The organism is Cryobacterium sp. M15, from assembly GCF_002929675.1.
In the GTDB taxonomy this organism is placed as follows: Bacteria; Actinomycetota; Actinomycetes; order Actinomycetales; family Microbacteriaceae; genus Cryobacterium; species Cryobacterium lyxosi.
On record NZ_PJJW01000039.1, the window covers coordinates 287,352 to 344,186 of the forward strand.

The following is a 56,835-nucleotide window of genomic DNA, read 5'->3' on the forward strand; positions in this document are numbered from 1 at the left end:
TGACAGCGCTCATTTGAGGTCCTCTTCATCGGCGCGGTGTGCCCACTGCGCAAAAGTTTCGTCGGCGCTGCGGGCGGCTAGAAAGCGCAGCACGAGGCGTTCGACGTAGTCGGTGAGGTTCTCGGCGGTGACCTTGAGGCCACGCACGGTGCGGCCGAGGCCGGCTTCTTCGCGATCGACCGAGGCGAGACCGCCGCCCAGGTGCACCTGGAAACCAGGGGTGGAACCGCCGTTGCCATCCGGCAGCAGCTGGCCTTTCAGCCCGATATCCGCCGCCTGAATGCGGGCGCAGGAGTTGGGGCAGCCGTTGACGTGCAGGGTGATGGGGTGCGGGGCCTCGATGGTGGCGAGGCGTTGTTCGAGCTCGAGGATGGCATCCGTTGCCGTCTGCTTGGTTTCGACAATGGCGAGCTTGCAGAATTCGATGCCGGTGCAGGCGACGGTGGAGCGGCGGAACAGGCTGGGGCGGGCCGATAGCCCGATCTCGTCGAGGGCCGCGATGAGCGGCTCCACGTGTTCTTCAGCTACGTCGAGCACCACGATCTTCTGATGTGGGGTCGTGCGCAGCCTGCTCGAGCCGTAGGATTCGAGCAGGTCGGCGAGGCGGATGAGGGTTTGGCCGGAGACTCGGCCGACGAAGGGGGCCACGCCGATGTAGAAGCGGCCGTCCTTCTGTTTGTGCACACCGATGTGGTCACCCTGCGTCTTCGGGCGCGGCGCAGCGGGCCCGTCTGGCAGGGGGTAGCCGAGGTATTCGTCTTCGAGAATGCGACGGAATTTCTCGGTGCCCCATTCGGCGAGTAGAAACTTCAGGCGTGCTTTGCCGCGGAGGCGACGGTAGCCGTAGTCCCGAAAGATCGAGGTGACGCCGCGCCACACCTCGGATACTCGGTCTTCGGCCACGAAGGCACCCAGCCGTTCGGCGAGGCGCGGGGTGGTGCTGAGGGCGCCGCCTACCCACAGGTCATAGCCGATGCCGAGCTCGGGGTGGTCGACGGCTACGAGACCGATGTCATTGATCTCGTGCACGACATCCTGGCTCGGGTGGCCGGTGATGGCCGTCTTGAATTTGCGGGGCAGGTTGGCGAATTCGTCGGTGCCGAGGTACTTACGGGCGATTTCGGCGATGGCTTCGGTGGGGTCGATGAGTTCATCGGCAGCGATTCCGGCCACGGGGGAGCCGAGGAAGACGCGGGGTACGTCGCCGCAGGCCTGGGTGGTTTCCAGGCCAACGGCTTCGAGACGGCGCCAGATTTCGGGCATGTCCTCGATCTGGATCCAGTGCAGCTGAATATTCTGGCGGTCGGTGATGTCGGCGGTGTCGCGGCCGAAGTCGCGGGAGACCTCACCGATCACGCGGGTCTGTTCGGTGGTGAGCTGGCCGCCGTCGATGCGCACCCGCAGCATGAAGTAGCGGTCTTCGAGTTCTTCCGGCTCGAGGGTGGCGGTCCTGCCGCCGTCGATGCCGGGCTTACGCTGCGTGTAGAGGCCCCACCAGCGAAAACGGCCGTGCAGGTCGGTGCCGTCAATGGAATCGAACCCCTGCTTGGAATAGATTTCTTCGATACGGCCACGTACAGCGAGGCCGTTGTCGATCTGCTTCCAGACCTCGTTGCCGTTGAGCGGTTCGGTGCCGTCTATCTTCCACTGGCCGTTCGGGCGGGTTGAAGGCCGCGGCGGACGGGCTGCGGGCAACTTGGTCGCGGCCGGTGCGTTCGCGGCCACGGCCGTTTCGCTGTGCACCGTCTCGGATTCGTTCGGCACGTGGGCTCCCTCGGTTTGCGGCGCTGCCCCGGGGTTTACGAACCGGACCAACGACTCTCACGCTACTGCGCCGCACGAACGGGGGCGCGGTGAGCGGGTCATGCGCTGTCACACACTGTCACGCGGCGTCACACAGGTTGCGCGGAACCGCTTGCGTGTTCAATCGGCAGCTGGCATGCTGCGGCCTGACCGCGTCCCTCACCGCGCGGAAGGCGGCGGCGTCCCCGTAGGCTAGGCACATGGCTGAACGAACCCCCTGGTCCCTCTCTGGCGCACTGCGCGGAATGTTCGCGAAGAAGACCATCGACGCGGACACCTGGGATGACCTCGAGGACGCCCTGCTGAAAGCCGATTTCGGCCCGAATGTCACCGAAGCCGTCATCGCCGACCTGCGTGCCAAGGTCGCCAAATACAACACGACCGACCCGACCGACCTTCAGCGGATGCTGCGTGAAGGCATCGAAGAGCGCCTCTCGGTTCTCGACTCCACCCTCACGCTCTCCGATCGGCCGGCCGTCGTGCTCGTCGTCGGCGTCAACGGCGTCGGCAAGACCACGACGATCGGCAAGTTCGCAAAGTTTCTCAATACCTACGGTCGCAGCGTCGTGATCGGGGCTGCTGACACATTCCGGGCCGGCGCTGTCGAACAGCTGGCCACCTGGGCCGAGCGCGCCGAGGCGCAGATCGTGAAACCGCAGATGACCGGCCAGGATCCGGCATCCGTCGCTTTTCAGACCGTGGAGAAGGCGAAGAACGAGGGCATTGAAATCGTGCTCATCGACACCGCCGGGCGCCTGCAGACCAAGGGAGGCCTGATGGACGAGCTCACCAAGATTCGGCGGGTGGTGGAGAAGCAGGGGCCGATCGCCGAGGTGCTGCTCGTACTCGACGCGACGACCGGCCAGAACGGACTCGCCCAGGCCGAAGCGTTCATCGAGCACGCCGGGGTGACCGGGCTCGTGCTGACCAAGCTTGACGGCTCAGCCCGTGGTGGCTTCGTGCTGGCGGTACAGGAGAAGACCGGTATTCCCATCAAACTGGTTGGACAGGGTGAAGGTATCAACGACCTCACCGGTTTCACCCCGCACGTGTTCGCCCAGAAACTCGTCGGCTGATCGACTATTACATTCAAGAGACAGTGAGACCAGCATGAGCATTGAACACGATTTCTTCGGAATTCTCGGCGACGAAGACGAAGGAGAGGTGTACTGGTCGGACTCCGTCGAGCTCGGCGACCAGAGCATCGAAATCGATCTCAGTTCGCCCGATGAAGATTCGGTGGTCACCGAGGCGCTCGACATTGCTGCTGCGATGATCAGCTCGATGGAGGACCTCGACTCCCAGGTGCGCGAATCCCTCGTGGCTGACCTGTCGGCCGAGGTATCAGTGACGAGCCAGTACATCGGTGAGCAGCTCGACGAGATGGACCAGGAGGCGATCGAAAACGCCATCATCTGGGATTCCGGCGACCAGCAGATTGACTTTCTGCGCTCGCTGCGCCTGCAGCGCATCAGTTTTCACCCGCATCACGCCGGCAGCGAGGCGCACTTCGCGGTGCTCGAATATGCCATCAGTCCCGACGATTCCGACGGACTGCTCGTCGTGACGATCGACGTGCACGGCGACACCGTCCTGGTTGCCCTGGACAGCTGATTGAACGGGGCCCGGGCCCCGTCCGCGGGCCCAGTTTATAAACTGGGCCCGCGTTCATAAGGTGGGCCGCGAGCGTGCGCGGGCCGCCTATCCTGCTACCCCAGGTGCACAGCGGGCTCCGGTGCGAGCAGATCGTCCCTGCGCGGGCGTACGAGGAAGAATGCAATGGGCGCCGCCGCGAAGATGATGATGGCCGCCCACAGAAATGCGGACTGGTAGCCGCTCACGAGCGCGCCGAACTGTGCGGCCGGTGAGGGTACCTTGCCGACCAGATAGGAACTCACTGCGGCCGTGTAGAGCGCGGTGAACAGCGCGGTTCCGAGCGAGCCGCCGATCTGCTGCATGGCCGTCACGGCCGCGCTTGCCGCGCCGGCGTCGTGTTCGGCAATTCCTGACAGGGCCACGTTTTGAAGAGGCACGAAGATCAAGGCGAGGCCGGTTCCGAGCAGAATGAGCCCGGGCAGCACCTCCAGCGCATAGTTTCCGCCCACCGTGATGCCGGTCAGCCAGAGCAGGCCGGCTGCGCCGACGATCGGGCCGACAGTCATCGGAATGCGTACGCCGGTGCTGGCGAGAAACTTCGACAGCACCCCCGCACCGATCATAATCGTCGCCGTCATCGGTAGGGAAGCGAGACCGGACTGGATCGGGGTGTATCCCAGCACGATCTGAAAATAGAGCGTGAGAAAAAGCAGTCCGCCAAGAAGCGCAGCGCCGGAAAGCAAAGCGGTGAGGAAGGCTCCGCCGCGCACCTTGTCGACGATGATGCGCAACGGCAGAAGCGGATGATTGGACCGGCTCTCCACAAACACGAACAGTGCCAGCAGCACCAGCCCGAGCGGGAGGCAGACGAGCACGGGCCAGCTGCCCCAGCCATTCTCGGCCTGGGCGAAGCCGAAGACGAGGGATCCGAGACCGAACGCCACGAGAATGGCCCCCGGCACGTCATACCGGGTGTTGCCGTGTGCCTTACTTTCCCGGATCACCGGAAGGGCGGCCGCAATAGCTACGATCGCGATCGGCACGTTCACGAACAGGCACCAGCGCCAGCTCGCGTACTCGGTGAGCACGCCGCCGAGAATCAGGCCAACGGCCGCGCCACCGCCGGCGATTGCGCCGTAGAGGGCAAAGGCCTTGATGCGGTCCTTGCCGCCGGGAAAATTCACGGTGAGTAGGGCGAGCGAGGCGGGAGCGAGTAAGGCTGCGAACAGCCCCTGCAGGCCACGAGCAGCCAGTAGCTCCCCGGTGTTCTGCGCAGCACCGCCGATGGCCGAAGCGATGGCGAACCCGGCCATGCCCACGATGAAGGAGCGTTTGCGGCCCCAGAAGTCGGCGATGCGCCCGCCGAGGAGCAGCAGCGCGCCGAACACCAGCGAGTAGAGAGTGACGACCCAGGTACGGTTGCCGTCACTCATGCCGAGCGCGATCTGCGCCTGGGGAAGCGCGATGTTCACAATGGTGCCGTCCAGCACGACGGTGAGCTGGGCGAGCGCCACAATGGCGAGTAGCCACCACCGGCGGGAGTTGGCCGCTCGGTGATCAACAGAAGTGGATGCCGCACTCGCTGATGACGGCGCTGCGGTATCGGGTTCCACCGTGACCGGTCGGGCCGTGCTCGTTGAGGGTGTTTCAAACGGGTCGGTGTGGTTCGAATCGATTGGCGGTGCATCAGTACTGCGGCGTGGAGTCGACATATTGGCAACCTTATCGCCAAAACCAAACGAACTAGTTCGTTTTTAGTGCACTAATGGTTATAATCGGGTATGGCACGCGATGGAGCAGACACTCAGACCCGCATTCTCAATGCAGCGCGCACGGAGTTCGCGGCCTACGGCCTGGCCGGGGCGCGCATCGACCGCATTGCCAGGAGTGCTACCGCGAGCAAGGAGCGCCTCTACGCCTATTACTCCGACAAGAAACAGCTGTTCCTCGAGGTGCTGGAAGTAAATCTCCGCGAATTCGCGAGCGACGCCGTGCTCACCGACCACGATGTGCCAGCTTTTGCTGGCGCGCTGTTCGACCATGCTGTGCTGCACGGTGACCACCTGCGCATGATCGACTGGGCGCGCCTCGAAACCGATGGCACCAAGCTGCCGGCGCTCGAGGTCATGATCGGCTATCGCGACGAACAGGTGCGGCGCATCCGCTTAGCGCAGGCCGCCGGCCGGGTTGATGCCACGTGGGATGCGGCGCAGCTCTTGACTCTCGTCTTCGGAGTGGCCTCCGCGTGGATGCACGAACCCGGCACGGTACTGACCTATGCCGGAGCTCTCAACCCGATAGCGATCGCGGCCCGGCGCGCCAGCGTCGTCCGTGCGGTCGAACGTCTTGTCGCGCCTGTCCTGAATGGCGCCTCGGCGGGAACATAGGGACCCCCGTCACGCGGATCAGAGCCCTCGGGCCCATTGTTGACGTTTTCCTGACCCCAGTTTGGGTGGCACTTACCGCGCGGGGCGCTCGTTAGGGGGTTCTAGGCCGCGTCTTTCCGCGGAAATAGGGTAAATGGGGAAAGTACGCCGTTCGTGCCCCGATTGGGTGGCCTGTATTGGTATACGTAGAATCTGACAGGTCGAGATTCTTGACCCTCTGACCGACATTGGGGCTTCATGCTTAACGTCGATCGGTTCACCTCCACTGAAAGGCTTCACCATGCGTAAGTCCAGTTTCGCTGCCCTTGCCCTACTGGGCTCGGTCGCCCTCGTTGGTGCCACCGTCACACCCGCCATGGCCGTCGATGAAACAAACCCCAAGACCGCCACGATCGCCATTGCCGCGGGCGCGCTTTCGATCACGTCCGGCGGGTCGTTTAGCCTTCTTGGCACGTCGGGAGCGCCTGCGAAACCCGGCACTACCGTTACGGGAGTGGCAAGCGGAATCGTGGTGACGGACGAGCGTGCAGGAACGACCGGGTGGGTAGCGTCCGTTTCAATGGCTAATTTCACAATCAACGGTGGGGTCACGACTCCAATCCCCGTCGATGCTGTAGGGACATATATTCCGCGAACTGCATCAAAGACGGACGGAATGGGTAGCAGCACTTTGGCGGTGGGGACTGTGAAATTCGGAACGACTCCTGCGCTGGTGCAGCAGACGGCCACTCAAGTTGCCGGAAATAATCAGGCGACCTGGAGTGCAGATTTGCGCGTCGCTATACCTGGCAACACGCAGACCGGCAGCTACACATCCGTGATCACCCACTCCGTTCTCACAAGCTAGGTACGAGTTCACAGCGGGTGAGGCGCAGGGAGACCGGATGCCTCACCCGCTGCACACCCGGATCAACACATTCCCAACCTTGAGGCTGACCATCGTGCGAAACTTGGTAACCGTCGGACTTGCCCTCGTTTTCTTCACCGGCTGGGCATCGCCCGCGTTTGCGCAGACGCTAAACGATTCCGAGTCTTCCGGAGTCGGAATTCGGCTGGTCGACGTTCCGGAGGCAACCAAGGATGATCCCCGGACCTTCACGAGCATCATCGACCGCTTAGCGCCCGGCGCGACCATTGATCGGCGAGTCGAGGTCGCGAACAACTCCAGTTTTGAACGCACGGTCCGAATCTACAGTGAAGCGGCCACCGTTCATGGTGGCCGCTTTGACGCCGCGAGTGGGTCGTCCACTAACGAACTCACGGCCTGGACGTCGTTCGACCACGAAAGTCTGCTGCTCGGTCCGCAGGAGACTGCGATGGTCACCGTAACGGTGGACATCCCGGTCGACGCCTCCGAGAGCGAATATTATTCTGTGGTGTGGGCGGAGGTTCGCAGCGCCGACATCGGTGGAACTTCCGTCGTTCAGGCCACCCGTGCAGGAATTCGAATGCTCCTCTCTGTCGGACCAGGAAATGGCTCCCCAGTTGATTTTGACATCGGTGCTCTCACCCCTGCTCGTGATACCGACGGGGCTCCCACAGTGTCCGCTGTTGTGCGTAATGCCGGAGGTCGGGCTGTGGACATCGCCGGTGACCTCACCCTCACCAACGGACCGGCTGGCCTGTCCGCTGGTCCCTTCACGCTGCAGCAAGCCACCACCCTCGCCTCCGGTGACTCCGGCGAGGTGGTCTTCACCCTCTCCGACGAACTCCCGAACGGCCCGTGGGACGCCACCCTTTCCCTTGAGAGCGGCCTGCTCGAGCGCGAAGCCTCGGCCACCATCACCTTCCCCGATGCGGGAGTCGGCGAAACCGTCGCCCCCAACAGATCCCCGGTACTGCTCATCACCCTGGTGTCCTCCGGCGCAGTGCTCCTGCTCCTGTCAGCCGGAACCCTCTGGTGGCTGCGCCGCCGCAGGGCCGCCGCTTCGGCAGCCATGGCCATCGAAGCGGCAAGCGCCGCAACATCCGTTTAGAAGTACCCCGGCCACCGGTTAAACTAAACGCATCATGGCAACTTTTGGAAACCTCTCAGATCGTCTTGCCGAGACGTTCAAAAACCTCCGCACCAAGGGCAAGCTCAGCGCAGCGGATGTCGACGGCACCGTTCGGGAGATTCGCCGCGCGCTGCTCGACGCCGACGTCGCCCTTGAGGTCGTCAAGGACTTCACCGGTAAGGTTCGAGAGCGCGCATTAGGCGACGAGGTCAGCAAGGCGCTGAACCCGGCCCAGCAGGTCGTGCAGATCGTCAACGACGAACTCATCACGATTCTCGGCGGCCAGCAGCGTCGGTTGGAATTCGCCAAGAAACCGCCGACCATCATCATGCTCGCCGGCCTGCAGGGTGCCGGTAAGACCACCCTCGCCGGCAAGCTCGCCAAGTGGCTCGCCAAAGACGGCCACACCCCTCTGCTGGTGGCCGCCGACCTGCAGCGCCCCAACGCGGTCACTCAGCTCGAGGTCGTCGCCCGGCAAGCCGGCGTCGCCGTGTACGCGCCTGAGCCCGGTAACGGCGTCGGAGACCCGGTCAAGGTTGCCCGCGACGGCGTGAAGTACGCCCTGCAGAAGGTGCACGACGTCGTCATCGTCGACACCGCTGGCCGGCTCGGCGTCGATGCCGAGCTCATGAAGCAAGCTGCCAACATCCGCAAGGCGATCGATCCCGACGAGGTGCTCTTCGTCATCGATGCGATGATCGGCCAGGACGCCGTCGCAACGGCGAAGGCGTTCCAGGATGGCGTCGACTTCACCGGCGTCGTGCTCACCAAACTCGACGGCGACGCCCGCGGTGGCGCGGCCCTCTCGGTCGCGAGCCTCACCGGTCGCCCGATCATGTTCGCTTCCACCGGTGAAGGACTCGACGACTTCGAGCCGTTCCACCCCGACCGTATGGCCGGCCGCATCCTCGACCTCGGTGACATCCTCACCCTGATCGAGCAGGCGCAGGGCGCGTTCGACGAAGATGAGGCCCGCAAGGTCGCCGAGAAGTTCGCGACCGACACCTTCACCCTCGACGACTTCCTCGGCCAGATGCAGCAACTGCGCAACATGGGCTCGATCAAGAAGATGATGAGCATGTTGCCCGGCGCCGGCGCCATGAAGGCCCAGCTCGAGAACTTCGACGAGCGCGAGATCGTGCGCACCGAGGCCATCATCCAGTCGATGACCAAGCTCGAACGCACCACTCCGAAACTGCTCAACGGCTCCCGCCGCCTGCGCATCGCCAAGGGCTCGGGCTCGAGTGTCACCGAGGTCAACCAGCTCGTGCAGCGCTTCGAGCAGGCCGCCAAGATGATGAAGACCGTCGCCAAGGGCGGAATGCCCAACATTCCCGGCATGGGACCGATCCCCGGCGCCGGCTACGGCGGTAAGCCCAAGGTGGCGCAGAAGAAGAAGGGGTCAAAGTCGGGCAACCCCGCTAAGCGTGCCGCCGAGAATGCAGCGATTGCCTCGGGAATCAAGCCCGTCGGTGACACTGCTTCAGCGGATGCCGCCGGCTCAGGTTTCGGCCTCGGCTCCGGCGCCCAGCCCGGCAAGGGCAAGGCCGGCGGCCCTACCGAAGAAGAAATGGCCGCGCTGCAGAAAATGCTCGGCCGGTAGTCCGCGCGACCCGTGCACGCGCCTCTCTCTGGACGGGGCCCGGGCCCCAACCCTGGGCCCAGTTTATAAACTGGGCCCAGGTTTATAAGGTGGGCCCGAACCCAGTTCGAGTGCCGGACCGCCGCATGAGCCGCGGCGTGGGTGTCCGGCCGCGACCTGTGGACGGGGCCCGGGCCCCGTCCACGGGCCCAGTTTGTAAACGGGGCCCAGGTGCACACGGTGGGCCCGAAGCGCATGCTGCGCGATCTGGATGCGTCCAGCCCCGGGTCACGGCTCGGCCCGGGCGCGGCCTAGGCTGGACACGTGACTTCAACGACGAACCACCAGGTGCGCATCGGCGTGCAGATTGCCCCTCAGCACGCCGAGTACTCAAAGATTCGGGACACGCTCACGGATGTCGAGACGCGCGGGTTCGATATCGCTTTCAACTGGGACCACTTCTTTCCGCTCAGCGGTGAGCCAGGCGGCCTGCACTTCGAGTCCTGGACCATCCTTGCCGCCTGGGCCGAGCAGACCACGACCCTTGAATTCGGCGCCCTGGTGAACTGCAACAGCTACCGCAACGCTGATCTGCAGGCCGACATGGCGCGCACGATCGACCACATCAGCGGCGGACGCTTCATCTTCGGCACCGGTGCCGGTTGGTTCGAGCGCGACTATCAGGAGTACGGCTATGAATTCGGCACGCCCGGTACCCGGTTGAACGCACTCGACGACAGTCTCAATCGCATCGAGGCCCGCTGGGCCAAAATCAACCCGCCGCCGACCCGCGACATCCCCGTGCTCATCGGCGGCGGCGGCGAGAAGAAAACCCTGCGCATCGTCGCCCAGCACGCCGACATCTGGCATTCGTTCTCCAACCCCGAGGTCCTCGAACACAAGCTCGGCGTGCTCAGCGCCTGGTGCGACGAAGTCGGCCGAGATATCGCCGAGATCGAAATCTCCACCGAGCTACGCGGGCGCACCATCGCTGACGCGGACGCACTTTTCGACCTCGGCACGCGCTTGTTCACGGTGGGAATCTCCGGCCCCGTCTACGACCTGGCGCCCGCCACCGACTGGCTGGCCTGGCGCGACTCCAAGAACGCCTGAGCACGCACGCCCTGACCGATCCAGCACGTGGATGCCGCCATTGTCAACGGACGCCTGTACGCCCACCGCGTGTTTTCCTGAGGGCTGCTGAACTCGCTGCAGCGCTCGGCGGGGAGGACCGTCATTGACACTGTCACGCGGGGCGCCGAGCTGCTCGAGACCATGCTTGGAGGCCACGTCACGCACAGGTGGAGTGTTGCTTGCCGATATGACGCGGCCGGTGCTCCGAACCGGCCGTCGCGCAATGGCTGCTTAGCGTTCACCTGAATGGCCTGCGGTGCAGACCCGCTACCCGAGAGTATTAAGGCAATCCGATGAATCGATGTCTCCTGATTCACGGTCGATCCGAGGAGTCTCGATGACACGTTTGCCCACCGCCCTGCTCCTGATCGGTGCACTTGTCGTTGCGGCGACTCATCTGACGGCCACTCCGGCGTTCGCCTCCCCGCCGGACCCGCCGGCGCTCAGCACCATCAACAGCGAGCTGGCCACGATCGACACTAAGGCCGAGACGGGTTCGGTCGGGTACTCCCGAGATTTATTCCCGCACTGGACCACGCAGTCCGGTAGCTGCGACACACGAGAGATAGTGCTCCAGCGCGATGGCGTCGACGTCGTGACCAGCTCGACCTGTTCAGCGACCTCGGGAAGCTGGTACTCCGTCTATGACGGTGCCTGGAACTATGCGTCATCGGATGTCGACATCGACCACGTCGTGGCATTGTCTGAGGCTTGGGGGTCCGGAGCGTCGACCTGGACAACGAGCAAGCGTCAGCAGTTCGCCAACAGCCTGAGCGACGGTCAGCTCATCGCCGTCACCGACAACGTCAACGCGTCTAAGTCCGATAGGGACGCGGCGGAGTGGCAGCCGCCGCTGGCCTCGTACCACTGCACCTACGCCAAGCATGTTGTGCACGTAAAGTACGGGTGGGGGCTGTCCATGGACTCCGCTGAAAAGGCGGCGATCAAGTCCATGCTGGCAACCTGCTGACGGCCCAGACGATTTCAACGAATACGACGGTGGCAACGGCGAGGGCGTAGAGCGCGACGACACCATGGCGCTGGACCGAGGATCTCGATCAGGCGACGCACGTCATCCGTCACGAGACATTCGGCGCCGGCCGCATCCAGGATGATCAACGCCCGAGTACATCCGGCTCCGAAGCCGAATCGACGCTGAGGATGATGGCGACCGGTCGCGTAGTAGGTTCGCCACCGGTAGAACGGTCAGGGCGCGAGAGTGACACCGGACGCCCGTGCGGGTGGGAAGTGTTTGCCCTCGTCGAACGTTACCGTCTAGGTCATCCATTGAAAGGAACATACCCATGAGCAAGACTTGGTTTATTACGGGCGCGTCCAAGGGCTTCGGCCGCGAGTGGACGGAAGCTGCGCTCGAGCGTGGCGACAGCGTCGCAGGCACCGCACGAATAGTGGAAACTCTGGATGCTCTCGTTGAGAAGTACCCGGATACTTTTTTGCCGATCCGGCTCGACGTCACGGACCGGGATGCGGATTTCGCGGCCGTGCAGAAGGCAGCCGAGCACTTCGGCCAGCTCGATATCGTCATCAACAACGCTGGCTACGGGCATTTCGGCATGGTCGAGGAGTTGACCGAAGACGAGGCCCGAGCACAAATCGAGACAAACCTGTTCGGCGCGCTCTGGATCACACAGGCAGCGGTTCCGGTCATGCGCAAGCAGGGTTCGGGTCACATCATCCAGGTGTCAAGCATCGGCGGTATCAGCGCGTTTCCCACTGTTGGTATCTACCATGCGTCGAAGTGGGCACTCGAAGGCTTTTCGCAGTCACTCTCCCAGGAGGTCGCGGGTTTCGGTATCAACGTGACTCTGGTGGAACCTGGCGGTTTCTCAACCGACTGGTCGGGCCCATCCGCCTCGCGTAGCGATGAGATGGCGGAGTACGCCGATGTGCGACAGGCGGCGGCGAGTCGTCCCTCTGCGAACGATCCCGGTGACCCGAAGGCCACCCGCGGCGCGATCCTCAAGGTCGTCGATGCCCAGAAGCCGCCACTGCGCATCTTCTTCGGCAAGGCACCCTTGGGCATCGCGACCAAGGACTACGAGTCCCGATTGGCGACGTGGAACGAATGGCAGCCGGTTTCGATCGAGGCACACGGCAACTGAGTCGTCAGGCCAGCCCCCGCGATAAACGGTGAACGGCGCCTGCCCGTTGAAACTGCACTAGCTCCCGAGCCCCTGCGCGAGTTCGTGGCTGAGCGCCGCAACGACAGCGGGCAGGCTGCCCTCGTTGGCGGCAGCCACAGCGAGCTGTCGTTGATAGCTGCCGCCGTCGTCGATAATGCGGTGGAGACCCTGCAGCTCCGGCAGGCAGTCGAGCCGCTCGGCCACGGGGGAGAGAATCTCGATGAGGTGACGTACGTCATCCGTTACAAGTCGCTCGGTGCCGGCCGCATCGAGGATGATCTCAGCGTCGAGTCCATAGCGGGCCGCACGCCACTTGTTCTCGCGCACGAACCACGGTTGCATGCGCGGTACGTCTTCTCCCGCGTCGAGGCGGGTGGACATCCATTCGACCAGGCACTGGATGAACGCGGCGATTGCGCCGAGCTCCTCGGTGGTGGAGACGCCGTCGCAGACGCGAATCTCGATCGTGCCCCAGCGCGGTGACGGGCGAATGTCCCAGCGCACCTCGGTCACGTCGTCGATAGTACCGGTCACCGCCATGTCGTCGACATAGCGTTCCCAAGCCTCCCAGTCGGGCAGGTCCCAGGGCAGGCCGGCCGTCGGTAGTTGCTGGAACATGAGCGAACGGTTGCTGGCATAGCCCGTGTCGACGCCAGCCCAAAACGGGCTCGACGCGCTCAGCGCCTGCAGGTGCGGAACATACGTCAGCAGGCCGTTCATGATCGGAATGACCTTGGCCTTGTCGTCGATGCCCACGTGCACGTGGATGCCCCAGATCATCATGTTGCGCCCCCACCACTGGGTGCGGTCGATGAGCTTGTGGTAGCGCGCCTTGTCGGTGATGGTCTGATCGAACCACTGCGCAAACGGATGCGATCCGCTACAGATCACGTCAACCTCGCGGCCGTCGAGAGCGCGACGCACTTCGCGGAGCTGGCCGGCGACATCCGCTACGGCGTGGCGGACGGTGTCGTGTACGCCGGAAACCAGCTCGACCGTATTGAGCAGGAGCTCGCCGGTGATCGTCGGGTGCGCCGAGCCGTCCGGGCCGCAGAGGGCGTCGAGTACCTCATCGGCGATCGGCACCAGATCGCCGGTGTTGCGGTCGACGAGGGCGACCTCCCACTCGATGCCCACGGTGGAGCGGGCGGAGCGGGCGAATTCAAGTGGCACGGGTGCTCCTTGGGTGGGCTGGTGAAAGCCGTTGAGGTTCGATTATCACAATGTGAGCAATCTCTGACAGAATGATTAGTCGCGATCCGTTGTGCCCGACCCTCTATCTCGGTGCAACGTGATCCTATAGAGCTTATGCCGAGTGTGCCCCCACGCTCACGGCCCAAGGTTCGCCAAACATCGAATCAACACTGGAGAATTGTGGCTGTCAAAATCCGTCTGAAGCGCATGGGCAAGATCCGTGCACCGTACTACCGCATCGTCGTTGCCGACGCGCGCACCAAGCGCGACGGTCGTGTCATCGAAGAAATCGGCATCTACCACCCCACGGAGGAGCCCTCGGTCATCGAGGTCAAGTCTGAGCGTGCGCAGTACTGGCTCAGCGTCGGCGCTCAGCCGACCGAGCAGGTTGCTGCACTCCTCAAGCTCACCGGCGACTGGGGAATCTTCAAGGGCGACAAGAACGCCAAGAGCACCGTCAAGGTGAAGGAACCGAAGGCTGCTTTCGTCGCTGACGAGAAGAAGAAGCCGGTTCTCAAGCCCAAGGCCGACAAGCCGGTCGCCAAGGTAGAAGAGGTTGCTGTCGAAGCAACCGAAGAGGCGTAACTGTTGCTTGCTCCCGCGCTCGAACACCTCGTCAAGGGGATCGTTGATCACCCGGACGATGTGCACGTTGCAGAAAAGAACTCTGCAAGAGGCGATGTGCTCGAGGTTCGGGTGAACCCCGAGGATCTCGGCCGGGTCATTGGCCGTGCTGGTCGCACCGCGAAAGCACTGCGCACCCTCGTTGCAGCTCTGGCCGATGGTCGACGCGTTCGCGTCGACGTCGTCGACACTGATTTCTAGTTCAGTGAACGACGCGACAGTGGACGATAGTGAGAAGGACCGCACCCAGCAATTACGGGTGGGGCGCCTGACCAAGGCTCACGGCCTCAAGGGAGCAATCAAGCTCGAACTGTTCACGGATGACCCGGGACGACGTTTCGTCCCGGGTGCCGTGTTCACGCTGCAGGTTCCGACCGGTTCGGCTTGGCACGGCAAGACGATCGAACTCGTCGAGCTGCGCTGGTACAACCAGCACGCTGTCGGTTTTTTCAAGGATGTTGTCGACCGCAGCGCGGCAGAAACGCTCGCGAAGGCGATCCTCTGGATCGACGCGGACGTCGCGGAACAATCAGATGAAGAAGACGCCTGGTACGACCACCAGCTGGTCGGTCTCGCCGTCATGCGCGATGGGGTACGCATCGGCACCATCGGTCGCCTCGAGCACATGCCGGCCCAAGACCTGTTGATCGTGAAGACGCCCACCGGCGACGTCATGATCCCGTTCGTCAAGGCCATCGTGCCGACCGTCGACGTGAAAAACGGCCTGGTCACGATCACGCCGCCGCCCGGCCTTCTCGAAGAGTTGCCAGAGGACGCGGCCGATGGTGCCGCCGCTGGCGCTGTACCGGAAACGGATTCAGAAGGCGACTCTGAACCGGATGCTGCGGCATCCGCTCATACAAGCGACGAACCGTAACGCTCAACCGTACCGTTGCCGGTGCGCACCCAACTGGCCGAACAACGACCGGAGGGTGCGCACCGGCATTTGTGTGCCGAACAATGGCCGGAGGGTGCGCACCGGCATGTGTGTACCGGGCGGCTACACGTTGAGGCGATAGCCGCGCTTGACCACGGTCGCGACCAACCCGGGAATGCCGAGCGTCTGCCGGAGTCGGCTGAGCGAAACCTCCATAGCGTGATCGTCGGAGTCGCCGGCCAGGGAGAGCGTGAGGTCTTCGCGGGAGACAACCGCACCGCGTGCCCGAACGAGCGCCCGCAGGATAGCGAGGGCTGTCGGCGGCAGCTGGATGCGGTCCGCGCCGACCTGCACGATCGAACCGCGCAGCTGCACGAGTCCGTTCTGCGTCTCGACCCGTTCGATCATGTTCTGTTCCAGATGCTCGCAGACCAGCCGTATCAGCGCGCCCATCCGAAACCGAGACGGCTGGATCGGGGCGATCCCGGCCGCGATCAGCGGGGCACTCGTCACCGGCCCGACAGCGGCGGCGCACACCTGCGTCTGCAGCGCCGCGATGAGTTCCGGGTAGACCTCCATGCCTTCCGCCGCGGTGAAGAGGGCGTGCACGGCCGGGGCGCTCGTGAAGGTCACGCAGTCCAGCTGACGGGAACAAATCGCTTCGACGAGCTTGTAGACCCGTTCGTCGCTGTCATCGACGGCGATCCAGCGGTAGGGCGCAACGACGAGCACTTGCTGGTGCACCGCGCGCAACCGGTCGAGTTGCACCTCGTCGGTGGCGCCATGAACCTGAATACCGACAACGAGTCCCGGCGGATACTCGGCCAATACCTTGTCGACGAGCGAGGCGGTCGTCTCTGATTCGCTCATGCCCGAGTCGTTCAGCCCGGTGGCGCGAATGCCGCCGCGTGCTTTCGGTCCGCGTACCAGAATCGTGGTGTCGGCGAATGCATCGGTGAGGTCGGACCCGATGCCGTCGGCCTCTGCCACTTCAAACCAGCGTCGCACGCCGTAGCCGGTGGTCGCGAGCAGAATATCGGGTCGCGCGATGATCAGGGTTCTGGTGTCATCGAGCAGTGGGCCGTCCTGCTGGGAGTGGGCGATGCGCAGCGTCGGCGCGTGCATGACTTTGGCACCGCGCCGTTCGAAGGCGTCGATCAGGTCGCTCGAGCGGCGATCGCTGGTCACGCCGATGCGAAACCCGTCCAGTTGGTTCGGCCTCAAAACAGGGGCCGCCACCTCGATCGGCTCGGTCGCGCCCGGCATCGGCGCGTGCTGCCCGGGCAGCTGCGCAGCGGATGCTCCCCGCTCGCCGTTCGAAACCGGTTCGCTCCCGCTGTTCATCAGGCGGTCACCGTGAACTCGGCGGCCCGGGCCACGAGGTCGTTCGCGGCCGTGTCGCCACTGAAAGCGAGGCGTACAACCTCACCGATGACGAGCACGGCGGGGCTGCGCACGCCGGCGGCTGCGGCATCCGATAGCACGGCGGCCAGCGTGCTCACCGTGGTGCGCTGGGTGGCGCTGAAGCCGCGCTCGATAATGGCCACTGGCAGGTTGGCTGGCATGCCGTGGCGCAACAGGCCCTGGCTCAGGGTCGGCAACGTGCCAACGCCCATCAGCACGACAATGGTACTTCCGAGCAGCGTGAGGCCCTCGAGTTCGTTGTCGGTGAGCGGTGCGTGGCCGCTGATCACGGTGAATGCGTGGCTGATCCCGCGGTGCGTCAGCGGGATTCCCGCCGCCGCCGGCACGGCGATCGCACTCGTGACACCGGAAATAACCGTGACGGCAATGCCGTTGCGGTGGCAGGCGAGCACTTCTTCGCTTCCGCGCCCGAACACATAGGGGTCGCCGCCCTTCAGCCGCACCACGCGTTTGCCCGCGAGGGCATGCTCGACCATCAGGTCTTCGATCCCCGCCTGTGAGACCGGATGGCTGCCGGCGCGTTTGCCGACGTCGACGAGGGTCGCGCGGGGTGCGAGCAGGGCTAGTTCGTCGTTGGGGGCGAGACGGTCGAACAACACGACATCCGCTTGGGCCAGAGCCGTCACTGCGGCGACGGTCAGCAACCCCGCGGCGCCGGGTCCGCCGCCGACCAGGGTGACTTGCCCTGCCGTGACCTGCTCGGCGCTGACCGACCCAGTCGTACCGAAATTCCGGGCTGTCATCTTCTTACTCTTTTCGAACGGGAATGCGGCTTCCACTTACTAGAACAGTACTCGACGAGGCTCGCTCGGCCGGGGTAGCGGGTCGGATTTGGTCACGCTCCGTAACGAGAGCGATGCTCGGGTCTGGCTCGGTGGGCGCGTTCACGAAGGATCGGAATCGGCGTAGGCGCTCGGGGTCGGCGAGCGTGGCTGCCCACTCGTCTTCATAGTTGTCGACGTGGGCGAGCATGGCCTGCTCGAGTTCCTCGGCCAGTCCGAGTGAGTCGTTGATGACGACGTCGCGCACATGCTCGAGTCCGCCGCCCAGGTCTTCCATCCAGCGCGCCGTGCGCTGCATGCGATCGGCCGTTCGAATGTAGTACATCATGTAGCGGTCGATGTACTTGATCAGGGTTTCCTCGTCGAGGTCGGTTGCCAGCAGCTGCCCGTGCGCGGGCTGAAAACCACCGTTGCCGCCAACGTACATGTTCCAGCCGTTATCGCTGGCGATGATGCCCACGTCTTTGGCGCGTGCTTCGGCGCACTCGCGCGCGCAGCCTGACACCCCGAACTTGAATTTATGCGGGGCGCGCAGGCCGCGGTAGCGCAATTCCAGCCGAATCGCGAGCCCCACGGCATCCTGCACCCCGAACCGGCACCAGGTGGACCCGACACAGGACTTCACGTTGCGCAGCGACTTGCCGTAGGCCTGGCCGGACTCGAAGCCGGCGTCGACCAGGATGCGCCAGATGTCGGGCAGCTGCTCCAGCCGGGCTCCGAACAGGTCGATCCGTTGCCCGCCGGTGATCTTGGTATACAGGTCGAAGTCCAGCGCGACCTGCGCGATGACGGCGAGTTTGGTGGGCGTGATCTCACCGCCCGGAATGCGCGGAACGACCGAATAGGTGCCGTCCTTTTGCATGTTGGCCATGGCCCGGTCGTTGGTGTCCTGGAGAGTGCCGCGGCCGGCATCCAGAATGTAGGAGGTGTTCTGGCTGGCCAGGATCGAGCCGACAGCGGGCTTGCAGACATCGCAGCCGCGGCCGGTGCCGAAACGGGAAAAGATCTCGTCGCTCGATACGAGCCCGAGCACCCGCACCGAATCGAACAGTTCCTGCCGGCTCAGCTCGAAGTGCTCGCACAGGGCGTGAGAGATCGTTTGACCTGATGCCGTCAACTCGGCCTCAAGGATCTTCTTGACCAGTGGCACGCACGAACCGCACTGGGTTCCGGCCCGCGTGCAGACCTTGAGAGAGCCGAGTTCGGTGCAGGCATCGGTGTGCTCGTCGCCGAGCACGGCGCTTCGCACAGCACCGGCCGAGACCATGTTGCACGAGCAGACCAGGGCGTCGTCGGGTAGTTCGTCGCCACCGGGAACCTCGGCACTGGCTGCGGAGAGGTACGCGGCGGGCTCGCTGCTGAGTTCGCGGCCGACCATCGGTCGCAGGGCCGAGTAAGGCGTGGCGTCGCCGACGAAGATGCCGCCGAGCAGGGTTTTGGCGTCGTCGGTCATGACGAGCTTCTGGTACAGCCCGCGGGCCGGGTCGGCGTAGACGATTTCGAGCGAGCCCGGCGTGCTGGCGAGGGCGTCACCGAAGCTGGCTACGTCGACACCGGAGAGTTTGAGCTTGGTGGCGTCGTCGACGGTCGTGAACTCGGCGCTGCCGCCGAGCAGACGGTCGGCGACGACCTCGGCCATAGCGTTGGCCGGTGCGACGAGGCCGACACAGCGGTCATTCCAGCTGGCAACCTCGCCGATCGCCCAGATGCTGGGGTCGCTCGTTCGGCAGTCGTTTCCGATCGTGATGCCGCCGCGCGCACCAACGGTCAGTCCGGCGGCGCGCGCCAGCTCGTCACGCGGCGAGATGCCGATTGCGTAGACGACCATGTCGGCGGCAATGTCGCGGCCGTTGCCGAGCTGCAGGCCGGTCACCGCGTTGTCGTCGTCGCAGAGGATGGTTCGGGCCCTGGTGCCGAGGTGGAGCTCGATGCCTTGAGCGACGATGAGCCGACCGAGTGCCTGTCCACCACCCTCGTCGAGCTGGGCCGACATGAGCCAGCCGCCGGAATGCACGATGGCGGATTCTGCGCCGAGCTTGTGCAGTCCGCCGGCCGCTTCGAGGCCGAGCAGACCGCCGCCGGCCACGACGACCTTGGGGGTGCGGCCGAGGGAGACGGTGAGGGCGGCGAGTTCAGCGACGAGGGCGTCGACATCGTCGAGGGTGCGGTAGACCCGAATGTGTTCGCGACCCGGCATCTCGGGTACAGGAGCACTGGATCCGGTGGCGAGCACGAGGTCGTCGTAGTCGAGCACGGCCCCGGTCGACGTAGTGACGGTGTGTGCAACCCGATCGATGCTGGTGGCCCGTTCGTTGATGCGCAGCGCGATGCGCTCACTATCCCACGGTGCTGTGGGCGCAAGGGTGAGGTCGGTCATTCCGGTGAGTCGCTGGCTCAGCGCGACCCGGTCGTATGGCCGGTGGTTCTCCTCGGCCAGCACGACGATCGAGAGGGCGTGCTCAGTATCGCGGGAGTGCAGGGCATCGGTGAGGCGGTGTGCGGCGGGACCGCCACCGATCACGATGACGCGGCGCATAGTCTCCGATTCGACAATGGCGGCATCCGCCGGGCTCACTGTTGTGACGGCGTGTGTCGCGTCCCTAGCGGATGCGGAGGTGTCTGGGACAGAATACGCGGAGGCGGTTTCACGAGAAGCTGGCATCAGCATCCTTTCAAAGCGGGGCAATTGTGAGCGTAGTTCGGGGCAGTTTCCCCCTCGTGTCGCTCGTGTGTCCCGGACTGGTCGAAAGCCCCACAGCGAAGCGCACCTCGTGTGAGGCGGGTTTCACCCGGGGGAAACATGGCGGGCGATCGGTTGAAATATGGCTCGCCTACCGTGGGATCGACGCACAAACGCGACAACCCCAAAAACCAAACCCCTGGGAGCGCACGATGACGATGACACTGGCCGACACCCGCCGTACCGCTGCAGTGACCCGCCCCGCCCTGGTCTGGGAGCGTGCCTGTGCCGTAGCCGATCTGGAACCCAGCTGGGGTGAAGCCGCGCTCATTCGCATGAAACAGATCGCATTGTTCCTGCTCTCACCCACCGAGATCTACGCCGTCGATCACCGTGACCCGCACACCGAGGCCAACGTCATGGCCCGCGGCATCGTCGGTTCCAAGGGCGACCGCCCGACCATCGCCTCGCCACTGCACAAAGAGGTCTACGACCTCGGTACCGGGGAATGCTTCACCAACCCGACACTCGTGCTGAACACCTACGAAACCCGCGTTGTCGGCGGCTATATCGAGGTCGCGGTCGAGTCTGGACTGCGCGAGGCGGCATGACCTTACTCGGCGAACGGGCTCGTGCAGCACAGCACAGCATCGAGTGGCACCGCGCCTCTGGGAGGGGTGCCGAGCGGAGCCGTACCGAGCGGAGCGGTGACGAGCGCGCAACGCCGGCACCTGCCGCGCTCGTCGCCATCTCGCACGGCACCAACTCGGCTGACGGCCAGGCCGCCATCGCTGCCCTCGTCGACGCCGTTGCCCTCGCTCATCCCGAACTTGCCGTCAGCGGCGGTTTCGTCGACGTGCAACAGCCGGATGTCGCGGCGAGCCTCGGTGCGGTGCCCCCTGATTCCGCCGCGGTCGTGGTGCCCCTGTTGCTCTCTGCCGGTTACCACGTGCACGTCGACCTGCAACGAGAGACCAGCGCGCATGACCGCGTGACGACCGTGTCACGGGCGCTCGGGCCGGACGACCGACTCATCGACGTTCTCGAACATCGTCTGCGTGCAGACGGGTTCGACACACGGGTCCCCGGGCAGGAGATCGTGCTCGCCGCCGCCGGCTCGAGCGACGCCCGCGCGGTGCACGACTGCCGCACGGTCGGCGCCCTTCTGGAAGAGCGCCTCGGTGTTCGCGTCACCGTCGGCTTTCTCTCTGCGGCCACGCCCCGGCTGGCCTGTGCCGTCACCGGTGCCAGACTGCGCAGCGAACACGTGACCGTGAGTACCTATCTCATGGCGCCCGGATTCTTCTTCGACTTGACGCGCGTCCAGAGCGTGGGCGCCGAACTGGTGACGGCTCCGCTGCTGCTGCCGGGCGAAACGGCCCCCGCTGCTCTGGTTGACGTGGTCGTCGACCGGTACCGCGAGGCGAAAGAGCAGGCCCAGATCTTCTAGAATTTGACCATGCGCATCGATATCGTCACCATTTTTCCCGAATTCTTCGATGTGCTCGATCTGTCGCTACTCGGCAAGGCCCGCCAAAGCGGCTTGATCGAGTTGGGCGTGCACAACCTGCGCGACCACACCCACGACCGGCACCATTCCGTCGACGACACCCCGTATGGTGGCGGTGCCGGCATGGTCATGAAGCCGGAGCCCTGGGGCGACGCCCTCGATGCCATCCTCGGCACTGACCCGGCACCGGTCGACGACGGCCCCATCGTCATCTTTCCCTCGCCGGCGGGGGATCAATTCACCCAGCGGATGGCCCGTGAGCTCTCGCTCGAGCAACACCTCGTGTTCGGATGCGGTCGCTACGAGGGCATCGACCAGCGTGTCGTCGATCACTACTCGCAGCGCGGCCGGGTACGGCTTGTGAGTCTCGGCGACTATGTGCTCAACGGGGGAGAGGTCGCCGTCATGGCCATGATCGAAGCGATCGGCCGGCTCATTCCCGGCGTTGTCGGCAACCCGGAAAGCCTCGTCGAAGAATCCCACGAAGACGGCCTGCTCGAATACCCCAGCTACACCAAGCCCGCCAGCTGGCGCGGCCTCGACGTTCCGCCGGTGTTACGAAGCGGCAACCATGGCGCCATCAGTACCTGGCGCCACCAGCAGCAAATCGAACGCACCGAACGGGTACGGCCCGACCTTCTGCCGCGCACACTCTCGTAACTTCAGCCTCCAGCGAACGCCAAGGCCAGTGTCAGCCCCCATCGCTAGGCTGATCCTGTGATCATCCGCCGCGCCTTCTACCACTGGCAATTCATTGCCGCCGGAGCCCTGCCGCTCTGGCTTCTCGTCGGGTCTGCGATTTTTGGATCGGGCGCGTGGGCGGTGCTGGGCATCTTCTTCGGAGCTGTTCTTATCGGCCTCGGGCTGTTGCTCGTCGCTCTCGTCATCTACGCGCGTAAAGACGTGCGCGAAACCCGGGCGCTCTCCTACGCCGACGTCGGCGTGCTGACCCTCTGGCACGCGCTCATCATCGCCATTCCTTTTTCAACGGATGCCGCCGGCTGGCTGAGCGTACTCGTCATCATCGGGGGCCTCGGCGTATTCTGGTTTGTTGTCTGGGAGCTGTTCGACGCAGCCCGACGCCGGGTCCTGGCGATGGTCGACCTGGTGGAGCAGCAGGCGAACGGGCAATCTGCCCCGTCCTCGTCCTCGTCCACGGCCCCGCACCCGCTGCCGAACAGGCCACGCCCCCACGAGACCAAAACAGCACCGATCTTTGGCCGAAGCGCCAAGCCAGAGGTCATCGTCATCGAAGAAAAGCGCGATCGAACTTGACCCGTCGGGGCCCGCTTTGCAACGGGTGCCACTTCATGGCAGAATAAGCCCTTGTGCCGCTGCAGGACTCTGCCACAGGGGAACCTGCTCGTTGCGGCGCACATCCTCATACTGATTGCTTCGATTGAAGCACCTAGCGTAGTCGACCTGTGGCGGGTACAGAGAGCGAAACAACATGCATATTCTCGACGCGGTAGACGCCCCATCGCTGAAGAAGGATCTTCCTGACTTCCGTGCCGGCGACACCGTCAAGGTTCACGTCAACATCATTGAGGGAACCCGCTCTCGTATCCAGGTCTTCCAGGGAGTCGTCATCGGCCGCTCCGGCGAAGGCGTGCGCGAAACGTTCTGCGTTCGCAAGGTCAGCTTTCAGATCGGTGTCGAGCGTACCTTCCCGGTGCACTCCCCGGTCATCGACCACATCGAGATCGTGACCCGCGGCGATGTCCGTCGCGCCAAGCTGTACTACCTGCGCGACCTGCGTGGCAAGAAGGCCAAGATCAAGGAAAAGCGCTAACTTTCGCGCTTCCCCACGATCCACGCGGATTCTTCTGAGCTCCCCATCACCTAAACTGATGGGGAGCTCAGGCGGTTAAATGACAGATGAAGTGCTCGCCTCCAGGTCCGATCGTCGGGTATCAGGGTCGAAGAAATCTCGAAGCACGACGGCGCCCAGCAAAAAGCGCAGCGTCTTGCTGTTCATCCGCGACCTCCTCATCATTTTCGTGGTGGCATTGCTCATCTCGTTTTTGATCAAGACATTTCTGATCCGGTCGTTCTACATCCCCTCCGGGTCGATGATGAACACGCTGCAGGTCGACGATCGCATCATCGTGAATCAGCTCGAACCCGAGTTGATCCCGATCTCCCACGGCGACGTCATCGTGTTCAAAGACCCGGGCGGATGGCTGCTCCCGCAGGCGGAGATCGTGCAAAATCCGATCGTCGCCGGCGCTGACTGGCTCCTGTCTGTCGTGGGCCTGTCCGCGCCCGACAGCAACGACCACCTGATCAAACGGGTGATCGGACTACCCGGCGACCACGTCGTCTGCTGCAACGCCCTCGGCCAGATGAGCATCAACGATGTTCCGCTGGACGAATCCGCCTATGTGCTGTTGCCGGCCGGTGAAACCAAGGTCTCCAAGGATGACTTCGATGTCACGATCCCGGGCGGCTCACTCTGGATGATGGGCGACAACCGTTACAACTCCAAAGACTCCCGCTACAACGGTGACACGGTCGGTAAGGGGTACGTCCCGGTCGACAACGTTGTCGGTCGCGCGCTCGTCGTGAGCTGGCCGTTGGCGCACTGGGCGTGGCTCGACGACTACCCCGACGTGTTCCGCGACGTGGAGCAAGCCGACAAAGGCTCCGAGTAGTGGCAGTGTCCGACCCCACCCTCGAGGTGGAGTTCGACCTGCTGCGCACCGGCGCACACTTTGTGATCGGCTGTGACGAAGTGGGTCGCGGCGCCCTCGCCGGACCGGTGGCTGTCGGATTCGCCGCGGTGAACGCATCCGTTTTGACCATGCCCGCGGGACTTCGCGACTCGAAGATGCTCAGTGAACCGCGCCGGGAACTGCTCGCACCGCTCGCCGTTGCCTGGGCGACATACTCGGCCGTGGGGCTCGCCTCGGCGGCCGAGGTCGATGAGTTGGGAATCATCGCTTGCCTCGGGCTGGCCGGTAAGCGTGCGTTGGCCGAGCTATATGCGCAGGGTGTCGATGTGGCCGGCAGTATCGTCTTGCTCGACGGCAGCGATGACTGGCTGAACAAGGCGCTGGCCACCCCGTTGAGCGTCGTGACGCGGATCAAAGCCGACCGGGACTGCGGGTCGGTGGCGGCGGCATCCGTTATCGCCAAGGTGCACCGCGACCGCCTCATGATCGCCGCGCATGACGACGCGCCCGGGTACGGCTGGGCCTCGAACAAAGGTTATGGCAGCGCCGCGCACATGAGCGCGATCGAGATGCTCGGGCCGAGCCCCTTACACCGCAAATCGTGGCTCAAAATCTCAGCGTAAGATGAGGTCACCATGGAAGAAGACGAAATCGAGGACTACGACCGCGAGGTCGAGTTGGCCCTGTACCGGGAATATCGCGACGTGGTTGGCCAATTCCAGTACGTCGTCGAAACCGAACGCCGCTTCTATCTCGCCAACGAGGTCGACTTGGTTCGCCGGGACACGGAACACGATTTCTACTTCGAACTGACCATGAAGGATGTCTGGGTCTGGGACGTCTACCGCTCGGACCGATTCGTGAAATCGGTGCGTGTGCTGACTTTCAAAGACGTCAACGTGGAAGAACTCGCGTCGAAAGACTTTGAACTTCCCAAGGAACTTGCACTCGACGAATAAGCAATGACTCCGGGGCCTCGGGTGGCCGGACTAACTAACCAACGATGGTTTAGGAAGGCAACCCTGTGATCCAGGACGCTGATCGTGCCCGTGCAACGTGGAGTAATCGCGAGGCTCTCGCTGAGGCGATGATCCCCCTGATCGGGCGCCTCTACCGGGACCACACCGTCGTGACGAGCGTCTACGGTCGCGGCCTGGTCAACAAGTCGGTCGTGGGCCTGCTCAAAGCACACCGGTTCGCCCGCCATATAGCGGATGTCGAGCTTCCGCTCGAAGAGACCCTGCCGATTCTGCAGACTATCGACGGCCTCAACCTCGGAGCAGCGTCGATCGACCTCGCCCGGCTCGCCCTCGGCTTTCGGCACCAAAATGGGCGCGTCACCCTGGAGGAATACCTGCGCGGTGAACTCGCCGACGTTGTCGGCCAGCACGGACTCGACGATCGCACCAGTACCGACGTCGTGCTTTACGGCTTCGGTCGCATCGGCCGGCTGCTGGCCCGCATCCTGATCGAACATGGCGGCGGCGGCCAGGGCTTGCGCCTGCGTGCGATCGTCGTGCGCCGTGGTTCCGCCAACGACCTGGTGAAACGTGCCAGTCTGCTGCGCCGCGACTCGGTGCACGGCCCGTTCGAGGGCACGATCACCATCGATGAGGAGAATGACACCATCCTCGCCAATGGCACGCTCATCCAGGTGATCTACTCCGCTGACCCGGCCAGTGTCGATTACACGCGGTACGGCATCCACGACGCCATCGTTGTCGACAACACGGGCAAATGGCGCGACGAAGAAGGCCTGTCGCAGCACCTCACGTGCCCCGGCATTGCCCGGGTTCTCTTGACCGCGCCGGGCAAGGGCGCGCTGAAGAACATCGTGCACGGCATCAACCACACAGACATTCTGGCCAGCGACCGAATTATCACCGCAGCGTCCTGCACCACGAACGCGATCACCCCGGTGCTCAAAGCCATCAACGACCGCTACGGCATCATCGACGGTCACGTCGAAACGGTGCACTCGTTCACCAACGATCAGAACCTCATCGATAATTTCCACTCCGGCGATCGCCGCGGCCGCTCCGCCGCGCTCAATATGGTCATCACCGAGACCGGAGCGGCCAAGGCCGTTGCCAAGGCCCTGCCCGAACTCGCCGGTAAACTCACCGGCAACGCTATCCGCGTACCCACCCCCGACGTGTCGATGGCCATCCTCAACCTCAACCTCACCCTCGCGACGGATAAGGACGAGCTCAACTCGTACCTCCGCACCATGTCGCTGCACTCCTCGCTGCACCGCCAGATTGACTACATCGACTCGCCCGAAGTGGTCTCGAGCGACTTCCTCGGCTCCCGTCGCGCCGGGATCGTCGACGGGCTGGCCACCATCGTCACCGACCAGAAGGCCGTGCTCTACGTCTGGTACGACAACGAATACGGCTACAGCTGCCAGGTCATCCGAGTGCTCGAAGAGATGTCCGGCGTGCACGCGCCCGCCTTCCCAGCCATCCTCGCCGCCGAAACCCTCGAGCCGGTCGCCGAACCAGTGTGATCTGGACGGGGCCCGGGCCCCGTCCACGGGCCCAGTCTATAAACTGGGCCCGCGTTCCGGGCCCGGGCCCCGTCCGCGATTAAACGCGCGGTTCGCAGATGACCACGGGGATATCACGGTCGGTTTTTCCTTGGTAGGCACCGTAACCGGGGTAGGCCGCCACGATGCGCGGCCACAGCTCGGCTTTCTCAGCGGATGACGCGGTGCGCGCCCGAAACGGGCGCGTCACGCCCCGAATGGTCAGGTCCACGGCGGGCTCGGCGACGAGGTTGAGGTACCAGAACGGATGCCGGTGGTCACCGCCCTTCGACGCGACGAGCACGTACTTTCCGTCCTCGTGCACGGGCGCCGTCAGCAGCGTCGACCGACGCTGCCCGCTACTTCGGCCGGTCGTGTGCAGTTCGACCGTCTGCATGGTGCCGATGGTCCAGCCGAGGCGTCCGCCCGACAGGCCCAGCACCATGCGGTGCACACCGTTCATCGTTCGCATGCCGAGGTCGGTCACCCGGTCGCGCATAGTCATACGCCCAGCGTATGCCTTGGTGGGCGTTAGGTTGGAAGAATGATTCCAGCAACGATGCTCAGCGCGATCCTTCGCGAATCCGGTTCTACGCGCCCCTACGCCGACAGCCGCCCGCTCACGCTCGAGCAGATTCCGGTGCCTGCTCCGCGCGCCGGTGAGGTGCTGGTGCGCATCGAGCGGGCCAGTCTTTGCCACTCCGACCTCTCGGTCATTGACGGCTCACGCATTCGGCCCCTGCCGATGGCGCTCGGACACGAGGCTGCCGGCACAGTGAGCGCCCTCGGTGACGGCGTCGACGATCTGGCCGTCGGCGACCGGGTCGTGCTCGTCTTCGTGCCGAGCTGCGGCAACTGCCGAGCCTGTCTGGCTGGACGTCCCGCACTCTGCCACCGCGGCGCCGAGGCCAACGGAAGCGGCGACCTGCTGCACGGCTCGGCCGTGCTGGCGAGCGGCGACGGGGAACGGATCAACCACCACCTCGGCGTCTCCGCTTTCTCCCAGTACGCCGTCGTGGCCCGCGAATCCGTCGTCGCCATCGACTCGGATGTCCCCTTCGACATCGCCGCCATGTTCGGCTGCGCGGCCCTCACCGGCATCGGCGCCGTGCTCAACACCGGCGCCCTCGCTCCCGGCCAGTCGGTGATCGTGTTCGGACTCGGCGCGGTTGGCCTGATGGCCGTCATGGCCGCCGCCCAGATGGCTGGCACCACCGTCATTGCGATCGATCCGCTTCCCGATAAACGGGCGCTGGCCCTCCGCTGCGGTGCCCACCACGCCGGGTCGCCCGACCAGGCGGCCGAGCTCGTGCGCCAACACGCGGGCGACGGCGTCGACCTCGCCATCGAAGCGGTCGGCAGCGCCCGGGTGATGGAGGCAAGCCTCGCCCTGCTCACCCGGGGCGGCGCCCTCGTCTCGGTCGGTCTGCCACACCCCGAACAGACCCTCACCACGCCGGCGCTGCAGTTCGCTGGGATGGGCCGGCGGCTGCTCGGCTCCTACATGGGTGACTCGGTTCCAAGCCGCGATATTCCGGCCTACCTGCAGCTGTGGCGCGACGGCCGGCTGCCAGTCGAGCTGCTGCACACCGACACCCGACCGCTCAGCGACCTCAATGAGAGCCTCGACGCCCTCGTGGCGGGCGAGGTCGTGCGTCGCCTGTTCGTCATGCACGCCGAGTAGCGTCCTCCGCAGAGTTCCTTACAGCGTCCTCCACAGCCGCCGGGGGCGCGCCCTTGTCCACCAATGCGGCGACGGTCCGGCCGGGGCGTGGCCGACCGGCCACTCTGGTTCTCGGAGGCACTCGTGGCGCGCAAAGACGAACTCGGCAAACTCGGCGAAGATCAGGCCGCACGCTTTCTGCAGGGCGCCGGCTACACGATCCTGACCCGCAATTGGCGCTGCTCAGAGGGGGAGATCGACCTCGTCGTGCAACAGGGCGCTGCCGTTGTGTTCGTCGAGGTGAAGACGCGCAGCAGCGTGAGCTTCGGACATCCGTTTGAGGCCATCACTGTCAAAAAACTGGCCCGGATGCGCCGCCTTGCCGCCGCTTGGTGCGTACAGGCCGAGCGCTGGCCGCGCCAGATCCGGCTCGACGTCATCGCGGTGATCGCCCCGGTCGGCCGCGAACCGGTCATCGAACACCTCGAGGGCGTGTTCTGATGGGCATCGCCCGCACCCACGCCGTAGCGCTGCTTGGACTGACCGGGGCGCTCATCGAGGTCGAGGCCGACATCTCGGCGCAACTGCCCGGCATGATCTTGATCGGGCTGCCCGATGCGGCACTCGCACAGGCTACCCAGCGGGTGCGTGCTGCGGCCACCAACAGCGGATGCCCGCTCACCGTCCACCGCCTCACCATCAATCTGTCGCCTGCCGCGTTGCCCAAGCATGGCGCCGGCTTCGACCTCGCGATTGCCCTGGCTTGCCTCGCCGCCGACAGCACCGTTTCCGCAAAATCGGTCGGTCAGGTCGTGCACTTCGGCGAGCTCGCCCTCGACGGTAGGCTCCGGCCGACGCTGGGCATTCTTCCGGGTGTGATGACCGCGGCTCGCCTCGGTCACACAACGGTGATGGTGCCGATCGGCAACGAGGCTGAAGCACGACTCGTGCCCAATATTCACGTCATCGGTGTCGCATCATTGCGTGACGCGGCGATCTTCCACGGCGCCACACTGCCGCCCATACCGGTTGAGCCCATCCTGGCAGCGACCGTGCCGGCCAGCCTGGCCGCCGAACCCGATCTGGCAGACGTGATCGGCAACGACGACGCCATTCTGGCCCTGCAGATAGCCGCTGCGGGCGGGCACCACGTGTTTCTGCTCGGCCCGCCCGGAGCCGGAAAAACCATGCTCGCGGCCCGGCTACCCGGCCTGCTACCCGACCTCGACCCAGCAAGCTCCCTCGAGGTCAGTTCCCTCCGCTCGCTCAGCGGCCTCGGATTGGGCGGAGCCCTGATCACCCGACCGCCGTGGGAGGCGCCACATCACACGGCGACCGCTGCGGCCATGGTCGGCGGTGGCAATGGACAGATTCGGCCAGGTGCCGCGTCGCAGGCCTCGCACGGCGTTCTCTTTCTCGACGAGGCCCCCGAATTCGCTTCCCCGGTGCTCGACGCCCTGCGCCAGCCCCTCGAATCCGGCTGGATCAGCATTCACCGCGCCAACGCCGTCGCGCATTTTCCGGCCCGGTTTCAACTGGTGATGGCAGCAAACCCCTGCCCCTGCGGGCAGTACGGCGCGGGAGACCTCAGTTGCACGTGCCCGCCCAACACACGCCGCCGTTACCTTGCTCGCATCTCCGGGCCACTGCTGGACCGCATCGACATTCAGCTCAATGTCAAGCGCATCACCGCCGCACAGCTGCGCGTCGCCACCGGTACGCAGCGGATGACGAGCGTCACCGCCCGAAAGCGTGTGGTCGCCGCCCGTGCTGCGGCGGCCGAACGGCTCGGCAGCACCCCCTGGACCCTGAACTCCCAGGTTCCGGGCCCGTGGCTGCGCGGCGCATCGACTCGACTGGCTGCGAGCACCACCGCGGGCCTCGACCGGGCGCTCGAACGCGGCGGAATCACCATGCGCGGCTACGACCGGGTTCTGCGCGTCGCCTGGACCCTGGCCGACTATGACGGCCTCACCATTCCCGGCCCCGACCAAATTGGCCACGCCCTCTACCTACGCAAAGGAATGACATCATGACGCTGTTCGGCCTCGACGAGATCCGGGTAAGCGAGCTCACCGCAGGCGTGCGCGGTGGCATTTCGGTCGACACCGCAGCAACGCCCGGCGAGGTATTCGCCCGCGCTGCCTGGTCGGGCATCGCCGAACCTGGTGATGGCACGGCCGGCCTGCTCGTGGCCAGCCTCGGCGCGAGTGTGGCCTTGACAGCCATCCTCGAGGCCTGGAGCCCCGTGCGCATCGGTGCGCTCGTGCGCGACGTGCTGTCCGATGAGTCGGGCGCGCCTGATGTCGTCTTCGCCACCAGTCCCAGCTCCGATACCTCCGAAGTGGATGCCGACACGAGTGCCGAGCTGGAACAGGCCCTCGACGCCGGGCTCCAACGCTGGCGGCCGCGGCTCAACTCGGGGGATGTCATCCGTTCGCTGCAGCAGGCGGCCCGTATCGACGCCCGGCTACTGCTGGCCACGGACACCCTCTGGCCCGCGGCGATCGATGACCTGGAGCAGCATGCGCCACTGGCGCTGTGGTGGCGCGGGGTGCCCGGCGCGCTGGCCGCGCTGCCCAACTCGTATCGGGAAGTCACCATGTTTGTTTTGACGGAGTTCCAGTAGAAAATACGATTGCAGCCACATACAGTCGTGCTCTTCGCTTCGGATCACCTCAGGAACAGCCCGCTTGCCGCAAGCAGTAGTGAATTGAATATTTGTTTCCATGTGCGCCACGTGTGGCGCGCTTGAGTACCAACTCATGGCGGCGCGATTGGTGCGCTTGAGGACCACGGTCGGCGCGATTGGTGCGCTTGCGCACCACGGTCGGCGTGGTTGTGCTTGATCTCGAACGGACATCACCACTAATCGGCGGCCGCACGGTGAATTGAGAAGCGCTGCGACGGCTAGCGAGTAGGCCTTGTTGATAGCAGAGTTCCCTGAGACAGCCGCCTTACCTTGTCTCCAAGTTGTCGCAAATGAGCCACCTTTCCGAGCATTCTCACCGGGCGGGGTGCTCGGGCTTCGCGCTGACGGCATGTCTAAGCCGACCTGAGCAAGGGCAGAGGACCGTTGAGTGGAAGGCTTAGGGACCCTCCGAAAGGATTTGCCTAGAATTCCGACTCTCACTACCTTGAGCGGATCGTCGACGCGCACGAGACCGACCGCTGTGTCGAGGAGAATGAAGCCAGGCGCAGTTCACGGTTACCTGCGCCCCGTCGTTTCTCTTGTGAGAAACCTTCCATGGAGGACAGTTGACCTTTCCTAACGAATTGATCTTTCCCAACGGCTCGACGCCGATCGTGTTCCGGCCTGGGCTCTCCACGATCGTGGTTGGCGCCAACGGGTCTGGCAAGACTCGGCTCGCTATGAATTGTGAGGAGCAACTCGGGGCCGCCGCTCATCGCGTTTCTGCTCAGCGGATGCTGTCGATCGATCCGTCGATAGAGAAGATAACCGAGAAGTCGGCCCGCGATCAACTTCGTTACGGAGCAGCGGTGCCCAGCCAATACGGCGGATGGGCACCCGCTCGGGAAAATGCGCGATGGGGCGGCCGGAATCCCCGCTTCATCCTTGATGATGCCGGATCGCTAATCCAGGTGTTGTTTGGCGAGCAGGCGAATACCGCCGTGACTGCCTACAACGCTGCAGCCGATGGAGTTCCAGTAGCTAGCGGCGAAACCTTGATGAGAAGGCTGAGGGCGATCTTCCAGCGGGTGCTGCCAAATCGGGACCTAGTCATCACGGCAGACAATATCTCGGTTGTCCCGCTCGCGGATGATGGCGCGACCGGAGCGCCCTACAGCGCTACGGAGTTGAGCGATGGCGAGAAGGCTGTCATGTACATGATCGGGCAGGTACTGGTTGCCGATCCCGCCTCGGTTCTCATCATGGATGAACCCGAGATCCACATTCATCGGTCAATTCTCGGACGGTTGTGGGATGAGCTTGAATCTGCACGACCCGACTGCGCCTTTCTCTTGATTACGCATGATCTGGAGTTCGCCGCATCCCGCGCTGGGAAGAAGTACGTCGTTCGCAGCTATTCACCGAGCGGCGGCTGGGTCATCGATGATGTACCCGAAGCTGACGGATTCAGCGAGGATCTGGTCACGCTGATTCTCGGGAGCCGAAAGCCGATTCTCTTCGTTGAGGGCGAGCACGGCAGCCTCGATGTTGCTTTCTATCGCGCGTGTTACCCCGGCTGGACCGTCGTTCCTCGCGGAAGCTGCGAAGCAGTGATTCATTCCGTGGTGACCATGAGGCGAAACGCAGAACTCACACGCGTTCAATGCTCGGGACTGGTTGACGCGGATAGTCACAATGAGCAGGATCGCGAGGGCCTAGCCAGCAACGGAATTCGGACATTGCCTGTGTCGGAGATAGAGAATCTTCTGCTTCTCCCGACCATTTCGCGCGCGATCTTGAAGATGGATCACCTGGACGACCAAGAGACGGCGATTACGCTCGCGGCTCTTCAGGCCGCAATCTTGGCAGACGCATCCAACCCCTCACACGTCGAGGAAGTGGTCCTGCGCCACTGTCGACGACGGATTGATCGGATGCTTAAGCAAGTTGATCTCTCCGCTGATAAGACGGTTGCAGGCCTCGCGGCCAACTACGCCACGCGGACGTCCAGGATTGACGTGTCAGCGCTCGCGTCTGAAATTGAATCCAAGATCTCGGCCTCGGTTGACGCTGCCGATCTTCCCGCACTGCTTGCGGTGTGGGACCGCAAGAAATCGCTACTCGCCCTGGCAGCCTCTCACCTTCGTCACACTAAGGTCGACGTGTTCAGCGCCTGGACGACGCGAGCCATTCAAAGCAAGGAGGATACGCGGCTTCGAGACGCCGTTCACGCTGTGCTGCCCGTTATCGTTGCCGTCTGACGAAAGCACATACAACTACGGGATTAAGAGCTTGGGTTCTCACAAACGGCCAATCACCCGAACTCATCTTCGGCCACAACGGACGCCTGAGCCGAACGATAAGGTACACCGACCGACGAGTGAAACTGCCGAGCCTCGTAGCGTGCATCAACCGGCGGCGGCCCAGGCTCCCCGCCTAAGGATCTCCTACAGGAAATGACGCGGCTTCCTGGACCAGACCGAGGGGGATGTCCCAAGTTGCGCCCCTTCACGGCAGCGCTGCCCACAGACCTGTCCCAAGCGCCACTCAGTGCTTGACATGAAGCGGTTGTGTGATCCTGTAGCGACGAGCGAAACTCGCTGTAGCGGCGACGTTCTAGCCTGGTGCGTCGTAGGGATGGCAGTGGGGGGGGGTGCGCCGTGTATGGTGCGTCGACCGCGACAGTCCTAAGATCGGTCCATGGTCGACCTGGATACCCCGAACTCTCCAAAGTGCCTCCTCCAGTTGGAGCCAGTTGAACCGGGGACCGCGACGTTCTGGAAGTGCTCAGAGTGCGGCTTGGTCAGGCTTTCTTGATGGCCCCTCCGCGACCAGCCGACATGCTATTCATCGTCGACGTGTGACTCTTAGCTCTTCTTAGCTCTTCATAGCTCTTCTTGTGACCGGCTTGGTATGTGTGAATGAGATCCGTCAACCCGACAGTTCAGAGCACTCGGTACTTAACGGAACCGGCCCGCACTGGCCGTCCTGGCGCGTGAGTCCGCGCCAAGCGGATTTACGGCTTGCTTGTTTCACTCCCCGTCGCGGCTTTATTCAGCGTGGTGCTGAGGCGACTCCGATGTGAGTCTGAAAGCTTGGCGGCGTTCGTAAACTATGGGCTCGACTATTTTCAGGTCGCATAAACGATCCAATGCCAACCCGGTAGCTTCTTCAGTTGCTGCCGCTAGGTCGATCGTGGACAGAAGATCAACATAGGACGAACGTAGCGGGCCCCTGTATCCGTAAGCGGCATCGCGTAGCGCATATCGATACAGGCTTCGATTGACGATAATCCCACCACCGTCGTCAACAGCCCGATGAACTCTCCCGGGTTCGCCGTCCATCTCAACAGTTCTCTGGCTGTGGCTGCCGAAGTAGTCTGACGACTCTTCTGCGAGGCTGTTCAAAGCCTCTTCTTGGACATCGGGGTTGTAGAGCGCCCGCAGGACGCTGCCGGCCCGTCTCTGCGCCACCGCGGATGCCATATAGCCGAGCATGATGACAACTGCGGTTATCAAAAAAAACGGATAGAACAGTGCTGATGGCAGTTCCACGTTGCCAACGTTGAAAAAGGTTCTCAGCCCGTAGACCGAAAGTATTAGCGCACCAGCCCCCGCGAACGGTAGAGCGCGTGTTTTAGTGAAGTCGGCCGATGCTTGGGCGGCTGTGGCTTTGACGTTGGTTCTCATAATCGCGGTTGGATCTGGACGCGACGGCGTGACAATCGGCTCGTTGGTAATTTGCTTTTGGAAGACCTCCATCATCTGGCTCAGGAGCGACACGGGCACCAGATCTGTAGATGAGGACACCCCTCCCTGGCTAGTTCCAAGAAGTTCACCGCGAGCCTCAACGAGAGCAACTTGCCGCCTGTGCTGCGAAGGGCTCGGTTGAGGCACTTGTAAGTCCCTGAGCTCGACATTAATAGCGCTCAGGAGAGATTCTTCAGTTGGTTCAATTCCCGGACCGAGATCGATCCCAAGTCGCGCGGCAAAGTCAGGTATTTCCAGGAGGGGCATCCTCAGAACTTACACCGCGGGTGGTCCCGAACCGACATAGTTGTGGGCCGATGGAACGCTACGACGCGGCCTATCCTCACAATCGAGCCGTGCCCTGACGATGAGGTGCAGTCGCGAGCAGTCTTTAGTGGCGCCCTCGGAGACTGGGGTAGCGCCCTCTGGATGCTCTTCGAGGACCCAGACGCGGGAATGAACGCATTTGAACGTCTGAGGTCTGGCGATGCAGACGGTGTGATCCGTGACGCCACAGATCAAGTAGAAATCCTGAGGCACTGAGATTGCATAGGCAAAGAGATGCGCCCATGCCCGGCCTGTGTGGTCACGATAGAGGCGCCAGCGCGGGAACAAATCATTGTTTGGAAGTGCTCGGCGTGCCGGGTAGGCACCTCTAGAGCACAGCGCCTTCGTTGGCCGCCGGAGGGAACGTCGCGGAGGGTGCTGAGGGCTCCTAACCATCTTCTGGAGGGTTAAGCAGCGTGCGGAGCCTGATGATTGTGTCGGTGTACAGGCTGGCGCCCGCCTGATACCGCTCGATGGAACCCGCCATTCGTGGCTCTGCCTCCATTGCGTCCGCTATGGCAGTAACTCTCATGAGGTTGAACTGATCGAGACCGGTGACGGTCTGAAGGGCCTCGCTGTCGGGGAATCTGTATATGCGCGCACGAATGATGCGTCCTACAATTGTCTCTTCGGATTCGGTATCCGTGTATTTCGCGGCAAGCATGCCCAAGGACGCCTCTATATCCTTGGCGCGGGAGTCGAAGGATGCACGCTGGTTCGGGAACAGCATGGCCAGCTCAAGGGCTTCATCCCGCCTCTTTAGGTGGCTAGCCCAGAGGGCAAGTGGCTCGGGTGAGACCAGCTCGTCGAGTGTGGAGAGGGCCTCGGGTATGGGCAACATCTTGTCCATGTCCATGTCCCACGTGCGATGGGCGGCGGCTGAAATCTTCGGCTTGAAGGATTCCCACGCGAACTGGGAGTTCCTGCGATCCCTGCTCGCTTCCGCGCGACTCTGCGCGAAGAGGAGTACCACGCCGACGATGAGGCCCGTGACAACACCGACGATCAGGTCCGGACCGAAAGAATCCCAGCTAGTGCTGGTTGTAATGACTAGTGTCCCCATCGCTCGAGAGTAAGGCCTCGCTGAGGCGAGCCTGTACGGGGGCTGTTGGACGGCTTCCTCGCTCTGCCAGCATGATGCGATGAGTGCAACCGAGATTTGGACCATCGTTCTATCGAGTTTCGCGCTCGTGGCATCCGTCTACAGCATCGGGTGGCAGGTTGTGCGTGCGCGGTCCGACGCGCCCCTCGTGACGATGTCCGGCCGCGTCTCTTACAGCGTGTTGAACGAGGATTACGACCATCCCATGTGGGCGTTCGAGCTGAGGGTTTCGAATGCGGGCCGCTTACCCGTGACCGTGGAGCGGGTCGGCTGGTCGATGTTTTGCAGCGGAGGGCCACTCCACGTAAGTGGGGGTGACATCAGTGAAACGACGCCACTGCGCTTGGAGGCGAATGACTCTCGGAGCTGGGAGTTCGACAATAGGGTCAGAGGGACTTTGTGCGATGGCTTGTTTGGACAGCCCACTGCAATGATCGTGCGTCAACCGACTTGGCGGGAAAAGCGCCGAGGCCTGGGTGTCCACCACGCAGTGTCAGGTCCGATACAACAGCTCTTCATCCCGACCGGTCACGGATCTACTGACGTGGGGCGGGTCTCAACCGACTCTGCCTGACCGCGGTTAAGTGCAACGATTGCTGTTGTTGTTACTCCGATTCAGCATGTGGCACCGCATTCGTGCAGAACGCGAGCAACGCAACAAGGAGCAGACCATTGCCGCCAAATGCACCACCCCCGAACTGACGCAGACCGAACTAGCAGACGCCGTCTCGGTCGCAAATTTCAGAGTCGGGCCGTGGCGCCAGTAGTCACAGCCAGTTGCGATCGGAATCTTTCGAGTCGTTATGCCGAGAAGCTCCATAACGCGCGTTGCTAGCCGAAACTGCGACGCTCCAGCTGTACGCCGTCGAGATATGAATACCGGTGAGCCGGGCGAGGACAGGTGGCGGCAGTTGCAGTGCCAGAGGCGTTAGCGCCGACCTTCGCGCTTGCGTCTGCCTGATCCCTAGCTTTGAAAGGCGAACCTCTAGTGCGTCGGTCGAAAGGTGTTGACCTGCACCGGCCCCGGGGAAAAGCCATTCGGAGTCGACGGCGTTACCAAGTATTCGTCGGGCGCTGCGGTTCAGGATTGTGTCTTCGACCGCGTTCAAGAGTTCTTCAGGCAGATCGAGCGGGTCGGGTCCGAGGTGGATACAAGCTTTTCCCTCATCAACGGTGATGTCGGAAAGCTTCAACTCTGTAATACGTTTCAGTCGTATTCCGTACAAGAGTACGAGGGAAGCGGCCAGGCGATCCGGGCCACTGATTGTGCTGCTTGGATCCAGGACGAGATCCAAGAGTCGCCAACGTTCGGCGTCCGCCATCCCAACGACTGTGAGAACCGTTGACTTGGGCGGGTGGATGACAATCTTGCGGTTGACCAAACGATTCCTTCGGGACCAGTCGAGAAAGTGTCTGATGGCCGTTCGAGAATTAGGGCCGTTTGAAGTCCAGTTGTCCACCTGTTCCTGACCCAAGGCAGCGAGAGTGGTTTCCGAATGGTTGAGCCAGGAAAGGAACTGAATGACCTGGTTCAATTCGTTGCGAGGGCCGTTAGATTGTCCAAGAGTCACGGGAGCTGTCTGAACCCGGAGGGGGCGCAGATGGCGCCAGCGAGCAAATTGCAGGTACATCATCCGCTGTTTTGGATCAGGAATTCTCACAACGCTGCTTTCGATCCACGACTCAAGGTGGGCGAGATGCTCGTCTCTGACAGGCAAGATTTTGTGCTCAACTAAGAAGGACCGGACGTCACGCACTTCGATGTATGAACCCAGTTCAGATAATGTTTGGTGGCGGATTCCTGCCTCACTACGCACGAGTGCGCGAAGAACGTTGATTGCCTTTTTTCGTCGGAACATTCCGATAACGGTTTTCGGAGGCGCGTTCAATAGGGCTTCCTTGATTTCCATCCGTTTGTCGCCCATGGATATGCCGTGGAAGAGTCCGCAAACGAGATCGTTGGCCTGGCATCCCGAACACAGGCGCTGATCGGCTAGGAATCCGGAAGTTCCGCAGCGTCGACACGGGAATTGAAAGCGAGGATTGTCTTTCGCGCAGCCTGTGCAGTACGGTTCCCCGAAAAAGCGCCTTGTGATTTGACGGAATAATCCGCAGTCCGTGCATGTGGCACGTGTTGGCCCCACGCAACGATCGCAACCAGCAGTTCCATCTTCGAAGCGAACATGCACCGCGCGCACTCTGCCGCAGCTTCGACAGGGTTCCTTGGAGGTGGCGCAAGAATCGCAGATAGATTTTTCCGTACCGGGGAACCTGCACCTCCCCTCCAACCCACACAATCGGCAAATGCCGGTACGTGCAATCCGTCGACAGGCACGGCAAACGGGTCCCTCAGCTGTATGGGACCAGATAGCGCGGGAGACTGCGCACTTTACGCATATGTCGTTTCGTTCTGGGAGTCTGTTCTTGCAGGTCTGGCAAAGGCCCGAGCCATCTGGCATCCGGATGGCCACTTCGGCTAGGGCGCCGCAGGTCTGGCATTCGGTTCGCTTGGCTTGCCGCAGGCACTTCTTGCAGACGCGGCGACTACCTACTTTTCCAGCCAACGTAGCTTCGACCCCGCAGACACCACACCCGCGAGGGGAAAGGGGAATGCCAGCATCTCGAAGGGAGTCGTAGAATCGCGTAAATATCTGGCTACCGGGGGCGGGATCTTCGAACCAATTCTCAGGGGCAAGCTCGATTTCCATTAGTAGTCTCAAGTGCTGGGAGACTGTCAGCCCGGCAATGCACCGCTGGATGTCACCCTCGGAGGGAACAAGTGACCCAATTCTGGCAATGGTGGCGAGCAGAAGTTTCGGGCCCGCGGTGCGCGACTGAGTGCGCCAGCAGTTGCGGCATACCGCCTGGCCGCATATTTCCGCTCGCCTTTCGCTCGTTTGGTCGCAAAAGCTGCACCGAATCCGAGTTCGTCGGTTCGCGGAGTCACAGTTGACGCATATCCGGGTTGATCCCAACTTTGCTACCAACGGCCTTTGTCTGTTGCACTGCGGGCACTTCGGCAATAGGACGGTCTTCGCGCCCGCCTCCAGGAGGTTCCAGATGACTTTTTCAAGCAGAATCGGCATGGTGGGATCGCCCCGAGTGAGTATTGCGGGATCCGTCGCGACAACAGCCAATATCCGTGCCAGAGCGGGATCCGTCGCTTTCAATTGAGCTACGGAAGCTTCCACTACCGAGGCGGAGACTGTCGTTTCCACGTCGGATATTCTTGCCGATAGTTCTTCAAGATTGCGCCTAAGCATCGGTCGGGAAATGGACTTCCATTCGGACCGGACGAATCCCACCTCGTTTCAGTGCGGTGGAGGCGCTGTCCGTGCCCCCGCTACTGTCCGTGCCGGTCGCAGCGACAGCAGAAGCGCCTAGCTCGACGCGTTTAATCAAGTCGTCCGATGTGCAGTCCAGAATGTCCATGAGCGCGACGAGGACGTGAAGGTTGAGTCGTTCAGGTTTGTCTGCCGCGAGCCGGTAGACCTGGCTAGAGGACAAGTCGATGCCGCGGTCGTGCAGAAGAGGGATGAGTTTGGTCGTACTAAAGATGCCTTGTGTGGCCATAACCTCTCGAAGTCGCCACTCATAACCCACTAGTCTCATTTGCCCATCACCGAATCTCCCTTGCCTGACGCTGACGGCTTAGTGCATCGCGAACCATGGTGTTCGCGAAGTTTGCCGAAACGTGCGTGTAGATACCTGTTGTGCTTCCCCACGTGTGCCCCATCTGCTCCTGAATGAATCTATGGTCATAACCTTCTTCGGTCAGGTGGGTTGCATAACTGTGCCTCAAGCAGTGCGGGGTCAGAGCGGACTCAAGGCCAAGCTCGTCGCGGTAATCGCCGAATCTGTCTGCCACGTGCCGGGCCGTCATCTGCGTTCCGCGCTCGGAGTACCAGAGCGTGTTTGAATTGGCGACTCTCACCAGCGGGAGAACGTTATCGATGTAGTCACGCAGAGCGGTCACAGCTTCCAAACGGAGAGTCACGACCGAGCGTCGTTTCTTGCCGCTCCCCTTGGACCCCTTCCCGTTACGGACTTGCAGCATCCCAAAGCTGCCGAATTCTGGCGCTTCTGGGTTTCGATAGAAGTCAGTAACTTCGAGTTTCGCGACTTCGTCAGCGCGAAGGCCCCACCCGTAGATCACTTTGAAAATTGTGGCATCTCGGTAGACCTGGAGCGCTCCCTTTTTCTGTTCATCCAGGCGCGTTCCCACCTCAGCGTCGACGTGATCCAGAAGATTTTGAATTTCCTTTCGAGTGAGCGGTCGACGTCCCGGTCGGCCCTCATAGTCCACAAGGTGTCGAACAGTGTTCCACTCGTGACAAACCTGAACCGGGTGTGTTCCGAATCTCTGCTCGCACTGGGAAACCCAGTCGTAGTGTTCGGAGCAGATGTAGTCGCAGAACGCCCGGATGCTTGTTTGATAGGCCCGAATTGTCGAAGGCGCGAGCCGGCGGACCGACACGAGATGCATCATCCACTCGTCAAGCGAGCCAGCACTCCAATTCCACGGCCATTCGTTTGTGAACTTCTGAAACGAATGGACTCGGGCGAGATTGGACTCTGCGGACGCTTTCTTGCTGAGGCGGCCACCTATCTGTGCAGCCCGCCATCCCTCAATCATTGCGGCGTACACCGAGTCCTCTTCATTGAGAAATGCAACTCCAGATGCGAGATACAGCGACGCGGAACCGAACGGCACGCCTGATTTCATGGTGACCTTCCATCCTTAGATGGGTCAATCCTGCACCAGATGCGAATCTCCTGTCAAGTATCGCTCAACGGCTCCACTATCCCTAGCGAACTCGGTACCGTTTAGAACAGCGCCGTCTCGGAAATCCTCCATCTGATGCAACAGCTTCGTGAAATCGCTCTGGTCGGGGCCCGGGCAGCCACCGGCTATGGCGAGCACATCGCCATGGAGGCCTCGGCCGGGCTCGTCGACCGTGGTTTCGCCGTGGTGTCCGGGGCCGCCTACGGCATCGACGGAATGGCCCACCGCGCGGCACTGGCCAGTGACGGCATTACCGTGGCCTTTCTTGCCGGGGGAGTCGACCGGTTCTACCCGAGTGGCCACGACTCCCTGCTCACCCGCATCGTGGCTGCCGGGGCCGTTCTCTCCGAGCTACCCTGCGGCGCGGCCCCCACGAAATGGCGCTTTCTGCAAAGGAACAGATTGATCGCCGCGGCGAGTGCAGCAACGATCGTGTTGGAAGCCGGCTGGCGGTCGGGCTCGCTCAACACCGCCGGACATGCGTCGGCGCTGGGTCGGCCGCTCGGCGCCGTGCCCGGGCCGATCACGAGCCCCACCTCGGCTGGCTGCCATCGCCTCATTCGCGAATTCGCCGCGGTGTGCGTAACCAACCCGACCGAGATGGCCGAGCTGGTTGGTGAGCGGTCGATCCAGGTACCCCTGGATTTTTCCGACACTGATGCTGGCCCGGGCCCGATACCCCGCACGAGCGATCAGGTGCGCGTGTTCGACGCCCTGAGCGGTCGCTCGCCCCGCACGGTTGCCGATTTGTCACGCCGTGCCGGGCTCTCGACGTCGGCCGTGCGCGGCGCCCTCGGCGGCCTCGATCTCGATGGGGCAGCCCAGGAGCGGGAGGCCGGGTGGGTGCGCCGGCTGTAAATCACGGGGTGGGGTCAGTCTCGATCGTGGGTCACGCGGTCAGGGTGCCGGGGTGTGGCCGCACGGCGTACATCTTCGACTTCGAGATTGGCAGCATCAACGACAGCGCAGGCCCGCGCCACCGCGGCGAGGGAGAGCGCGACATCGGCGGCATCCGTCGACCAGTTGCTCACCGAGATGCGCAGAATATCCCGGTCGTGCCAGCGCGACCCCGACATCCAGGCTGAACCGTCGGTGATGAGCTGCTGTGTCACCCGCCGGGTGCGTTCATCGCTGCCGAAACTCACGCACACCTGGGTGAACACCACCTCGTTGAGCACTTCAACCCCCGGCAATAAACGCAGGCCGTCGGCGAGGTTCCGCGCATTCGCTGCGAGACCGTCCACCAGCGCGATCGTGCCGACACGGCCGAGCGATCGGAGCGCCGCCCAGACCGGAACCCCCCTGGCCCGGCGAGACAGCTCGGGCACCTTCTCGAATGGGTCACCGGGACCCAGGTTGCCGGGAGTACCGTCGGCCGCCATCAGATAGCTCGTGTGCACGCCGAATACCTTGCGCACGACCTCGGGCCGGGACACGATCGACACACCGCAGTCGTAGGGCACATTGAGTGTCTTATGGGCGTCCGTCGCCCAGGAATCAGCGCTGTCCAGGCCGGTCACCTGGTCACGGAAGCGCGGGCTGGCTGCCGCCCAGAGGCCGAACGCTCCATCGACATGCACCCAGGCTCCATGCCGGTGTGCCACGTCGATCGCCATACCCATCGGGTCCGATGCTCCGGAATGCAGATTGCCAGCCTGCAGGCAGACGATGGCCGGGCCGGAACCGGCGCACAGTGATTCGGCCAGAGAGTCTGGCCGCAATCGTCCTTGCTGGTCGACGTCGACGACGATGGGTGCGCCGAGGCCGAGGTAGCGCAATACGAGATCGATGACGTCGTGACGCTCCGCCCCCACGAAAACCCGCACGCGCGGCGACCCGGCCAGGCCGTCCCGGTCCAGGTCCCATCCGGCCCGGTTCAGAACCCACTGCCGTCCCGCGGCGAGGCCGACAAAATTGGCCATCGTCGCGCCGGTGGTGAATCCGACATCCGCTCCCGGCGGCAGCCCCAGCAGATCGAGAAGCCAGCCGGCGGCAATCTCCTCGAGCACGGCGGCCGCGGGAGTGGCGAAGCGCATTCCGGCGTTCTGGTCCCACGCGGTCACCAGCCAGTCGGCGGCGAGGGCGGCGGGCAGAGTTCCCCCAATGACCCACCCGAAGAACCGGCCGGAGGGCATCGCCATGAGTCCCGGTTCGGCGAAGGCGGCGAGTTCATCGATCACGTCGGCCGCAGCGCACGACGACGGGGGTAACGGGCCGGCCGAGAGGGCGGCGAGGGTATCGGCGTCGACACGAGGGCCGATTGGGCGAGAGGGTAGTGACGCAAGCCAAGCATGGGCGTGCAGCAGTGCACGGTGAAGAGCCTCGGTGTAGGCGTCCGGCTGGGCAGACATGGCGCCATGATAGCCCGCCGGTCTGCCTTTGTCGCTGGTGAGTGGCAGGGCTACGGTGACCCGCAGTATCGACAAGTGCCCTCCCCCCTCAATTGTTTGAATTTCCAGAGAAGTGGATGTCATGAGCGCACCAGTAACCGGCCACCGCAGAAGCCTCGGCCCCGCACTCACCGTTCTCACCGTCGGAGCGGTCGTACTTGACTGGAGCTCCAGCGGCGCTCGCGGCGAGGGCTCTGAGCGCTGCGAATGTGAGTCAGCCTGCAGTGACGGAACGAAATGCGATTCAGCCCACCGCGAGCACATTCACCGCAACCCCGGTTCCGACGACCACCGGCGTGCCACAGGCGGGCCGGCGACTGACGGCAGTGTCGGGTACCTGAAAACCGGTGCCGGTGGTGCTGTCTTACCGCTGGGCGGTGAATGGTGTGTCGGTATCCGGTGTCGTGGCATCCGCGGCATCCACAGCACCTGCAGCGATAAAAAGATCTATGCGCTGAACATCGCCTCCAACACGGTCGCCTACTCTTTCACTGTTGGCGCTTGCGGTGATCTGGTAGCCACTCCCGACGGCAAGTCCCTGTACATCGGTGGTTCACCCACACTGTTCGACATCACGGTAGCCACGATCGCGACCCGTTCCCTCGCCGAACCGATCTTCACCGGTGCCCCGGTCGGTGAACTCACCCCCAGTGCTGACCGAAAGAAGGTCTATCTGAGCAATACCGAGAACAACACCATTGCGACGGTCAGTACGGTTACCAACCGAGTACTCAGTCGCATACCACTCGGGCGTACCCCGTCGAGTCTCGCCATCACGCCGGACGGCAGCAAGGTGGGTATCGCCAATTCCAACGACGGCACGGTGTCGGTGGGTGCCCGTAGTCTGAAGACCCGACGAGAGGTGATCCATGGCAGTCGTGCAGCTGGGCCAGTACGCGCCCGCCGAGCAGATTTTGGTGCACTTGAGTGACACCCATTTTCTAGCGGATGGCGCGGCGCTCTATGGTGCGGTCGAGACCGACCAGACCGTGCACCGCGCCCTCGAGCAGCTGCACCGCTCAGGGATCCGGCCCGATGCCCTCATTCTCACCGGCGATGTGGCCGATCGGGGCGAAGCGGATGCCTACCGCCGCATTCGCGGCATCGTGGAGGCCGCCGCCGCCCAGTGGGATGCCGCCATAATCTGGGTGATGGGCAACCACGACCAGCGCAAATCGTTTCGTTCCGAACTCCTCGGCGAGGCACCCGACGATCAACAGAGCGTCGACCAGAACCCTGTCGACCAGGACCCCGTCGACCAGCTGCACGACCTCGACGGCCTGCGAATCATTGCGCTCGACACGAGTGTTCCCGGCTATCACCACGGTGAGGTGGCCGATGCCCAGCTGGAGTGGCTGCGCCAGGTTCTGAGCACGCCCGCGCGGCGCGGGTCGATCCTGGCACTGCACCACCCACCGATTCCCACACCGCTGCCGCTGATGAGCGTGCTCGAGCTGCAGGACCAGCCGCGACTGGCTGCCGTTCTGGCCGGCAGTGATGTGCGGGCAATTCTCGCCGGGCACCTGCACTATTCCACCCAGGGCGTATTTGCCGGCATCCCCGTGTCGGTCGCGGCGGCTACCTGTTACACGATGGATTTGAGTGCCCCCGACCGTGAAATGACCGGGGTGAACGGCGGTCAGACACTAAACCTTGTGCACGTCTATGCCGACCAGATCACGCATTCTCAGCTGCCGATCGGCGATTACACCGCTGTCACGCAGTTTTCCGCCGACTATGTCGGTGAACTAGCTGCCCTCTCACCCGAAGACCGCAGGCTCGCCTTTTCGCGGCAGTCATGACAACGGCGGCGCGACACATGAGCAAGAACTGCGACACCATGAGCAAGAACTGCGACACCATGAGCAAGAACTGCGACACCATGAGCGAGAGCAACTGAACCCATGCATGTGAGCGACGACATCGACGAATTTCTGCGTTACCTCAGCGCCGAGCGTGGCTATTCCGCACACACGGTGCGTGCCTATCGCACCGACCTGAACCAACTGGCCGGCTTTGCTGGCGACCGGGGGGTGACGGCATCGGCTGAGTTGAGCCTCGAACTCCTGCGGGAATGGCTCTGGGTCGCAACCCAGGCTGGCCTGGCCCGGGCCACGCTGGCCCGCCGGTCGGCGTCGGCGCGCAGCTTCACTGCGTGGCTCGCGCGCAGTGACGATTTCGTCACGGACCCGGCGGCCCGCTTGCGCTCGCCGAAACCGGGGCGAACGTTGCCGCGCGTGATCGCCCAGACCCAGATGAGCGAACTGCTCGAACTGCTGGCGGCCCGCGCCGCCGGGGGAGAGGCACTCGCGCTGCGTGATCTCGCCATCGTCGAGCTGCTCTACGCCGCGGCGCTGCGAGTCTCCGAGCTCGTCGGCCTTGATCTCGCCGACGTAGACCTGGAACGGTTGACTGTGCGGGTCACCGGTAAGGGTGCGAAGGAACGAGTGGTTCCGTTCGGCGTTCCGGCCAAGCGCGCCCTCGTCGACTACCTGCGTCAGGGGCGGGACCTAGGCGCCGCTGTCTCGCCAGACGCCGTGAAAACCGGGCCAGCGCCGGCAGCTCGATCGAACTTCGCAGTGCCCAACCTCGCAGTGCCCAACCTCGGAGCGCCAGCCCTCGCAGCGCCAGTCACCAACGCGTCGAACGACACCACGGCGCTGTTCCTCGGCCGCCGGGGTCGGCGCCTTGGCGTGCGCGGCGTCTACCGCCTCGTAGCCGCGTTGCTCGCCGCGGTCCCCGGCACAGGTCCGGCCGGACCGCACGCCCTGCGCCACACCGCGGCCACCCATTTGCTCGACGGGGGAGCCGACCTGCGCGCCGTGCAGGAACTTCTCGGGCATGTCAGTCTCGGTACCACCCAGATCTATACCCATGTGTCGGCGGAACGCCTGAAAACCAGCTACGGGCTCGCCCACCCCCGCGCTTGACCCGGTCGAGAAAGATCGCGTTTCGTGCAGGGTTCACGGCCTTATCACGGTAATGCCGGTAACAAAATCGCGCGCGGCACGGTCCCGAGAAAGAGTAGGGGCGATATGTAAAGCCCGTGCAGTCGCACGCCCAAATGCACACAGCCGGGCGGGCAATGACCGCCGCTCGCCACTGCGCCGATCACCTGTCCGGCGCGCACCCGGTCTCCCGCCGCGACAGTGGCGATCACGGGCTCGACCGTCGAGATCAGATCACCCGGCTGCGTGATCGACAGCACAGGCCGGTCAACGACACGACCCGCAAACGACACCACCCCGTCGTGCGGCGCAAACACCGCGTCATTCGTCTGCGCAGCCAGGTCGATGCCGCGATGACCGCCCGAATATAAAGACTCCGGCGCTTCGAACGCCCGGGTCACTCGGTGCGGCGCCGCGACCGGCCACACCCAGGCAGCTGCCTCCGTCGGCGCTGTACCCACCGTCCGCTCCAACGCGGCACCCGATCCAGCGACCACGAGCACGAGCACGAAGATGAGAGCGGATGCAGCCAGTGCGCGTAGGTTCTGCATGCCCCTATCCTGCCGCTCGGCGTCGAACCCGCCAGGGCATCGGGCACATCCGTGTCGGTATGCATCGTTATCGTTCCTGTGCAGGAGTCGGTCGCAGTAGTACGCCCGGCGGTGATACGCTGATCCCAGCAGCGCTTTCTGCGCTGACTACGCGTGCCCATTTGGCCGCCATGTCCAATCGGTCCCGTCTCACGAGAACATTCGCGAGCAGGGCGGACGTGTGCCGGGCACCAGGAGCGATGATCGTCCGATCATCGCACAAACCGATTGGTGCGGCTTTTTGAACCCGCACCAGAACAGGAGTCGGCACATGGCCGTCGTAACCATCCGCCAGCTGCTTGACAGCGGCGTGCATTTCGGGCACCAGACCCGCCGTTGGAACCCGAAGATGAAGCGCTTCATCTTCACCGAGCGTTCCGGCATCTACATCATCGACCTGCAGCAGTCGCTCGGGTTCGTTGATAAGGCCTATGACTTCGTCAAGGAGACGGTTGCCCACGGCGGCACCATCCTCTTCGTCGGCACCAAGAAGCAGGCTCAGGAATCCATCTCCGAGCAGGCGCAGCGCGTAGGCCAGCCCTATGTCAACCAGCGCTGGCTCGGTGGCCTCCTCACCAACTTCCAGACCGTTTCCAAGCGCCTGGCTCGCATGAAAGAACTCGAAGAGCTCGACTTCGAAGACACCGCCAAGAGCGGTTTCACGAAGAAGGAAATGCTCATCAAGAAGCGCGAGCTCGTCAAGCTGCACAAGAGCCTCGGCGGAATCCGCAACCTCACGAAGACCCCGTCTGCACTGTGGGTTGTTGACACCAACAAGGAGCACCTCGCCATTGATGAGGCGCGCAAGCTCGGCATCCCTGTCATCGCTATCCTCGACACCAACTGCGACCCCGATGACGTGCAGTACCCGATCCCGGGCAACGACGACGCCATTCGCTCCGTTGGCCTGCTGACCCGCATCATCGCGGACGCCGCAGCCGAGGGCCTCATCCAGCGCCACGCCAAGCCGGAGGCCGAAGTTGAGCCCCTCGCCGCGTGGGAAGCTGAACTGCTCCAGGCGTCAGACGCCGAGACCACCCCCGCGCAGTCCTCTGCCGAGACCGAGAAGGTCGCCGACGCAACCGTCGTCGCCGACGAGGCCGTCGTTGCAGAGCCCACCATCGCTGACGCTGTCGCTGACAGCGACGTTGCGGCCGTACTGGCTGCCGCCGCCGACGAAACCAAGTAGGGAACCCGGTATGGCAAACTTCACACTAGAAAACGTCAAGGCTCTTCGCGAGAACCTCGGCACCGGAATGGTCGACACCAAGAACGCCCTCGTTGAAGCCGACGGCGACATGGACAAGGCCATCGAGATCCTGCGTCTCAAGGGTGCTAAAGGTAACGCCAAGCGCGCTGACCGTTCCACCTCTGAGGGACTCGTCGCTGCCAAGGAAATCGGCACGACCGCGTACATGATCGAACTTGCCTGCGAAACCGACTTCGTCGCCAAGGGCGACAAGTTCGTCGTTCTGGCCGATAAGGTTCTTGACGCGATCGCCGCCGCCGGCGCGACCACGGTCGAGGCCGGACTGGCCGCTATGGCCGGCACGCAGACCGTTGCCGAGCTCATTGACGGCGAAGCGGCAATCATCGGCGAGAAGTTCGAACTTCGCCGCGTCGCCGCCGTCACCGGCGAGTCGTTCTCGATCTACCTGCACAAGACCAGCAAAGACCTGCCCCCGCAGGTCGGCGTTGTTCTCGGCTTCTCCGGTGCAGACGTGGAGACCGCTCGTAGCGTCGCCCAGCACATTTCGTTCGCCAACCCCGAGTACCTCGCGGCGAGCGATGTCCCTGCTGACCTGGTGGAGACCGAGCGCAAGATCGTCACCGAGATCTCGAAGAACGAAGGCAAGCCGGAAGCGGCGCTGCCCAAGATCGTTGAGGGACGCGTCAAGGCATATCTCAAGCAGGTCGCACTGCTCGAACAGGATTATGCCAAGGACAACAAGTTGTCCGTCGCCAAGGTTCTTGACGACGCAAAACTGACCGTGTCGGGCTTCGCCCGGTTCAAGGTCGGCGCCTAACAAAAAATAACGGAGGTCGGATTGCGAAAGCAATCCGGCCTCCGTTTTGTGTGCCCCGTGTGGGGTACGCGCCCGCACTTGGTAGTTTGATTGCACCCCCTCTCGGAAAGGCCCCGCACGACATGACTGACACGGCCAGCACACCCATGCCCCAGACCAGCCCGCTGCATCCCACCACGGTCGTGAAGAAGCGACGGGTGCTCCTCAAACTGTCCGGTGAGGCCTTCGGCGGCGGCGCCGTGGGGGTCAACCCCGATGTGGTCAGCTCGCTGGCCAGGGAGATCGCTGAGGCCGCCCAGCAGGTCGAAGTGGCCATCGTCGTCGGCGGCGGAAACTTCTTTCGTGGCGCCGAGCTCTCCCAGCGCGGCATGGACCGCGGACGCGCCGACTACATGGGAATGCTCGGTACCGTCATGAACGCCCTCGCCCTTCAGGACTTTCTCGAGCAGGCCGGGGCGGAAACCCGCGTGCAGTCCGCCATCTCGATGACTCAGGTCGCCGAGCAGTACATTCCACGGCGCGCCGAACGGCACCTGGAAAAGGGTCGCGTCGTCATCTTCGGTGCCGGAGCCGGACTGCCGTACTTCTCGACCGATACCGTAGCCGCGCAGCGCGCCCTCGAAATTGACGCCGACGTCGTGCTCTTGGCCAAGAACGGCGTGGACGGCGTCTATTCCGACGACCCCCGTACGAATCCCGACGCCCAGAAGATCCACCACATCACCTATCAAGAAGCGCTCCAGCGCGGCCTCAAAGTGGTCGACTCCACCGCGTTCAGCCTGTGCATGGACAACCACATGCCCATGCAGGTCTTCGGCATGGCACCAGAAGGCAACGTCACCGCGGCCATTCTGGGCGCCGATCTGGGCACTCGCGTCTCCAACTAGAATTATTCCACCACCAATAAAGGAGTCACCGTGATCGCGGATGTTCTTTCCGATGCCACTGCGCGCATGAACCGGGCCCTCGAGGCCGCCAAAGACGACTTCGGCACCGTGCGTACCGGGCGCGCCAACCCGCAAATGTTCGCGAAAATTCTGGTGAGTTACTACGGCACTCTGACACCGCTGGAACAACTCGCGTCGCTGCAAAACCAGGAAGCGCGCACGATGCTGATCGGTCCCTACGACAAAGCGGCGCTGCGCGACATTGAGATCGCCATCCGCGACACTCCGAATCTGGGCGCCAACGTCGGCAACGACGGAACCACCATTCGGGCTACGCTGCCCGAACTCACTACGGAACGCCGCAAGGAATTCGTGAAGATCGTCAAGGCCAAGGCAGAGGATGCCCGCATTTCAGTGCGGAACATTCGCCGCAAGGCCAAAGACGAGCTCGATGCGCTCAAGAGCGAGGTCGGCGACGACGAGGTCGCCCGCGCCGAGAAAGAGCTCGAGCTGATGACCAAGAGCCACGTGGACGGCATTGACGACGCCTTCAAGCGCAAGGAAGCCGAACTTCTCGAGATCTAGGAAGCGTTCAGATGACCGAGAAACCGGAGAACGGCCAGCCGCACAGACGCGGTAACGGTGTCAGTCGCGCCGAGTTCCGGGCGCAGGTGAAAACGACGCGAGCTGATTTCGAACGTCAGGTGCAGACGACCAAGGCCGATTTCGAACGTCAGGTGCAGGCCACGCGGGCGCAACTCGATGCGACCAACGAACGTATCGCAGCGCGCACCGGGCGCAACCTCATTCTGGCCATCCTGATTGGACTTGTGCTCGGCGGCTCAATGTTGGTCAGTCTCATCATCATCAAACAGCTCTTCATGATCTTCGCGGTCGTCATTGTCGGCTTCTGCGCGTTCGAACTGGCACAGGCCCTGCGGCGTGCCGGACGTAACGTGCCGCGCATCCCCGTGATTATCTCTGCGGTCGCCATCGTTCCGGCTGCATTCTACGGTGGGGCAACCGGCCAATGGTTCGTCATGCTCGGCGGCATCGTATTAATCGGGTTGTGGCGCCTGGCCTTACTCGTGATGGCGCCGCACCGCGCCACTGCCCGTTCCGTCCTCGGCGACGTGGGCGGTGGCATCCTGATTCAGGTCTACGTCGTCTTTCTCGCGAGTTTTGCAGTGCTGCTTGTCGCCCAGGACCACGGACAGTGGTGGACGCTCGCCTTCCTGATTTTGGTCATTTCCGCCGACACCGGTGCGTACGTCAGCGGCCTGAACTTCGGCAAGCATCCGATGGCGCCCTCGATCAGTCCGAAGAAAACGTGGGAGGGCTTTATTGGCGCCGGATTGATCTGCATGATCGCTGGTGTGCTGCTCTCGATCTTCATGCTCGACCAGCCGTGGTGGTTCGGATTGGTCTTCGGAGCGGTCATCCTGCTGACTGCGACCTTTGGCGACCTGGCCGAATCGCTGATCAAACGCGACCTCGGCATCAAGGACATGAGTTCATGGCTCCCCGGCCACGGCGGCTTTCTGGACCGGCTTGACTCGATTCTGCCATCGGCCGCTGCTGCCTACGCCCTCTATCTGGTCTTTGCGTGAGCGCGACCGATTTTTCTCCCGCGAACCTGGTACGAGACAATGAGGGTATGAGCACCATATTTTCGCGAGTGGACAAGAAGTCTCTCGGCTACAACGTCACCCAGGTCGATGCGTTTCTGGCTGCGGCCCGGCGCGCATACGACCAGCCTGACCTGCACGACGACGAACTCGATGCTGATACCGGTGCTCTGGAATCCGTTGACGAGATCGCCGCCGGTACCGAGACTGGGACCACGATGCCGGCGACGAGCCTGTCGGCGACCACGCTGCCGGCGACCACGCTGCCGGCGACCACGGACGACGATCCGGGCGCCGCCAACGGAGCCGAGGCCACGCACACGCTGATCGTGAAACAGCCCGAGGAAAACGAGACCGGCACCGGTATCAGGTTGACGGCCGAGGGGATCCGCCACACGGCCTTCGCAATGCACAAAGGCGGATACTCACCCGACCAGGTCGATGCGGCACTGGAACGACTTGAAGACGCTTTCGCCGCTCGAGAACGCGATGAGGCGACCCGGGCCGGGGGAGAACAGGCGTGGATGGCTGAAGCCGAGGCCGCCGTCGAGGTGATCGTCGGCCGGCTCAGCCGCCCCCCCGGCGCCCGCTTCACGCGCACGAGCGTTTTGGCGGTCGGCTACAAACGAGTGGACGTCGACCGTCTGGCCAACAAATTGGTGAAATATTTTCGCGACGGTCGTGAGCTGACGGTCGCGGAGGTGCGAACGGCCGTTTTTCGCCCCGAACGGGGAGGATACCGGGAAGCGCAGGTGGATGTGGTGTTGGACAGCGTCGTGGACGTCATGCTCGCGGTGCGCTGATTGGTCACCGTTACTTGGCTGTTATCAAAATTGTCGGCTAGGGTCGTCTAGTAATGGGTAGGCATCTGAAAGTAATCGACACCGTTCCGGCTGCGGCCAAGCCGATCGTTCGTCGAACGCGGCCCCGGGTCAAGCCGGCGCACTTTCTGTTCGGGTTCACCGCCGCCTGCGCGTTCGTGCTCGTCACCGTGGTTGATCCCTACTCGGGCGCTACGGCGTCACCATACTTTCAAATAGCTGGCAGTACGACCGATGACGGGCCTGCCCAAGCTGTTCTCGTTGCCGGCAGCTACACCAATACCATTACGCGTGACGGCTATGCTGTCACCGAAAAGCCCAAACCGGTGCCCATCGTGGTGGCGGTTGAAAAAAAGGCCCAGAGCTTCACCGCTCCGCCGGCTGCCGTACCCGATCCGGGCTCGGCGAAGGCGTATGCCTACGACGCCGTTGCCGGTCGCGGCTGGGGCGAAGACCAATACAACTGTCTGGTCTCGCTCTGGCAGAAAGAGTCGGGTTGGCGCGTCAACGCCCAGAATGGGTCGAGCGGCGCCTACGGAATCCCACAATCGCTCCCCGGCTCCAAGATGGCGTCGGCCGGCGACGACTGGGCCACGAACGCTGGTACCCAAATTGAGTGGGGTCTCGGGTATATCACGGGCCGCTACGGCACTCCGTGTGGTGCCTGGGGTAAGTCCCAGGCTTCGGGCTGGTACTAGGCGCAAACTGGTGCGCCGGGCCCGCTGGTGTTCGGCACCAAGCCCGCACTTTAGACTGGGATCATGGCGCGCAGCAATCGACCCCGAGGCCGAAAGGCCCAGCAGTCGAGCGACGACGACGCAGACGTTGGCCTGAATCATCTGCTCGCGGGATGGCGTCGCAGCGAAGTCCGGCGTGACGGCCTCTGGCACGTTCAGCCGGTTCCCGCCAAACAGGCGGCCAAAGCATACCTGTGTCCCGGTTGCACCCAGAGCATCGCCCCCGGTACCGCTCATATCGTCACGTGGCGCGGCGACGGGGTACTCGGTGACGATGCCGACCTCGCCAACCGGCGGCACTGGCACACTCACTGTTGGAAGATCAAGTGACCAACGGCCCCGAGAGCCCAGAAGGAGCAGCGACCGTGCCGGTTGACATTCGTGGCGGCATCGAACTGCCGGCCACCATCGAACGCGTCGAGCTGCACACGAGCGACGGTCTAACCCTGGTGGGCGAACTGGCCACCCCGGTCGGCAGGGCACCGGTGGCCACACTCGTCACGCTGCATCCGCTGCCCACCGCCGGCGGTTTCATGGACTCGCATATTCTCCGCAAGGCGGCGAACCGGCTGCCCGCCCTGGCTGATCTGGCCGTGCTGCGGTTCAACACCCGCGGTACGTCATCGCCGCGCGGTACAAGTGACGGAAATTTCGGTCACGGACTGACCGAACGAGCCGATGTAGCCGCGGCGATGGCTTTCGTCGCTAAACGCCACCTGCCCAACCCGTGGCTGGTCGGCTGGTCATTCGGCACTGAACTCGCCCTGAAGTACGGCCTGGAGCACCCGATTCGTGGCGCCATCCTGCTGTCACCCCCGCTGCACCGCACGACCAGCGAAGAGTTGGCGGCGTGGGCCGGGAACGAACGTGAATTGGTCGCTGTGATCCCCGAATTCGACGACTACCTCAGGCCGGATGCCGCCCGCTCGCGGTTTGCCACTGTACCCGGCCTGCGTTTGGTCGCCGTTGAAGGCGGCAAACACTTGTGGGTTGGCGAGACCCTGACCCGCCGTGTTCTCAGCGAGATCGTCGCTACAGTCAACCCGGGCGCCCTGCCCCTGCCGACTGAGTGGACCACCGGGCTACCCGACGCGTCGTGAGCGCGCTGTCGACCAAAGCCTCAGAGTTCGTTCTGGCGGGGGATGACGACCTGTTTGACGATCATAATGACGGACGCCGCGACCGGAATGGCGATCAGGGCACCGAGGATACCGAGCAGACTACCTCCGGCCAGGGCAGCGATCACGACGACAGCACCCGGCACGGAGACGGCCCGACTCATGATGTTCGGGCTGAGGATGTATGCCTCGACCTGCATATAGATGAGGTAGTAGATCGCCGCGGCCAGAGCCGTCTGGGGTGAACTGCCGATTTCAGGAATCAGGCAGGTCAGCACGATGATGATGGAGCCGGAGATAGTACCGACCAGCGGGATCAAGGACAGCAGGAAGGCGATGAAGGCGAGGAGCGCCGGAAATGGCGCCCCGATGATCGACAAAAAGATAAAGCTCAGCACACCGTTCACGGAGGCTAACGCGGCCTGGCCCACGATGTACCGACCGACGGCCGTAGTGATCTGCTCGCTTAGGTCGGTGAAGCGTGCTCGCTTGGATGCGGGAACCAGCTGGTAGGTGGCTCGCTTCATGGCGTTCAATGAGGCCGTGAAATACAGCGTGAGGATCAAGATGATCAGCGCACCAAACAATCCGCTCACAAACGCCAGACCGGACTGGACGATCGTCGTGGTGATATTCGATAGATTACCGCCCAGAAAATCAGTGATCGTCTTGGTGATTCTCGACACGTCCAGCCCGGGGAACTGTTGTTGGAGATCGGCCAGGAAGGTCGACGAGTTCACGCCCCGCACCAATTCGGGAAAGATTCTGGAAAGTTTGGACACCTGGTCGACGATGATCGGCACGATCGCGAATACGACGCCGGTCAGAACACCGAGCACCGCTGCGACCACGGTCAGAATCGCAGCCCAGCGGGGGAACTTCTTCTTCTCCAGCCAGGAGACGGCCGGGTCGAGGCCGAGCGCGATGAACAGCGCCGCCCCGACGTAGATAATGATCGTCTGCAGGGTGATCACCGAGGTGATGATCAGTAAGCCCAGCCCAACGCCCAACGTTCCGACAAGTCCGAACCGGAAGGCATTTTGTATTTTCACGTGTCGACTCCAGGGATGGGAATTACTCGGCTGCGACCCGTTCTGCCTGCGTCAAAACGCTGCGCAGACTTTCAAAGTACCCGGCCACGGCGTCGCGCTCAATTCTAATCTGGGACAGCCGGTCTTCGGCGTCCGCCACGAGGGTGCGTGAGCGTGTTGTGGCGTCGGTCACGAGAGTGGTCGCAGCGGCGTGCGCGTCCCTGAGAATGCCCGCGGCGTTCTCTTCGGCGAGTTCCTTGTTCGCCTTGGCTTCCTCGCGCGCGCCGGCATCGAGTTGCTCGTTGAGGGTGCGCAGCTCGGCCGTGCGCTCACTCGTCTCGGTAAGCTGTCTGGCGGCATCCGCCTGAAACTTCTGAGTCTGCGCCACGGCCTCCTGATGCCGGGCGAGGTGCTCCTGCTCGGCCTCGTCACGGCGGGCTTTCAGCTCGACATCGAAGTCGGCTCGTGCCTGATCGATCTCCCGGGCCAGGCGGCTCGCCTCGTGCTCGCCCTTCTTGCGCGTGGCGGTGAGCTGGTTCTCCAAATCGATGCGGGCCTGCTCGGCTTCGGCCTCGGCGTCGATTCCGGCTTGCTGGTTCTCCCGGGCCAGGTCGGCGGCGGCCTGCTCAACCTCGGCGACGAGGGCTGCGCGGCCTTGCTCGATCTCACGGGCCAAACCGGCGCGTTTGCGATCGAGCTCTCGAGCGAGATCGGTCTGGGCCTGCTCGCGTTCGACCTCCGTCACCGCGTGTGCCTGTTCGATCTCGCGGGCTAGATCGATTCGCCCTTGCTCGACCTCGGCGGCGAGCAGGGTGCGGGCCTGATCTGCCTCGTGTGCACCGTCCAGCCGCGCCTGCTCGGAATCCTTGGCCAGATCGACCCGGGCCTGCTCCGTCTCGGCGGTCAGATCGACGCGGGCCTGTTCGGTTTCGCGTTGCAGGTCAGCGCGCTGCTGGTCGAGTTCCAAGGCCACTTCGGCGCGGGTGAGTTCGGTTTCGTGGGTAAGGCCAGCCGCGATCTCACGAGCCTCGGTAGCTTCCCGCTGGGCCACTACGCGCACTTCTGCTGCTTCCCGATCGGCTTCAGAGCGGATGGCCGATACCTCACGCTTGACCGTTGCACGCGCTTCGGCGGCCTCGGTGGCGACAGCGCCCCGAATCAGGGAGGCATCGCGAACGGCATCCTGGACAACCTGTGCCTGGTCGTCCTGGGCGCGGGCGCGCACGTCATCAGCTTCAACCCGCACGTCATCGAGAACCCGACGTGCCTTCACTGCGGCATCGGACAGGGTGCGTTCGGCTTGCTCGAGAGCATTGTGGCGGAGCAGCTGCACCTCGTCGGCCGTCGCGGCGCGCAGCTTTTCGGCGTCGATATCGGCCTGGGCGATGACTCGGGTGGACTGCTCCTCGGCGACGCGAAGGGTATTCTCCAGTTTGGTTCCGAGGCCGGAAAAGGTGGGGCT

General features: G+C 63.4%; 56 protein-coding genes (2 of these 56 running past the window's edge). 39 read left to right on the forward strand and 17 right to left on the reverse strand.

What is annotated here, in order from left to right; all coding sequences use genetic code 11:
- Both CXY83_RS12695 and CXY83_RS12700 read right to left on the reverse strand, forming a co-directional pair.
- A protein-coding gene (locus CXY83_RS12695; RefSeq protein WP_104197679.1) for a phosphoadenylyl-sulfate reductase crosses the window boundary here: on the reverse strand, window positions 1–13 show its start. Its footprint begins 782 nt before the window's first position; the window shows 13 of its 795 coding nt (coding positions 1–13); its start codon is at window positions 11–13; its stop codon lies beyond the left edge, outside the window.
- Window positions 10–1,764: a nitrite/sulfite reductase gene (locus CXY83_RS12700; protein WP_369831164.1), complete on the reverse strand. Its 1,755-nt coding sequence runs from the start codon at window positions 1,762–1,764 to the stop codon at window positions 10–12. Before CXY83_RS12700 ends, CXY83_RS12695 begins: the two co-directional genes overlap by 4 nt.
- 239 nt (window positions 1,765–2,003) lie before the next feature.
- On the opposite strand from CXY83_RS12700, the gene ftsY reads away from it, so the two are divergent.
- On the forward strand, window positions 2,004–2,879 hold the full coding sequence (gene ftsY, locus CXY83_RS12705) for a signal recognition particle-docking protein FtsY (RefSeq protein WP_104197680.1): 876 nt from the start codon (window positions 2,004–2,006) through the stop codon (window positions 2,877–2,879).
- A 34-nt stretch (window positions 2,880–2,913) separates the two neighbouring features.
- Window positions 2,914–3,417: a DUF2004 domain-containing protein gene (locus CXY83_RS12710; protein WP_104197681.1), complete on the forward strand. Its 504-nt coding sequence runs from the start codon at window positions 2,914–2,916 to the stop codon at window positions 3,415–3,417.
- 95 nt (window positions 3,418–3,512) lie between these two features.
- On the opposite strand, the gene CXY83_RS12715 is transcribed toward CXY83_RS12710, so the two are convergent.
- The gene (locus CXY83_RS12715; RefSeq protein WP_104197682.1) at window positions 3,513–5,111 is read right to left on the reverse strand and encodes an MFS transporter; all 1,599 of its coding nucleotides are present in this window, start codon (window positions 5,109–5,111) and stop codon (window positions 3,513–3,515) included.
- A 69-nt stretch (window positions 5,112–5,180) separates the two neighbouring features.
- On the opposite strand from CXY83_RS12715, the gene CXY83_RS12720 reads away from it, so the two are divergent.
- The 7 genes from CXY83_RS12720 to CXY83_RS12750 all read left to right on the forward strand — a co-directional run bounded on the left by CXY83_RS12720 (window position 5,181) and on the right by CXY83_RS12750 (window position 12,622).
- Window positions 5,181–5,786 carry a TetR family transcriptional regulator gene (locus tag CXY83_RS12720; protein WP_104197683.1) on the forward strand — a complete coding sequence of 202 codons (606 nt, stop codon included), beginning with the start codon at window positions 5,181–5,183 and terminating at the stop codon, window positions 5,784–5,786.
- A gap of 280 nt (window positions 5,787–6,066) precedes the next feature.
- Entirely contained in the window at window positions 6,067–6,633 is a 567-nt protein-coding gene (locus CXY83_RS12725) for a hypothetical protein (protein ID WP_104197684.1), read from the forward strand.
- 94 nt (window positions 6,634–6,727) lie between these two features.
- Window positions 6,728–7,762: a hypothetical protein gene (locus tag CXY83_RS12730; RefSeq protein WP_146069928.1), complete on the forward strand. Its 1,035-nt coding sequence runs from the start codon at window positions 6,728–6,730 to the stop codon at window positions 7,760–7,762.
- 34 nt (window positions 7,763–7,796) lie between these two features.
- Window positions 7,797–9,386: a signal recognition particle protein gene (gene ffh, locus CXY83_RS12735; RefSeq protein WP_104197686.1), complete on the forward strand. Its 1,590-nt coding sequence runs from the start codon at window positions 7,797–7,799 to the stop codon at window positions 9,384–9,386.
- Window positions 9,387–9,689: 303 nt separating this feature from the next.
- A complete protein-coding gene (locus tag CXY83_RS12740; RefSeq protein WP_104197687.1) occupies window positions 9,690–10,478 on the forward strand; it encodes an LLM class F420-dependent oxidoreductase in 789 nt (262 codons plus the stop codon).
- Window positions 10,479–10,836: 358 nt separating this feature from the next.
- A complete protein-coding gene (locus tag CXY83_RS12745; protein WP_104197688.1) occupies window positions 10,837–11,469 on the forward strand; it encodes an HNH endonuclease family protein in 633 nt (210 codons plus the stop codon).
- A gap of 334 nt (window positions 11,470–11,803) precedes the next feature.
- Window positions 11,804–12,622 (forward strand): SDR family oxidoreductase, encoded by an 819-nt coding sequence (locus CXY83_RS12750; protein ID WP_104197689.1) that lies wholly within the window; start codon window positions 11,804–11,806, stop codon window positions 12,620–12,622.
- Window positions 12,623–12,679: 57 nt separating this feature from the next.
- On the opposite strand, the gene CXY83_RS12755 is transcribed toward CXY83_RS12750, so the two are convergent.
- Window positions 12,680–13,816, reverse strand: coding sequence for a glutamate--cysteine ligase (locus CXY83_RS12755; RefSeq protein WP_104197690.1), 1,137 nt, complete (start codon window positions 13,814–13,816; stop codon window positions 12,680–12,682).
- A gap of 201 nt (window positions 13,817–14,017) precedes the next feature.
- On the opposite strand from CXY83_RS12755, the gene rpsP reads away from it, so the two are divergent.
- The 3 genes from rpsP to rimM are packed head-to-tail and all read left to right on the forward strand — an operon-like array spanning window position 14,018 to window position 15,338.
- Entirely contained in the window at window positions 14,018–14,422 is a 405-nt protein-coding gene (gene rpsP, locus CXY83_RS12760; protein WP_104197691.1) for a 30S ribosomal protein S16, read from the forward strand.
- Window positions 14,423–14,425: 3 nt separating this feature from the next.
- A complete protein-coding gene (locus CXY83_RS12765) occupies window positions 14,426–14,662 on the forward strand; it encodes an RNA-binding protein (protein WP_104084343.1) in 237 nt (78 codons plus the stop codon).
- A 19-nt stretch (window positions 14,663–14,681) separates the two neighbouring features.
- Complete coding sequence (rimM, locus tag CXY83_RS12770) at window positions 14,682–15,338, forward strand: ribosome maturation factor RimM (RefSeq protein WP_233200889.1); 657 nt, start codon at window positions 14,682–14,684, stop codon at window positions 15,336–15,338.
- A gap of 123 nt (window positions 15,339–15,461) precedes the next feature.
- On the opposite strand, the gene CXY83_RS12775 is transcribed toward rimM, so the two are convergent.
- From CXY83_RS12775 to nirB, 3 genes are all read right to left on the reverse strand, one after another.
- A complete protein-coding gene (locus CXY83_RS12775) occupies window positions 15,462–16,604 on the reverse strand; it encodes a uroporphyrinogen-III synthase (RefSeq protein ID WP_104197783.1) in 1,143 nt (380 codons plus the stop codon).
- A 77-nt stretch (window positions 16,605–16,681) separates the two neighbouring features.
- A complete protein-coding gene (gene cobA / locus CXY83_RS12780; protein WP_104197693.1) occupies window positions 16,682–17,506 on the reverse strand; it encodes a uroporphyrinogen-III C-methyltransferase in 825 nt (274 codons plus the stop codon).
- A 4-nt stretch (window positions 17,507–17,510) separates the two neighbouring features.
- Window positions 17,511–20,081: a nitrite reductase large subunit NirB gene (gene nirB / locus CXY83_RS12785; protein WP_199184966.1), complete on the reverse strand. Its 2,571-nt coding sequence runs from the start codon at window positions 20,079–20,081 to the stop codon at window positions 17,511–17,513.
- 356 nt (window positions 20,082–20,437) lie between these two features.
- On the opposite strand from nirB, the gene nirD reads away from it, so the two are divergent.
- From nirD to CXY83_RS12830, 9 genes are all read left to right on the forward strand, one after another.
- Window positions 20,438–20,836, forward strand: a complete 399-nt coding sequence (nirD, locus tag CXY83_RS12790; RefSeq protein ID WP_233200893.1) for a nitrite reductase small subunit NirD — start codon at window positions 20,438–20,440, stop codon at window positions 20,834–20,836.
- Window positions 20,833–21,675: a sirohydrochlorin chelatase gene (locus CXY83_RS12795; protein ID WP_104197694.1), complete on the forward strand. Its 843-nt coding sequence runs from the start codon at window positions 20,833–20,835 to the stop codon at window positions 21,673–21,675. Before nirD ends, CXY83_RS12795 begins: the two co-directional genes overlap by 4 nt.
- 9 nt (window positions 21,676–21,684) lie before the next feature.
- Window positions 21,685–22,395, forward strand: coding sequence for a tRNA (guanosine(37)-N1)-methyltransferase TrmD (trmD, locus tag CXY83_RS12800; protein ID WP_104197695.1), 711 nt, complete (start codon window positions 21,685–21,687; stop codon window positions 22,393–22,395).
- Window positions 22,396–22,452: 57 nt separating this feature from the next.
- Window positions 22,453–23,010, forward strand: coding sequence for an MFS transporter (locus CXY83_RS12805; RefSeq protein WP_104197696.1), 558 nt, complete (start codon window positions 22,453–22,455; stop codon window positions 23,008–23,010).
- Between the two features lie 175 nt (window positions 23,011–23,185).
- Complete coding sequence (gene rplS, locus CXY83_RS12810; RefSeq protein WP_092108884.1) at window positions 23,186–23,527, forward strand: 50S ribosomal protein L19; 342 nt, start codon at window positions 23,186–23,188, stop codon at window positions 23,525–23,527.
- Window positions 23,528–23,606: 79 nt separating this feature from the next.
- Window positions 23,607–24,389: a signal peptidase I gene (gene lepB, locus CXY83_RS12815; RefSeq protein ID WP_104197697.1), complete on the forward strand. Its 783-nt coding sequence runs from the start codon at window positions 23,607–23,609 to the stop codon at window positions 24,387–24,389.
- Window positions 24,389–25,033, forward strand: a complete 645-nt coding sequence (locus tag CXY83_RS12820; RefSeq protein ID WP_104197698.1) for a ribonuclease HII — start codon at window positions 24,389–24,391, stop codon at window positions 25,031–25,033. Before lepB ends, CXY83_RS12820 begins: the two co-directional genes overlap by 1 nt.
- A gap of 12 nt (window positions 25,034–25,045) precedes the next feature.
- Window positions 25,046–25,369 carry a DUF2469 domain-containing protein gene (locus CXY83_RS12825; RefSeq protein WP_104197699.1) on the forward strand — a complete coding sequence of 108 codons (324 nt, stop codon included), beginning with the start codon at window positions 25,046–25,048 and terminating at the stop codon, window positions 25,367–25,369.
- A gap of 65 nt (window positions 25,370–25,434) precedes the next feature.
- Window positions 25,435–26,919, forward strand: a complete 1,485-nt coding sequence (locus CXY83_RS12830; protein WP_104197700.1) for a glyceraldehyde-3-phosphate dehydrogenase — start codon at window positions 25,435–25,437, stop codon at window positions 26,917–26,919.
- Window positions 26,920–26,998: 79 nt separating this feature from the next.
- Here the strand turns inward: CXY83_RS12830 and CXY83_RS12835 are convergent, their stop codons facing one another.
- The gene (locus CXY83_RS12835) at window positions 26,999–27,442 is read right to left on the reverse strand and encodes a nitroreductase family deazaflavin-dependent oxidoreductase (protein ID WP_104197701.1); all 444 of its coding nucleotides are present in this window, start codon (window positions 27,440–27,442) and stop codon (window positions 26,999–27,001) included.
- A 39-nt stretch (window positions 27,443–27,481) separates the two neighbouring features.
- On the opposite strand from CXY83_RS12835, the gene CXY83_RS12840 reads away from it, so the two are divergent.
- From CXY83_RS12840 to CXY83_RS12860, 5 genes are all read left to right on the forward strand, one after another.
- The gene (locus CXY83_RS12840; RefSeq protein ID WP_369831165.1) at window positions 27,482–28,621 is read left to right on the forward strand and encodes an alcohol dehydrogenase catalytic domain-containing protein; all 1,140 of its coding nucleotides are present in this window, start codon (window positions 27,482–27,484) and stop codon (window positions 28,619–28,621) included.
- 123 nt (window positions 28,622–28,744) lie between these two features.
- Complete coding sequence (locus CXY83_RS12845) at window positions 28,745–29,101, forward strand: YraN family protein (protein ID WP_104197787.1); 357 nt, start codon at window positions 28,745–28,747, stop codon at window positions 29,099–29,101.
- Entirely contained in the window at window positions 29,101–30,636 is a 1,536-nt protein-coding gene (locus tag CXY83_RS12850; RefSeq protein ID WP_104197702.1) for a YifB family Mg chelatase-like AAA ATPase, read from the forward strand. The genes CXY83_RS12845 and CXY83_RS12850 overlap by 1 nt, the downstream gene beginning before the upstream one ends.
- The gene (locus CXY83_RS12855) at window positions 30,633–31,229 is read left to right on the forward strand and encodes a hypothetical protein (protein ID WP_104197703.1); all 597 of its coding nucleotides are present in this window, start codon (window positions 30,633–30,635) and stop codon (window positions 31,227–31,229) included. The genes CXY83_RS12850 and CXY83_RS12855 overlap by 4 nt, the downstream gene beginning before the upstream one ends.
- Window positions 31,230–31,858: 629 nt before the next feature.
- Window positions 31,859–33,493 carry an AAA family ATPase gene (locus CXY83_RS12860; RefSeq protein ID WP_199184959.1) on the forward strand — a complete coding sequence of 545 codons (1,635 nt, stop codon included), beginning with the start codon at window positions 31,859–31,861 and terminating at the stop codon, window positions 33,491–33,493.
- 789 nt (window positions 33,494–34,282) lie between these two features.
- Here CXY83_RS12860 and CXY83_RS12865 read toward each other — a convergent pair.
- The 5 genes from CXY83_RS12865 to CXY83_RS12900 all read right to left on the reverse strand — a co-directional run bounded on the left by CXY83_RS12865 (window position 34,283) and on the right by CXY83_RS12900 (window position 41,136).
- Window positions 34,283–35,248 (reverse strand): hypothetical protein, encoded by a 966-nt coding sequence (locus CXY83_RS12865; protein ID WP_146069929.1) that lies wholly within the window; start codon window positions 35,246–35,248, stop codon window positions 34,283–34,285.
- Between the two features lie 448 nt (window positions 35,249–35,696).
- Window positions 35,697–36,476 (reverse strand): hypothetical protein, encoded by a 780-nt coding sequence (locus tag CXY83_RS12875; RefSeq protein WP_146069930.1) that lies wholly within the window; start codon window positions 36,474–36,476, stop codon window positions 35,697–35,699.
- Window positions 36,477–37,177: 701 nt separating this feature from the next.
- Window positions 37,178–38,335 (reverse strand): tyrosine-type recombinase/integrase, encoded by a 1,158-nt coding sequence (locus CXY83_RS17465; protein WP_146069931.1) that lies wholly within the window; start codon window positions 38,333–38,335, stop codon window positions 37,178–37,180.
- 1,330 nt (window positions 38,336–39,665) lie between these two features.
- The gene (locus CXY83_RS12895; protein WP_104197710.1) at window positions 39,666–40,022 is read right to left on the reverse strand and encodes a helix-turn-helix transcriptional regulator; all 357 of its coding nucleotides are present in this window, start codon (window positions 40,020–40,022) and stop codon (window positions 39,666–39,668) included.
- 7 nt (window positions 40,023–40,029) lie between these two features.
- A complete protein-coding gene (locus tag CXY83_RS12900; protein WP_304466249.1) occupies window positions 40,030–41,136 on the reverse strand; it encodes a tyrosine-type recombinase/integrase in 1,107 nt (368 codons plus the stop codon).
- Window positions 41,137–41,271: 135 nt separating this feature from the next.
- On the opposite strand from CXY83_RS12900, the gene CXY83_RS12905 reads away from it, so the two are divergent.
- A complete protein-coding gene (locus CXY83_RS12905) occupies window positions 41,272–42,054 on the forward strand; it encodes a DNA-processing protein DprA (protein ID WP_104197711.1) in 783 nt (260 codons plus the stop codon).
- Window positions 42,055–42,068: 14 nt separating this feature from the next.
- On the opposite strand, the gene CXY83_RS12910 is transcribed toward CXY83_RS12905, so the two are convergent.
- Window positions 42,069–43,547, reverse strand: a complete 1,479-nt coding sequence (locus CXY83_RS12910) for a pyridoxal-dependent decarboxylase (protein ID WP_104197790.1) — start codon at window positions 43,545–43,547, stop codon at window positions 42,069–42,071.
- Window positions 43,548–43,668: 121 nt separating this feature from the next.
- Here CXY83_RS12910 and CXY83_RS12915 point away from each other — a divergent pair, with 121 nt between their 5' ends.
- The 3 genes from CXY83_RS12915 (at window position 43,669) to CXY83_RS12925 (ending at window position 46,516) form a co-directional block, all read left to right on the forward strand.
- Entirely contained in the window at window positions 43,669–44,517 is an 849-nt protein-coding gene (locus CXY83_RS12915; protein ID WP_146069932.1) for a YncE family protein, read from the forward strand.
- Window positions 44,456–45,388, forward strand: coding sequence for a phosphodiesterase (locus tag CXY83_RS12920; RefSeq protein ID WP_104197713.1), 933 nt, complete (start codon window positions 44,456–44,458; stop codon window positions 45,386–45,388). Before CXY83_RS12915 ends, CXY83_RS12920 begins: the two co-directional genes overlap by 62 nt.
- A gap of 102 nt (window positions 45,389–45,490) precedes the next feature.
- The gene (locus CXY83_RS12925; protein ID WP_104197714.1) at window positions 45,491–46,516 is read left to right on the forward strand and encodes a tyrosine recombinase XerC; all 1,026 of its coding nucleotides are present in this window, start codon (window positions 45,491–45,493) and stop codon (window positions 46,514–46,516) included.
- Between the two features lie 44 nt (window positions 46,517–46,560).
- On the opposite strand, the gene CXY83_RS12930 is transcribed toward CXY83_RS12925, so the two are convergent.
- Window positions 46,561–47,085, reverse strand: a complete 525-nt coding sequence (locus CXY83_RS12930) for a M23 family metallopeptidase (protein WP_104197715.1) — start codon at window positions 47,083–47,085, stop codon at window positions 46,561–46,563.
- 310 nt (window positions 47,086–47,395) lie between these two features.
- Between CXY83_RS12930 and rpsB the strand changes: the two genes are divergently transcribed.
- From rpsB to CXY83_RS12975, 9 genes are all read left to right on the forward strand, one after another.
- The gene (gene rpsB / locus CXY83_RS12935) at window positions 47,396–48,313 is read left to right on the forward strand and encodes a 30S ribosomal protein S2 (protein WP_104197716.1); all 918 of its coding nucleotides are present in this window, start codon (window positions 47,396–47,398) and stop codon (window positions 48,311–48,313) included.
- Between the two features lie 10 nt (window positions 48,314–48,323).
- Window positions 48,324–49,151, forward strand: coding sequence for a translation elongation factor Ts (tsf, locus tag CXY83_RS12940; RefSeq protein WP_104197717.1), 828 nt, complete (start codon window positions 48,324–48,326; stop codon window positions 49,149–49,151).
- A 146-nt stretch (window positions 49,152–49,297) separates the two neighbouring features.
- Entirely contained in the window at window positions 49,298–50,038 is a 741-nt protein-coding gene (gene pyrH, locus CXY83_RS12945; protein WP_104197791.1) for a UMP kinase, read from the forward strand.
- A gap of 30 nt (window positions 50,039–50,068) precedes the next feature.
- Window positions 50,069–50,623, forward strand: a complete 555-nt coding sequence (gene frr, locus CXY83_RS12950) for a ribosome recycling factor (protein ID WP_104126888.1) — start codon at window positions 50,069–50,071, stop codon at window positions 50,621–50,623.
- A gap of 11 nt (window positions 50,624–50,634) precedes the next feature.
- Window positions 50,635–51,648 (forward strand): phosphatidate cytidylyltransferase, encoded by a 1,014-nt coding sequence (locus CXY83_RS12955; protein WP_104197718.1) that lies wholly within the window; start codon window positions 50,635–50,637, stop codon window positions 51,646–51,648.
- 47 nt (window positions 51,649–51,695) lie between these two features.
- Window positions 51,696–52,469, forward strand: a complete 774-nt coding sequence (locus tag CXY83_RS12960; protein WP_233200895.1) for a DivIVA domain-containing protein — start codon at window positions 51,696–51,698, stop codon at window positions 52,467–52,469.
- A 53-nt stretch (window positions 52,470–52,522) separates the two neighbouring features.
- Window positions 52,523–53,185 carry a lytic transglycosylase domain-containing protein gene (locus CXY83_RS18200; protein WP_233200897.1) on the forward strand — a complete coding sequence of 221 codons (663 nt, stop codon included), beginning with the start codon at window positions 52,523–52,525 and terminating at the stop codon, window positions 53,183–53,185.
- 63 nt (window positions 53,186–53,248) lie between these two features.
- The gene (locus CXY83_RS12970) at window positions 53,249–53,554 is read left to right on the forward strand and encodes a hypothetical protein (protein WP_174722233.1); all 306 of its coding nucleotides are present in this window, start codon (window positions 53,249–53,251) and stop codon (window positions 53,552–53,554) included.
- Complete coding sequence (locus CXY83_RS12975) at window positions 53,551–54,324, forward strand: alpha/beta hydrolase (protein ID WP_369831166.1); 774 nt, start codon at window positions 53,551–53,553, stop codon at window positions 54,322–54,324. Before CXY83_RS12970 ends, CXY83_RS12975 begins: the two co-directional genes overlap by 4 nt.
- A 20-nt stretch (window positions 54,325–54,344) precedes the next feature.
- Here CXY83_RS12975 and CXY83_RS12980 read toward each other — a convergent pair whose 3' ends face one another.
- Both CXY83_RS12980 and CXY83_RS12985 read right to left on the reverse strand, forming a co-directional pair.
- A complete protein-coding gene (locus CXY83_RS12980; protein ID WP_104197719.1) occupies window positions 54,345–55,394 on the reverse strand; it encodes an AI-2E family transporter in 1,050 nt (349 codons plus the stop codon).
- Window positions 55,395–55,416: 22 nt separating this feature from the next.
- A protein-coding gene (locus CXY83_RS12985) for a hypothetical protein (RefSeq protein ID WP_104197720.1) crosses the window boundary here: on the reverse strand, window positions 55,417–56,835 show its 3' portion. Its footprint extends 189 nt past the window's final position; only the last 1,419 of its 1,608 coding nucleotides appear in the window; its start codon lies beyond the right edge, outside the window; it ends in the stop codon at window positions 55,417–55,419.

Excerpts from the sequence above, each read along its gene's own strand:
- ffh (WP_104197686.1), top strand. The coding sequence starts at position 7,797 with ATGGCAACTTTTGGAAACCTCTCAGATCGTCTTGCCGAGACGTTCAAA.
- CXY83_RS12840 (WP_369831165.1), top strand. The coding sequence starts at position 27,482 with ATGATTCCAGCAACGATGCTCAGCGCGATCCTTCGCGAATCCGGTTCT.
- CXY83_RS12775 (WP_104197783.1), bottom strand. The coding sequence starts at position 16,604 with ATGCCGGGCGCGACCGAGCCGATCGAGGTGGCGGCCCCTGTTTTGAGG.
- CXY83_RS12720 (WP_104197683.1), top strand. The coding sequence starts at position 5,181 with ATGGCACGCGATGGAGCAGACACTCAGACCCGCATTCTCAATGCAGCG.
- CXY83_RS12825 (WP_104197699.1), top strand. The coding sequence starts at position 25,046 with ATGGAAGAAGACGAAATCGAGGACTACGACCGCGAGGTCGAGTTGGCC.
- CXY83_RS12930 (WP_104197715.1), bottom strand. The coding sequence starts at position 47,085 with ATGCAGAACCTACGCGCACTGGCTGCATCCGCTCTCATCTTCGTGCTC.
- CXY83_RS12960 (WP_233200895.1), top strand. The coding sequence starts at position 51,696 with ATGAGCACCATATTTTCGCGAGTGGACAAGAAGTCTCTCGGCTACAAC.
- CXY83_RS12875 (WP_146069930.1), bottom strand. The coding sequence starts at position 36,476 with ATGGTCCAAATCTCGGTTGCACTCATCGCATCATGCTGGCAGAGCGAG.
- pyrH (WP_104197791.1), top strand. The coding sequence starts at position 49,298 with ATGCCCCAGACCAGCCCGCTGCATCCCACCACGGTCGTGAAGAAGCGA.
- CXY83_RS12910 (WP_104197790.1), bottom strand. The coding sequence starts at position 43,547 with ATGTCTGCCCAGCCGGACGCCTACACCGAGGCTCTTCACCGTGCACTG.
- CXY83_RS18200 (WP_233200897.1), top strand. The coding sequence starts at position 52,523 with ATGGGTAGGCATCTGAAAGTAATCGACACCGTTCCGGCTGCGGCCAAG.
- CXY83_RS12715 (WP_104197682.1), bottom strand. The coding sequence starts at position 5,111 with ATGTCGACTCCACGCCGCAGTACTGATGCACCGCCAATCGATTCGAAC.
- CXY83_RS12905 (WP_104197711.1), top strand. The coding sequence starts at position 41,272 with ATGCAACAGCTTCGTGAAATCGCTCTGGTCGGGGCCCGGGCAGCCACC.
- CXY83_RS12925 (WP_104197714.1), top strand. The coding sequence starts at position 45,491 with ATGCATGTGAGCGACGACATCGACGAATTTCTGCGTTACCTCAGCGCC.
- CXY83_RS12710 (WP_104197681.1), top strand. The coding sequence starts at position 2,914 with ATGAGCATTGAACACGATTTCTTCGGAATTCTCGGCGACGAAGACGAA.
- rpsB (WP_104197716.1), top strand. The coding sequence starts at position 47,396 with ATGGCCGTCGTAACCATCCGCCAGCTGCTTGACAGCGGCGTGCATTTC.
- nirD (WP_233200893.1), top strand. The coding sequence starts at position 20,438 with ATGACGATGACACTGGCCGACACCCGCCGTACCGCTGCAGTGACCCGC.
- CXY83_RS12750 (WP_104197689.1), top strand. The coding sequence starts at position 11,804 with ATGAGCAAGACTTGGTTTATTACGGGCGCGTCCAAGGGCTTCGGCCGC.
- CXY83_RS12835 (WP_104197701.1), bottom strand. The coding sequence starts at position 27,442 with ATGACTATGCGCGACCGGGTGACCGACCTCGGCATGCGAACGATGAAC.
- CXY83_RS12970 (WP_174722233.1), top strand. The coding sequence starts at position 53,249 with ATGGCGCGCAGCAATCGACCCCGAGGCCGAAAGGCCCAGCAGTCGAGC.
- CXY83_RS12725 (WP_104197684.1), top strand. The coding sequence starts at position 6,067 with ATGCGTAAGTCCAGTTTCGCTGCCCTTGCCCTACTGGGCTCGGTCGCC.
- CXY83_RS12855 (WP_104197703.1), top strand. The coding sequence starts at position 30,633 with ATGACGCTGTTCGGCCTCGACGAGATCCGGGTAAGCGAGCTCACCGCA.
- CXY83_RS12850 (WP_104197702.1), top strand. The coding sequence starts at position 29,101 with ATGGGCATCGCCCGCACCCACGCCGTAGCGCTGCTTGGACTGACCGGG.
- cobA (WP_104197693.1), bottom strand. The coding sequence starts at position 17,506 with ATGACAGCCCGGAATTTCGGTACGACTGGGTCGGTCAGCGCCGAGCAG.
- rplS (WP_092108884.1), top strand. The coding sequence starts at position 23,186 with ATGCATATTCTCGACGCGGTAGACGCCCCATCGCTGAAGAAGGATCTT.
- CXY83_RS12920 (WP_104197713.1), top strand. The coding sequence starts at position 44,456 with ATGGCAGTCGTGCAGCTGGGCCAGTACGCGCCCGCCGAGCAGATTTTG.
- tsf (WP_104197717.1), top strand. The coding sequence starts at position 48,324 with ATGGCAAACTTCACACTAGAAAACGTCAAGGCTCTTCGCGAGAACCTC.
- ftsY (WP_104197680.1), top strand. The coding sequence starts at position 2,004 with ATGGCTGAACGAACCCCCTGGTCCCTCTCTGGCGCACTGCGCGGAATG.
- CXY83_RS17465 (WP_146069931.1), bottom strand. The coding sequence starts at position 38,335 with ATGGGCGACAAACGGATGGAAATCAAGGAAGCCCTATTGAACGCGCCT.
- CXY83_RS12915 (WP_146069932.1), top strand. The coding sequence starts at position 43,669 with ATGAGCGCACCAGTAACCGGCCACCGCAGAAGCCTCGGCCCCGCACTC.
- trmD (WP_104197695.1), top strand. The coding sequence starts at position 21,685 with ATGCGCATCGATATCGTCACCATTTTTCCCGAATTCTTCGATGTGCTC.
- lepB (WP_104197697.1), top strand. The coding sequence starts at position 23,607 with ATGACAGATGAAGTGCTCGCCTCCAGGTCCGATCGTCGGGTATCAGGG.
- CXY83_RS12795 (WP_104197694.1), top strand. The coding sequence starts at position 20,833 with ATGACCTTACTCGGCGAACGGGCTCGTGCAGCACAGCACAGCATCGAG.
- CXY83_RS12865 (WP_146069929.1), bottom strand. The coding sequence starts at position 35,248 with ATGCCCCTCCTGGAAATACCTGACTTTGCCGCGCGACTTGGGATCGAT.
- CXY83_RS12900 (WP_304466249.1), bottom strand. The coding sequence starts at position 41,136 with ATGAAATCAGGCGTGCCGTTCGGTTCCGCGTCGCTGTATCTCGCATCT.
- CXY83_RS12745 (WP_104197688.1), top strand. The coding sequence starts at position 10,837 with ATGACACGTTTGCCCACCGCCCTGCTCCTGATCGGTGCACTTGTCGTT.
- CXY83_RS12955 (WP_104197718.1), top strand. The coding sequence starts at position 50,635 with ATGACCGAGAAACCGGAGAACGGCCAGCCGCACAGACGCGGTAACGGT.
- CXY83_RS12895 (WP_104197710.1), bottom strand. The coding sequence starts at position 40,022 with ATGAGACTAGTGGGTTATGAGTGGCGACTTCGAGAGGTTATGGCCACA.
- nirB (WP_199184966.1), bottom strand. The coding sequence starts at position 20,081 with ATGCGCCGCGTCATCGTGATCGGTGGCGGTCCCGCCGCACACCGCCTC.